Annotated in this window: 49 protein-coding genes and 1 pseudogene (1 of these 50 running past the window's edge); 17 read left to right on the top strand and 33 right to left on the bottom strand. The window is 69.6% G+C overall.

Going from position 1 to position 57,100, the window contains the following annotated elements:
- The first annotated feature begins 24 nt into the window (after window positions 1–24).
- Window positions 25–162: a DUF7503 family protein gene (locus EPL03_RS20850; RefSeq protein ID WP_449272226.1), complete on the top strand. Its 138-nt coding sequence runs from the start codon at window positions 25–27 to the stop codon at window positions 160–162.
- 2 nt (window positions 163–164) lie between these two features.
- On the opposite strand, the gene EPL03_RS15635 is transcribed toward EPL03_RS20850, so the two are convergent.
- From EPL03_RS15635 to EPL03_RS15625, 3 genes are all read right to left on the bottom strand, one after another.
- Window positions 165–2,387 carry a hypothetical protein gene (locus EPL03_RS15635; protein ID WP_135830264.1) on the bottom strand — a complete coding sequence of 741 codons (2,223 nt, stop codon included), beginning with the start codon at window positions 2,385–2,387 and terminating at the stop codon, window positions 165–167.
- Window positions 2,388–2,519: 132 nt separating this feature from the next.
- Window positions 2,520–4,382: an alkaline phosphatase D family protein gene (locus EPL03_RS15630; protein WP_210425014.1), complete on the bottom strand. Its 1,863-nt coding sequence runs from the start codon at window positions 4,380–4,382 to the stop codon at window positions 2,520–2,522.
- Between the two features lie 101 nt (window positions 4,383–4,483).
- Complete coding sequence (locus tag EPL03_RS15625) at window positions 4,484–4,819, bottom strand: hypothetical protein (RefSeq protein WP_135830263.1); 336 nt, start codon at window positions 4,817–4,819, stop codon at window positions 4,484–4,486.
- A gap of 290 nt (window positions 4,820–5,109) precedes the next feature.
- Between EPL03_RS15625 and EPL03_RS15620 the strand changes: the two genes are divergently transcribed.
- A complete protein-coding gene (locus EPL03_RS15620) occupies window positions 5,110–5,778 on the top strand; it encodes a GNAT family N-acetyltransferase (protein ID WP_135830262.1) in 669 nt (222 codons plus the stop codon).
- 442 nt (window positions 5,779–6,220) lie between these two features.
- Here EPL03_RS15620 and EPL03_RS15615 read toward each other — a convergent pair whose 3' ends face one another.
- Window positions 6,221–6,901 (bottom strand): metal-dependent hydrolase, encoded by a 681-nt coding sequence (locus EPL03_RS15615; protein ID WP_244605287.1) that lies wholly within the window; start codon window positions 6,899–6,901, stop codon window positions 6,221–6,223.
- 92 nt (window positions 6,902–6,993) lie between these two features.
- Here EPL03_RS15615 and EPL03_RS15610 point away from each other — a divergent pair, with 92 nt between their 5' ends.
- The gene (locus tag EPL03_RS15610) at window positions 6,994–7,641 is read left to right on the top strand and encodes a cyclase family protein (protein WP_135830261.1); all 648 of its coding nucleotides are present in this window, start codon (window positions 6,994–6,996) and stop codon (window positions 7,639–7,641) included.
- 37 nt (window positions 7,642–7,678) lie between these two features.
- On the opposite strand, the gene EPL03_RS15605 is transcribed toward EPL03_RS15610, so the two are convergent.
- The 7 genes from EPL03_RS15605 to EPL03_RS15575 form a co-directional block, all read right to left on the bottom strand.
- Entirely contained in the window at window positions 7,679–7,909 is a 231-nt protein-coding gene (locus tag EPL03_RS15605; RefSeq protein ID WP_135830260.1) for a recombinase zinc ribbon domain-containing protein, read from the bottom strand.
- Window positions 7,910–8,006: 97 nt separating this feature from the next.
- Window positions 8,007–9,026 carry an ArsR/SmtB family transcription factor gene (locus EPL03_RS15600; protein ID WP_135830259.1) on the bottom strand — a complete coding sequence of 340 codons (1,020 nt, stop codon included), beginning with the start codon at window positions 9,024–9,026 and terminating at the stop codon, window positions 8,007–8,009.
- 101 nt (window positions 9,027–9,127) lie between these two features.
- Window positions 9,128–9,586, bottom strand: a complete 459-nt coding sequence (locus EPL03_RS15595) for a phosphopantetheine adenylyltransferase (protein ID WP_135830258.1) — start codon at window positions 9,584–9,586, stop codon at window positions 9,128–9,130.
- Window positions 9,587–9,658: 72 nt separating this feature from the next.
- The gene (locus EPL03_RS15590) at window positions 9,659–10,912 is read right to left on the bottom strand and encodes a hypothetical protein (RefSeq protein ID WP_135830257.1); all 1,254 of its coding nucleotides are present in this window, start codon (window positions 10,910–10,912) and stop codon (window positions 9,659–9,661) included.
- 195 nt (window positions 10,913–11,107) lie between these two features.
- The gene (locus EPL03_RS15585) at window positions 11,108–13,105 is read right to left on the bottom strand and encodes a S9 family peptidase (protein WP_135830256.1); all 1,998 of its coding nucleotides are present in this window, start codon (window positions 13,103–13,105) and stop codon (window positions 11,108–11,110) included.
- 243 nt (window positions 13,106–13,348) lie between these two features.
- Window positions 13,349–14,215, bottom strand: a complete 867-nt coding sequence (locus EPL03_RS15580) for a serine hydrolase (protein WP_135830255.1) — start codon at window positions 14,213–14,215, stop codon at window positions 13,349–13,351.
- Window positions 14,212–15,294 (bottom strand): M42 family metallopeptidase, encoded by a 1,083-nt coding sequence (locus tag EPL03_RS15575; RefSeq protein ID WP_135830254.1) that lies wholly within the window; start codon window positions 15,292–15,294, stop codon window positions 14,212–14,214. The genes EPL03_RS15580 and EPL03_RS15575 overlap by 4 nt, the downstream gene beginning before the upstream one ends.
- A 236-nt stretch (window positions 15,295–15,530) precedes the next feature.
- Between EPL03_RS15575 and lysA the strand changes: the two genes are divergently transcribed.
- The 8 genes from lysA (at window position 15,531) to dacB (ending at window position 24,870) form a co-directional block, all read left to right on the top strand.
- Window positions 15,531–16,799, top strand: a complete 1,269-nt coding sequence (lysA, locus tag EPL03_RS15570) for a diaminopimelate decarboxylase (protein ID WP_135830253.1) — start codon at window positions 15,531–15,533, stop codon at window positions 16,797–16,799.
- 57 nt (window positions 16,800–16,856) lie between these two features.
- Entirely contained in the window at window positions 16,857–17,330 is a 474-nt protein-coding gene (locus tag EPL03_RS15565) for a hypothetical protein (RefSeq protein WP_135830252.1), read from the top strand.
- A gap of 183 nt (window positions 17,331–17,513) precedes the next feature.
- Window positions 17,514–19,211 (top strand): ABC transporter substrate-binding protein, encoded by a 1,698-nt coding sequence (locus EPL03_RS15560; RefSeq protein WP_244605286.1) that lies wholly within the window; start codon window positions 17,514–17,516, stop codon window positions 19,209–19,211.
- Window positions 19,212–19,278: 67 nt separating this feature from the next.
- Window positions 19,279–20,229, top strand: a complete 951-nt coding sequence (locus EPL03_RS15555) for an ABC transporter permease (RefSeq protein WP_135830250.1) — start codon at window positions 19,279–19,281, stop codon at window positions 20,227–20,229.
- A 3-nt stretch (window positions 20,230–20,232) separates the two neighbouring features.
- Window positions 20,233–21,258 carry an ABC transporter permease gene (locus EPL03_RS15550; protein WP_135830249.1) on the top strand — a complete coding sequence of 342 codons (1,026 nt, stop codon included), beginning with the start codon at window positions 20,233–20,235 and terminating at the stop codon, window positions 21,256–21,258.
- Window positions 21,258–22,298 carry an ABC transporter ATP-binding protein gene (locus EPL03_RS15545; RefSeq protein WP_135830248.1) on the top strand — a complete coding sequence of 347 codons (1,041 nt, stop codon included), beginning with the start codon at window positions 21,258–21,260 and terminating at the stop codon, window positions 22,296–22,298. The genes EPL03_RS15550 and EPL03_RS15545 overlap by 1 nt, the downstream gene beginning before the upstream one ends.
- Window positions 22,295–23,587 carry an ABC transporter ATP-binding protein gene (locus tag EPL03_RS15540; RefSeq protein ID WP_135830247.1) on the top strand — a complete coding sequence of 431 codons (1,293 nt, stop codon included), beginning with the start codon at window positions 22,295–22,297 and terminating at the stop codon, window positions 23,585–23,587. Before EPL03_RS15545 ends, EPL03_RS15540 begins: the two co-directional genes overlap by 4 nt.
- Window positions 23,584–24,870, top strand: a complete 1,287-nt coding sequence (dacB, locus tag EPL03_RS15535; protein ID WP_168216280.1) for a D-alanyl-D-alanine carboxypeptidase/D-alanyl-D-alanine endopeptidase — start codon at window positions 23,584–23,586, stop codon at window positions 24,868–24,870. The genes EPL03_RS15540 and dacB overlap by 4 nt, the downstream gene beginning before the upstream one ends.
- A 114-nt stretch (window positions 24,871–24,984) precedes the next feature.
- On the opposite strand, the gene EPL03_RS15530 is transcribed toward dacB, so the two are convergent.
- From EPL03_RS15530 to EPL03_RS15515, 4 genes are all read right to left on the bottom strand, one after another.
- Window positions 24,985–26,043: a serine hydrolase domain-containing protein gene (locus EPL03_RS15530; RefSeq protein WP_135830245.1), complete on the bottom strand. Its 1,059-nt coding sequence runs from the start codon at window positions 26,041–26,043 to the stop codon at window positions 24,985–24,987.
- Between the two features lie 202 nt (window positions 26,044–26,245).
- Entirely contained in the window at window positions 26,246–26,980 is a 735-nt protein-coding gene (locus EPL03_RS15525) for a helix-turn-helix domain-containing protein (protein WP_135830244.1), read from the bottom strand.
- A gap of 276 nt (window positions 26,981–27,256) precedes the next feature.
- Complete coding sequence (locus tag EPL03_RS15520) at window positions 27,257–28,243, bottom strand: C40 family peptidase (protein ID WP_135830243.1); 987 nt, start codon at window positions 28,241–28,243, stop codon at window positions 27,257–27,259.
- 76 nt (window positions 28,244–28,319) lie between these two features.
- Window positions 28,320–29,381 carry a zinc-dependent alcohol dehydrogenase family protein gene (locus EPL03_RS15515; protein ID WP_135830242.1) on the bottom strand — a complete coding sequence of 354 codons (1,062 nt, stop codon included), beginning with the start codon at window positions 29,379–29,381 and terminating at the stop codon, window positions 28,320–28,322.
- 228 nt (window positions 29,382–29,609) lie between these two features.
- On the opposite strand from EPL03_RS15515, the gene EPL03_RS15510 reads away from it, so the two are divergent.
- Complete coding sequence (locus EPL03_RS15510) at window positions 29,610–29,843, top strand: DUF7563 family protein (RefSeq protein ID WP_135830241.1); 234 nt, start codon at window positions 29,610–29,612, stop codon at window positions 29,841–29,843.
- Window positions 29,844–29,854: 11 nt separating this feature from the next.
- Here EPL03_RS15510 and EPL03_RS15505 read toward each other — a convergent pair whose 3' ends face one another.
- From EPL03_RS15505 to EPL03_RS15470, 8 genes and pseudogenes are all read right to left on the bottom strand, one after another.
- Window positions 29,855–30,847, bottom strand: a complete 993-nt coding sequence (locus EPL03_RS15505) for an isocitrate/isopropylmalate dehydrogenase family protein (RefSeq protein WP_135830240.1) — start codon at window positions 30,845–30,847, stop codon at window positions 29,855–29,857.
- A complete protein-coding gene (leuD, locus tag EPL03_RS15500; RefSeq protein ID WP_135830239.1) occupies window positions 30,844–31,497 on the bottom strand; it encodes a 3-isopropylmalate dehydratase small subunit in 654 nt (217 codons plus the stop codon). Before leuD ends, EPL03_RS15505 begins: the two co-directional genes overlap by 4 nt.
- Window positions 31,494–32,945: a 3-isopropylmalate dehydratase large subunit gene (leuC, locus tag EPL03_RS15495; protein ID WP_135830238.1), complete on the bottom strand. Its 1,452-nt coding sequence runs from the start codon at window positions 32,943–32,945 to the stop codon at window positions 31,494–31,496. The genes leuD and leuC overlap by 4 nt, the downstream gene beginning before the upstream one ends.
- Window positions 32,946–33,018: 73 nt before the next feature.
- Window positions 33,019–33,354: a hypothetical protein gene (locus EPL03_RS15490; RefSeq protein ID WP_244605285.1), complete on the bottom strand. Its 336-nt coding sequence runs from the start codon at window positions 33,352–33,354 to the stop codon at window positions 33,019–33,021.
- 4 nt (window positions 33,355–33,358) lie between these two features.
- Window positions 33,359–34,417: a ketol-acid reductoisomerase gene (gene ilvC / locus EPL03_RS15485; RefSeq protein WP_135830237.1), complete on the bottom strand. Its 1,059-nt coding sequence runs from the start codon at window positions 34,415–34,417 to the stop codon at window positions 33,359–33,361.
- Window positions 34,414–35,127, bottom strand: coding sequence for an acetolactate synthase small subunit (gene ilvN, locus EPL03_RS15480; RefSeq protein WP_135830236.1), 714 nt, complete (start codon window positions 35,125–35,127; stop codon window positions 34,414–34,416). Before ilvN ends, ilvC begins: the two co-directional genes overlap by 4 nt.
- Window positions 35,124–36,914, bottom strand: coding sequence for a biosynthetic-type acetolactate synthase large subunit (ilvB, locus tag EPL03_RS15475; protein ID WP_135830235.1), 1,791 nt, complete (start codon window positions 36,912–36,914; stop codon window positions 35,124–35,126). The genes ilvN and ilvB overlap by 4 nt, the downstream gene beginning before the upstream one ends.
- A gap of 529 nt (window positions 36,915–37,443) precedes the next feature.
- A pseudogene (locus EPL03_RS15470) lies at window positions 37,444–38,673 on the bottom strand (LeuA family protein); the annotation flags it as partial.
- 402 nt (window positions 38,674–39,075) lie between these two features.
- On the opposite strand from EPL03_RS15470, the gene EPL03_RS15465 reads away from it, so the two are divergent.
- Entirely contained in the window at window positions 39,076–39,375 is a 300-nt protein-coding gene (locus EPL03_RS15465) for a DUF5779 family protein (protein WP_135830233.1), read from the top strand.
- Window positions 39,376–39,436: 61 nt separating this feature from the next.
- On the opposite strand, the gene EPL03_RS15460 is transcribed toward EPL03_RS15465, so the two are convergent.
- The 3 genes from EPL03_RS15460 to glpK all read right to left on the bottom strand — a co-directional run bounded on the left by EPL03_RS15460 (window position 39,437) and on the right by glpK (window position 42,478).
- Window positions 39,437–39,889 carry a ferritin-like domain-containing protein gene (locus EPL03_RS15460; RefSeq protein WP_135830232.1) on the bottom strand — a complete coding sequence of 151 codons (453 nt, stop codon included), beginning with the start codon at window positions 39,887–39,889 and terminating at the stop codon, window positions 39,437–39,439.
- A 317-nt stretch (window positions 39,890–40,206) separates the two neighbouring features.
- Complete coding sequence (locus EPL03_RS15455; RefSeq protein WP_135830231.1) at window positions 40,207–40,878, bottom strand: HAD-IIB family hydrolase; 672 nt, start codon at window positions 40,876–40,878, stop codon at window positions 40,207–40,209.
- Between the two features lie 61 nt (window positions 40,879–40,939).
- Window positions 40,940–42,478, bottom strand: a complete 1,539-nt coding sequence (gene glpK / locus EPL03_RS15450) for a glycerol kinase GlpK (protein ID WP_135830230.1) — start codon at window positions 42,476–42,478, stop codon at window positions 40,940–40,942.
- 254 nt (window positions 42,479–42,732) lie between these two features.
- Between glpK and EPL03_RS15445 the strand changes: the two genes are divergently transcribed.
- A complete protein-coding gene (locus EPL03_RS15445) occupies window positions 42,733–44,817 on the top strand; it encodes a prolyl oligopeptidase family serine peptidase (protein ID WP_135830229.1) in 2,085 nt (694 codons plus the stop codon).
- A 7-nt stretch (window positions 44,818–44,824) separates the two neighbouring features.
- On the opposite strand, the gene EPL03_RS15440 is transcribed toward EPL03_RS15445, so the two are convergent.
- The 5 genes from EPL03_RS15440 to EPL03_RS15420 form a co-directional block, all read right to left on the bottom strand.
- Entirely contained in the window at window positions 44,825–46,939 is a 2,115-nt protein-coding gene (locus EPL03_RS15440) for a DUF7846 domain-containing protein (protein WP_135830228.1), read from the bottom strand.
- A complete protein-coding gene (locus EPL03_RS15435; protein WP_394346952.1) occupies window positions 46,936–48,213 on the bottom strand; it encodes an ABC transporter ATP-binding protein in 1,278 nt (425 codons plus the stop codon). The genes EPL03_RS15440 and EPL03_RS15435 overlap by 4 nt, the downstream gene beginning before the upstream one ends.
- Window positions 48,214–48,250: 37 nt before the next feature.
- Window positions 48,251–49,903, bottom strand: a complete 1,653-nt coding sequence (locus EPL03_RS15430; RefSeq protein ID WP_135830226.1) for an ABC transporter permease — start codon at window positions 49,901–49,903, stop codon at window positions 48,251–48,253.
- 71 nt (window positions 49,904–49,974) lie between these two features.
- Window positions 49,975–51,192, bottom strand: a complete 1,218-nt coding sequence (locus EPL03_RS15425) for an extracellular solute-binding protein (RefSeq protein ID WP_135830225.1) — start codon at window positions 51,190–51,192, stop codon at window positions 49,975–49,977.
- A 75-nt stretch (window positions 51,193–51,267) separates the two neighbouring features.
- The gene (locus tag EPL03_RS15420) at window positions 51,268–52,470 is read right to left on the bottom strand and encodes an alpha-1 4-glucan-protein synthase (RefSeq protein WP_135830224.1); all 1,203 of its coding nucleotides are present in this window, start codon (window positions 52,468–52,470) and stop codon (window positions 51,268–51,270) included.
- A 145-nt stretch (window positions 52,471–52,615) separates the two neighbouring features.
- Here EPL03_RS15420 and EPL03_RS20510 point away from each other — a divergent pair, with 145 nt between their 5' ends.
- From EPL03_RS20510 to EPL03_RS15405, 3 genes are all read left to right on the top strand, one after another.
- The gene (locus EPL03_RS20510) at window positions 52,616–53,047 is read left to right on the top strand and encodes a hypothetical protein (RefSeq protein ID WP_244605284.1); all 432 of its coding nucleotides are present in this window, start codon (window positions 52,616–52,618) and stop codon (window positions 53,045–53,047) included.
- 108 nt (window positions 53,048–53,155) lie between these two features.
- Window positions 53,156–54,793 (top strand): acyl-CoA synthetase, encoded by a 1,638-nt coding sequence (locus EPL03_RS15410; RefSeq protein ID WP_135830223.1) that lies wholly within the window; start codon window positions 53,156–53,158, stop codon window positions 54,791–54,793.
- A gap of 72 nt (window positions 54,794–54,865) precedes the next feature.
- Window positions 54,866–55,501 (top strand): DUF6517 family protein, encoded by a 636-nt coding sequence (locus EPL03_RS15405; protein ID WP_135830222.1) that lies wholly within the window; start codon window positions 54,866–54,868, stop codon window positions 55,499–55,501.
- A 32-nt stretch (window positions 55,502–55,533) separates the two neighbouring features.
- Here EPL03_RS15405 and sucD read toward each other — a convergent pair whose 3' ends face one another.
- On the bottom strand, window positions 55,534–56,403 hold the full coding sequence (gene sucD / locus EPL03_RS15400) for a succinate--CoA ligase subunit alpha (RefSeq protein ID WP_135830221.1): 870 nt from the start codon (window positions 56,401–56,403) through the stop codon (window positions 55,534–55,536).
- A protein-coding gene (gene sucC, locus EPL03_RS15395) for an ADP-forming succinate--CoA ligase subunit beta (protein ID WP_135830220.1) crosses the window boundary here: on the bottom strand, window positions 56,400–57,100 show its 3' portion. 448 nt of this gene lie beyond the right edge of the window; only the last 701 of its 1,149 coding nucleotides appear in the window; the start codon falls outside the window, past its right edge; it ends in the stop codon at window positions 56,400–56,402. The genes sucD and sucC overlap by 4 nt, the downstream gene beginning before the upstream one ends.

Below are 57,100 nucleotides of genomic sequence, written 5' to 3'. Positions count from 1 at the left end.
CCGCGAATTGAACGCTAGCCTGCAATGGCGAACACGTCCGACCTCAAAGAGTGGCTCGCGGAGAATCCGAAGATGATGGGCGCGCTGTCGATGCTGCTACTGTTGCTCAGTCAGGCAGGGAATGTGGTTGCAGGTTCTTGCGGTGGGAGAGCAGGCCCGTAATTTCAAAGCCAGACGTCGGTCCACGTTAGTTCGTTACCCACGATTATCGGTTCCGGAGTAGACGTAAAGAGTTCCCTGAACGAATTCATCGGAACCTCCGTTTCTACACCGGTCCCGGTCGCAACGTGTTGGTATTTAGAACCCGGAACGTACAACCGCACTGTCGAGCCGATGTTATAACTCCGAATCGGATACGAATACGATGTGATCCGTATCTCGTCGGAATTTGTAGGGTTCTGCGGATTCGGGTCAACGTGATACATCGTCGGAATTCCGTTCTCGCATTGACTCAACGTCACACCGGGGTCCCCCAGAACCACGTAGTCCCCGCCCAACGACGTGTACTCGCGGACGATGGTCATCGCGTGGCCGATGCTGAATCCGTGGTGGAACAATCGCGCCAACGTCTCGCCGACCTCCATCGCGCCGGAGTTCCAGAGGTCGGCCAGGCTCACGACCGCCGCGCGGGCACCCGCCGCCACCAGTTCGGCCCCCTGGTCGTGGGACCGACAGCCGTTCAGTAGGACCGTCTTCGCGCCCGTGGCGTCGAGAGTCCCGGCGTCGAGGATGCCGTCCACACACTGGAAGCCGAGGCCGTCGATGTGGCCGATGAAGTGGAACATGTCGCTGTCGCGGGCCAGCAGGTCGCGGAGTTCGGCGGTCGTCACGCCGAACTCGCAGGTGACCTCGGTGCGAAGGTCCTCGCGGGTGCCGTATATCTCCGCGGTCGAGTCGAGTTCCTCGCGCATCTCCTCGTCGTTGCAGACCACCGTGATTTCGACCCTGCCGTCCTCGGAGGTCGTGCGGTCGTGCTCGAACGCCGGCTTGAGGAGCTTGGTCCCCTCGATGGGGGTGCGGTCGCCGACCCACGCCTGTTCGAGCGCGTCGACGTCCGGCAGCGGGATGTACCCGCCTTCGCCGGGCACGCCGCGGGCCGAGTCGGCCGACCCGTCGTCGCTGGACTCGTGGTCGCCCGGTCGGTCGCGGCCCGATTGCTCGGGCTCGCCTTCGAGCTCGCCGCTCCGACGGAACGACCCGCGTGGCCGAGCCGACCGGAGGAAGTCGTCCCCGCCCGCGCTCGCGCTCCTGACGAACGAGTCGACCACGTCCCCGGTCTTGCGCTGGCTCTCGGTCGGCGACCACGGGTCGCGGTCGGCCGGCTCGACCGCCACCAGCGAGAGGTCGTTGACCACGTACGGCAGGAGTTCGACCGTCTCGGGGTCGGGCCGGACGTGGGTGACCCGGTGCCACGGCGACTCGATGGCGGCGACCGCCTCGTCGGACACCGACAGGTACGCCGCGAGCCGGTCGGCCGGAGGCGCGTCGTACAGCCCCGCGAGGTCGCGGTCGACGCGGGATTCGAGCACGTCGCGCTCGTGGAGGTCGTCGGGGTACAGCCCCTCGGTCCGGACCACGCAATCGAGGAAGAACACGCGCTTGAGCAGCGACTCGACCGACTCGCCGACCGCTCGGACGTCCGCACCAAGCGAGCGGTCGACGCCCGAGGCGGCCGTCAGGCGGGCGGTCTCGCCGGGCACCACGTCCGCGCCGAGGTAGTACGCCAGCGGCGCGACCGCGTAGACGTGGCCGTACTCGGCGGGAATCGAGACGGTGACGCCGGTGTCGGGCGCGTCGAGGCCGTCGGGGACCGAGAGCTCGTCGCCGCGGGCTATCTCGGGCGGGTGGCCGCGCAGGGTCGGCCACGCCCGCTCGGGCGAGGCCGTCTTGAGCGCCGACCCGAACGTCGATACCGCGGTCATCATCGCCTCCGGGTCGTCGGGCACCGTAACCGTCGCGGCGGGCGCGCTGTGGTACGACCGCGCGCCCACCTCGACCGCGACCGTCCCGTCGAACTCGATACCGACCTCGTCGCCGGTCGTGTCGACGGACATCCCGCCTGTGACTCGGAGGTAGAGCTTGATGGGCGAGTGGAGTTCGAGCAGGTACTCGTCGGCGGGGAACTCCCGGACGGTCGGCAGGTCGACCGACGTCCGGTGGTCGCCGTCGGGCGTCCGCACCTCCATGGGGACCATGTACGGGAGCGCGATGCGGCCGCACCGAATCTCGCAGGCCGTCGCGACCGGGAAGGCGAATCGGTCGACGTCGCCGCCGCTCGGGTCGACCGGCGCGTCGGTGTACAGCGAGAAGTGTCGTGTCTCGATGGGGTCGACGACGTCGAGACCGGCGTGCTCGGGCAAGGGCGCGAACGTCGGATGAGTGGACATGGGAATGACGACCCCGGAACCTGTACGTGTTGGTCACAGTCCGACGTTAAAAATCCTCGGTCGAAGGGTGGAACGAACCTCGTCGTCCGGTCCCTCAGCCGCCGTCGCGTCGGTCTCGGCGACCGCTCGGTCTCACTCGCCTTCGGTTCCGCCGGTCCCGGTTCCCGCCCCGTCCCCGCCGTCGACGCGCTCCATCTCGGGCGTCCCGGCCGGCACGCGGTACTCGCGGAGGAGGTCGGCCCCGCCCGGCGCGTCCGTGGTCCGGTCGACCGCGTACGCCGAGTACACGGTCTCGTCCCGGCTCACTGCCACCGTGGCGTACCCCCAGTGGCTGCTGTCGAACCACTCGACGTGGGGGTTGACCGCCTGCAGTCCCGCGACGACGGTGTCCGAGTCGGGCAGGTCGCCCATCGAGACGAGGTTGTCGCTGCTGACCGCCGGAGCCATGAACTCCACGCCCACGCGGTCGCCGGTCCCCGTCGCCCCGTCGCCCGTCGACCCCAGCCCGTAGTCGGTCAGCAGGTACCCCGCGAGGTAGCTGTGCATGTCGCCGGTGAGCGCGACCACGTTCTCGACGTCCGCATCGGCGAGGGCCGCGGTGATGCGCTGGCGCTCCTCGCGGTAGCCGTCCCACGCGTCGGCGTTGACCCTGACCTCCGCGTCGGAGACGAACCGGAACGCCGACGCCAGCACCTCGTTCCCCCACAGCGTCCACCGGGCGTCCGAGCCGGTCATCCCCTCCAGGAGCCACTCGCGCTGGTCGCTCCCGAGCATCGTCCGGCCGGGCTCCTCGGCCGCGGTCTCGACCGACGCTGCCGGTCCGGCGTCGCCGGCGGCCGGCGGCGTCGACCGGTAGAGCCGCTGGTCGGTCAGGAACAGTTCCGCGAGGTCGCCGAACCGGAGCGACCGATAGAGCCGGACGTCCTCGTGGAGCGCGTCGGGGTCGAGTTCGTCGTCCCCGCCCGGGTCGTAGCGTATCCGCGCCGGAACGTACTCGGTGTACGCCCGGATGCCGTCGACGTACAGGTCGCGCATGAACTCCGGGTCGTCGCCGCGGGGATGGGTCGCGCTCGCCGGGGCGTCGGCGTCGTAGTCCCACCACCGGTCGTCGACGATTTCGTGGTCGTCCCAGACGTGTATCATCGTGTGGGACCTGAGCGCGCGCCGGAGGTCGGCGTCCGACCGATACGTCCGGTAGAGGTGGCGGTAGTCCGCCAGATCGCGGGCGTGCTCGTCCCCGCTGGGCAGGTCGATGGACCGGTCACCGACGCCCTCGCCGCCGGTCTCGTAGATGAAGTCCCCGAGGTGGAGCAGGAAGTCGGCCTCTTCCTCGGCCACGCGGGCGAACGCCCCGAAGTAGCCGTGGCGGTAGTTGTTGCACGACGCGACCGCCAGCCGGAGCGACTCGGGGCTGGCGTCGGCCTCGGGCAGGGTCCGACACCGGCCGACCTCGCTGGCGTCGCCGTCGTAGACGAACCGATAGAAGTAGCGACCGTCCGGCCCGAGTTCGCCGTCTACGTCGACCGTCGCGGTGTGGTCGCGGTCCGGGCCGAACGCCTCGGGCGGAACGGTTCCGCGATACGTCGTCCGGTCGAACGACTCGTCTTCGGCCACCTCGACGCCGAGTTCGGTCTCGCCGTCGTAGGCGTCGGGAGCGACGCGGGTCCACAGCAACACCCCGGCCGGCGTCGGGCCGCCGCTGGCGACCGACAGGGGGAACGTCGAGGCGTCGTCGGTCCGCTCGACCGCGAGGGCCTCGGCGGTCGCGTCCGGGTCCAGACGCGCGGCGGTCACGTCTCCCGCCCCAAGCGCCGACAGCGCGCCGCCGAGGGTGGCCGCGCCAGCCGCCGCCAGCACGCTCCGCCGGGAGGGGTCGTCCTCGCGCGTCGCGTCGCCGCCCTCGGCGCGGGAAGTGACGCGGCCGTCCGGACCGTCGCCGGAGCTCGGTTCGTCGGAGCTGGTCGACGCGCGCGTTCCGTCGGGGTCCTCTGGCACGCGTCAGGTCACGCCGTAGACGTGCATATATTCCCCGGCCAGGAGGGACTCGCCCGGCAGGTCGGTCGCGGAGCGACCCGGTCGAGACGCCGGGACCCGAGCTACCCGAGCAGGTCGCGGTAGTCGGGGTGGACCCACGCGTACTCGACGTCGCTCAGGCCCTCCCGGGCGTCGGCGTTCCGGGCGAGCGTCTCGGCCTCGGCCTGTCGGACGCCCTCGGCGTCGAACGGGATGGCCGAGACGAACACGCCCTCGTAGTGGTAGACCACGCGGTCGCCGCCCGATTCGAGGCCGACCAGCGAGTAGGCCCCGTTCGCCCGCCGGAGAGCGCTCGCGGCCATCAGGTAGACGTCCGCGCCGCCCCGCTCGCGGGCGATGGCCGCACAGAGCTGGTCGAAGACTTCGGTCCGGCCGGTGGCGTGGGCTGAACTGGCCATGGGGTGACCTCGCGTCGGGAGCCTAAAGGGGTCGGCCAAGCGCGGTGAAACTGAAAGTGGCCGGGTCGGCTGTGGCGGGAGCCGTCGCTCGCAGCGCCAGTATTGCCAGCATCTGGAGTTTGATGTCGCTCCGCGGTGACGCCGGGAACGCAGACCTGACCGACAGTCAGTGTCTGTCATCCCGGGCTGGTATCCCGATATCACTACCCCCAAACTGGTTCCGGAGCGAATCCGTCCCGGCGAACGCCCACAGCCAAAGCGCCCAAATCCGCGCGCGCCGAGTACCGACCGTGTTTCCCGAGGAGATCGAGACCGAGCGGCTCCGCCTCCGTCGTCTCTGTCGGGCCAACGTCCCGCCGAGGCGGCTCTACCGTCACATGCGGGCCGACGCGCCCGACATGGGCGAGATCAGCGAGTACGTCATGTGGGACCCCCACGAGAGCCCGCAGGACACCCGCGAGTACCTCGGCGAGGTCGAGCGCCAGTGGGACGACCGCGAGCAGGCGACCTACGCCGTCCTGGTCCGCGAGCGCGAACTGGCCGACGGCGGCGCGACCCGCATCGGGAGACCGACCAGCGAGGCCGACTCGGGCTCGCTCGAACTCGCCGGCACGACCAACCTCCACGTCGACTGGGAGCGCGGGTCGGCCGAACTCGGCATCTGGCTCCGCAAACCGTTCTGGGGCCGGGGCTACTCCGGCGAGCGCGCGGCGGCGCTGCTTGCGGTGGCGTTCGACCGTCTCGACCTCGATGTCGTGGGCGCGTCCCATCAGGACGGCAACGACCGGTCGCGGCGCGCCATCGAGAAGTACGTGACGGCGTTCGGCGGCGAGTACGACGGCCTGCTCCGCGACTTCGTCCCGGCCGACGGGGAGGGCCGGGACCTCCATCGGTACACGGTCACCCGCGAGCAGTACCGGGACGCGGTCGCGGACGACGGCGAGGACCCCGTGAAATAGGCGCGCCGATGGGTTCTCCGTCGGTCGTCGCGCGCTGGCTCGACGGACGCGGATTGTCCGTCGGCGTCTCGTCGAACGACGTGGGGCGCGGCTCGTGGGAGCGTGCCTCCACGGCGCGGCCGCGGTGCAGTTGCGGATGCGGGTGTGGGTGTGGTTGCGGTTTCTCCGATGCCACGGCAGTAGGTAGCTCCGAACGAGTGTCGAGGAGATGATGGCCCTGCGAGCCACGTCACGAACTGCGAACCACGTCACGAGGTACGACGCCGCGAACCACACTGCTACGAGTTACTTCCGGGAGCCGGGCCACCGCGAGAAGCGAACTGTCGCTCGGCCCGAGGAAAACCGCAGGGCACCGCAACCGCGTGTCTGACCGCACGACACCGCAACCGCACGGCACCCGCAAACTGCACCGCTCACACGGGTTCGAGGCGCGACGAGTCGCCTAGTCGTCGGCCTCGCTCGCGGACGCAGTGGCCGTCCCGGAGGGCGCGACGGCCTCACCCGAAGACGCCGGGTCGGCCGCGGCTCGAAACCGCTCGGGGAGGTGGCCTCGAAGCGCCCGCGGGACCAGCGGAACGAGGCGCTCGGCCAGTCCGGCCAGCGACTTCCGCGCCAGGACGTACGCCGTCGAGACCGCCAGGACGGCGGCGACGAACACCTGCACCGGGCGGTCGTACACCGCGAACGCGGGCGCGCCGAGCGCGACCGCGACCAGCAGGTCCTCGGGCGCGCCGTCGTACCGAATCCACCGCCGGGGACCGAGCCACCGGCCCCGGAAGTGGTCGTACACCGCGCGCTCGGAAGTGGCCCGCCACGGCTTGAGCTCCAGGCCGCCGCCGAGCACGTCCGACAGCGAGTGGGCCGCCGCCCCGACCAGAAAGCACGCCAGCGCGACGGTGGCCGGCCTCGGGGCGAAGGCGGCGACCGCGACGGCCGGGAGCGCGGCGGCGCTGAAGTACACCGGGTAGTGGAGCGTCCGACGGTGGCCCGCGTACAGGTCGAGGTCGGGGAACACGCTCCCCGCGACCGACGCGACCAGCGCGGCCGTCCCGAACTCGGGGGCGACTGCGAGCGTCGCGGCCGCCAGCGCGACCCCGAACAGGGCGTGGGTGGTCGCCATCATGGTATGCCGGATAGTCGCCGAGAGTATAAATCCGTGGCGCACGGACGGTCGGAATCCGAGGGCCAAAACGGCTCCGGACGCAAGGCCAACCCGTGCCGACGCGAGACCTCTCACAGCCCCTGGACGCCGACGCGACCGTCTATCCGGGCGACCCCGCGGTCGAACTCGCCCCCGCCGCGACCCACGAGACCGACGGCTACCGCGTGACCGAACTCCGACTCGGGAGCCACGCCGGCACCCACGTCGACGCGCCGAGCCACACCGAACCCGACGGCAGGGACCTCGACGCGTTCGACCCGGAGGAATTCGTCTTCGACGCGCGGCTCGTGGACTGCTCGGACGCGAGCGCCCGGGAAGCCATCGAGCCGGCGGAACTGCCCGCCGACCCCGACGCCGAGTTGCTCGCGGTCCGGACCGGCTGGAGCGACCGCTGGGGCACCGAGCGCTACGTCGACCACCCGTACCTGAGCGAGCGGGCGGCGGCCCACTGCGCCGACCGAGGCGTCCACGTCGGCCTCGACGCGCTGAGTCCCGACCCCACCCCGAGCGGGCCCGCGCCCGAAAGCGGCGACGAGCCGACGGGCGTCCCGGCCCACCGCGAACTGCTCGGGAGCGGGCTGTTCGTCGTCGAGAACCTGACGGGGCTGGCCGACCTCCCCGAGCGGTTCGAGCTCCGGGCGTACCCGCTCGCGCTTGCCCGGGCCGACGGCTCGCCGGTCAGGGCCGTGGCGGTGTGGTGAGCCGTCGAGTGTGACCCCTGTCGAGCCGACCGGCGCGTCAGTGCGACGACGGCAGGACGTCCTTCACGGGGTAGAGCTCCTCGCGGATGCCCTCCGCGTCGCAGTCGTCGCTCGGACACCGATAGTACCAGCCGTCGTCGGTCGCTTCGGACGCCCGGAATCGCTCGCCGCACCGACCGCAGAACAGCAGCGAGTCGAAGTCGTCGTCGGCTCGCGAGAGGCCCGCGTCGTCGGTGCCGGCCTCGCGGCTCTGCAGGAGTTGGTTCATACAGAGGCTACCCCGGCCTACTACAAAAGCCCCATCGTTTTTCCCGCTCGAGCCGAGCGCGGCCGTCGACGCCCGCGAACGACGGCCGGACGGTGGGTCACCGCTCGCGCAGGTACCACGCGACGCCGAGCGCGGCGAGGACCACGAGCCCGCCGGCGAAAAACAGCAGTCCCGGCGGCAGGGTGGCGGCCGCGTCGCCGGCCGCGTCGACGGTCGTCGGCTCGACCGCGTCGGTCGCGGCTCGCGTGGTCTCGACGAGGTCGGTCGCCGCGTCGCCGCCCGCGTCGGCAACCGTCCGGGTCGTCTCGACGGCCTCCTCGACGGTCGTGGGCTCGGCCGCGTCCTCGGCTCCGGTCGGTTGGGCGGCCTCCTCGACGGTCGTGGGCTCGGCGGTCTCCTCGGTCACGTCGAAGATGCCCACGTCGTCGGACTCCGTGGGCGCTGGCGTCGCGGTCTCGGTCGCGTCGGCGTTCGGCCCGGCCCCGTTTGCGCCCGGAGAATCGGTCGCGACCTCCTCGCTCGCGTTGGTCCCAGCGCCGTCGCCGCCGCCCGTCGCGCCGCTCGCGCTCGTGGTCGTGGCGCCCCCCTGGCTCGCGGCCGTCTCGGTCGCCGCGTCGCCGGCTCCGCCGCCGCCGGCGTCGCCGCTGTTGCCCATCGCCAGACTCGGGAGCAGCGAGCCCTCGCTGGCGAACCGCTGGACGACGAGACTCGACAGCGCCAACACGCCGAGCCCGCCCAGCAGCCGGGAGAGCGCGTCCTCGAGCCCCGACGTCTCGTCGTCGCTCCCGGCGAACACGACCAGCGGTTTCGCGGCCGGGGCGTACACCGTCATCTCGCGGCCCTTCTCGGAGTAGACGGTGTCGACGCCCTCCACGAGGTCGGCGTCTGTCAGCTTCTCGAGGTGGTACCGGACGTTCTGGATGGAGGTGTCTATCTCGTCGGCGAGCGCGGAGGGCGTCGCGGGCTCGTCGTACAGCGCCGCGAGCAGGTCCCGGGCGGTCTCGGACTGGAGGGCCGCGAGCAGGTCGTCGGCGTCGTCGCTGTCCACGCCGATGACTCGCGGTGCCCCGTCCTCGCCGGCGGCCGGGTCGGGGCTGGAGGGCAGCAGGTCGGCCATACGGACACGTTTGCCCCACCCGAACCATAACGTTGTCCCTGCCGCGTCATCGGATTCGGTGGCAGTCGAGACGCCGGGGGATAGAGCGGACGCCGGCCCGGCTACAGCAGGGTGCCGTGTTCGTCTATCTCGCCGCGGGCGATGCGGGTCGAGGAGATGCGCTCGCCGTCGTCGGCTCGGACGTGGGGCACGACGATGGCGTCGAGGCGGGCCAGCCCGCGCTCGGCCCGCCGCCGGTTGATGTCGACCAGTTCGTCGTCGGTCTCGGGCGAGACGACCAGCGCGTCGAGCGCCGGGTCCTCGTCCGCGAAGCCGTGCTCGTCGTCGACCGCGCGTATCTCGACGTTCCGACCCCACTCGTCGAGGTCCGCGACCGCCTCGCGGAGGACCCGCTCGCGCTCGGCGTAGCCCGGGACCGACCGGTCGCGGGTCGACGTGGCGAACTCGTCGGTGGTGAGCCCGACCACCACCCCGTCGTCGCCCGCCCGCAGGGCCTCGCGGAGCATCGCCCGGTGGCCGTCGTGTAGCGGTCCGAACGTTCCGGCGACGGCGACGCGCATACCCGTCCTTGGCGGACCAGCGCCATAGGTCTGGTGCGAATCAGAGCGTCCGGACCGACTCGGGCGAGACGGTCAGCCCCCGGTCTCGTAGCGCCACCCCGCGAGGTCGGACACCGCCCCGTCGCGGTCGACGGCGCGCGCGCCCAGCGGGCACCCCGCGCTCGGCGCGTGGTCGAGCGTCGCGGCGTCGCTCCGGCCGGAGACGGTCGCGACCGCGACGACGTAGTCACACTGGCTCTCCCACCAGACCACGCGGTCGAGCGCGCCCTCTGGGTCGGCGGCGCTCACCTCGAAGGTCCGGCGCTCGGGCGAGTCCCGGGAGACCGGAATCGGGCCGTCGGGGGCCACCAGTTCGACCGTGGGAGCGGTGTTGCCCTCCGGACCCACCTCGACCGTCCACTCGGTCGACCCGATGGACTGCCCGCGTCCGCCCGACTCGTCGCGCTCGTAGGCCTCGACCGTCACCTCGTGGGTCCCCGTCGATTCGAACGGATACGTGGTGGCGGTTCGGCCCCGACCGCCCGTCTGGCCGTGGAACGCGCCCGGCGCGACGTACTCCCGTCCGTCGACGTACCAGTCGGTGTCGAGGTGGCGGTTCGGATAGCCGGGCGCGGCGGCCTCGAAGAGTACGGTCGTGCCGGGCGTCGCGGTGATTTCCGCGTCGGGGGCCGCTCGAACCAACCCCGGGTCCGAGCCCCCGGAGTCGGGCGTCACCGGCGAGCCGTTCAGCGAGACCGACGCCGGGCCGGCGAGTTCGAACCGCGTCACCTCGCCGGTGAACTCGAACGTGTCGCCCCCGCGCTCGGGCCCGACGTGGCCCCACGCCCGATACCCCGCCACGTCATCGTCGTCGTCGACCTGCTCGACCGAGCCGGTGACCGCGAACTCGTAGGCCGCGACCCCGCCGCCGTCGCTCTCGATGCGGAGCTCGTTCGTCCCCGAGTCGGGGTCGAGGTTCGCGCTCGTGAGGGTTCCGTCCGGTTGCGGGAACCCGGCGGTCCGAGTCCGGGTTCCGCCCCGGTAGAGCGTCGCCGGCCCCGCGAGGACGACCGCGTCGAGGTCGCCGGTGTACTGGAACCTGTCGGTGTCCCGGTCGGGACCGACGTGACCCCACGCTCGATTGCCGTCGACGTGGTCGCCGTCGCCGACCTGCTGGAGCGACCCCGTCACCGTGAACTCGTACGCTGCGACGCCCCCGCCGTCGCTCTCGATGCGGAGTTCGTTCGAAAGTTGCGGTCCTGCCCGGGTCGATGGACCGAGCGCGAGCACACTCCCGACCGCCGCCCCGGTCTGGAGGACCCACCGCCGCGAATGCATTTTCCCCATAGCCGACACCACGATGCGCCACGGGAAAGCGTTTGGTCCCGAGTGACCGTTCCATTCGGCGACGCGACGACCGCATGCGAGCCCGACGATGGCGCTACAGGGAGTCTCGCCGCGCGAGCGAGGGCTTTCGAGGGATGAGCCACATCGGGGCCCACGGTCACGCGGTCGCTACACAGCGCCACGGGACCGGCCGGCTCACCGGAGGTGGGACTCGAACGCCGCCGCCACTTTCCGGAGGGTGCGCCGCCACGTCGCCCGCCGGGCGAAGACGTGGTTCTCGTCGGGGAAGTACTCGGCCTCGTAGTCGTTGTCGTGTTCGAGCATCCCTTCGACCACCACGTCGAGCTGTTCGAAGTTGACGTAGGCGTCGTCGGTCCCGTGGAAGTTGTACAGCGGTGCCTCGTAGTTCTCGAAGTGGGTCCGTGGACTCGCGGCGTCCCACTCCTCGCCCGCCTCCCAGGGCGAGCCGCCGAGCAACACCGACTGGGACGACTCGATGGCGGGGAACTTGGTCTCGTGGGCCCACTCCTCGTAGCACTGGAGGTCGGCCAGTCCGGCGAGGTTGATGCCGACGTCGAACGCCTCGGGACGGGTGCCGAGCAGCTGGAGTGTGGCGTACCCGCCGTACGAGAGCCCCCAGATGCCGACCGAATCCGAGGTGTACGGCCGGTCCCGGAGATACGCGGCTCCGGCCGCCACGTCCGCCATCTCGACCCGGCCGTAGCCGTCGGCCAGCGCCTGCCGGAACGCCTTCCCGTAGCCGATGCCGCCCCGGTAGTTGACCAGCAGACCGACGTACCCCCGATGGGCGAGGTACTGGTGGAACGCGTAGGCGAGCCCGTACGCCCGGGAGGGGTGCCAGCCGTCCCGCATCTGTCGCATCGGCCCGCCGTGGACCCACACCACGGCCGGCAAGTCGGTCGCCCCATCGGCCACGGCGTCGGTCTCGCGAGGGTCGAACAGATAGCCCCTGATCTCAGTCCCGTCGTCGCTCTCGAAGCCGACCGGTTCGGGCGGAACGGGGGCGACCGGCCAGTCGTCGACTCCCGACTCGAGTATCCGGACGGCTGAGTCCGTCTCGGCGTCCGCATCCGAGACCGACGCCAGCCGGAGCTCGGGCGAGCGCTCGCGGTCGGCGTGGACGTAGGCCAGTCGGTCGCCCGACGGCGACGGCCGCGGATACACGTTGGTCCCCGACGAGGTGACCAGGGGCGTGACTTCTCCGGACGGGACGTCGACGGCGAACACGTGGCGCTGACCCGCCTCCCGGCGGTTCGACGCGAACGCCAGCGTCCGGTCGTCGACCCACTGGGGCGACGAGCCCGCCACCCCTTTGTCCTCGAACGCCCCGGCCGTCAGCTGGCGGCGGTCGCCCGTGTCGGCCTCGACGAGGTGGACGTGCTCCCAGCCGTCCAGCGGGAGCGCGAGCGCGAGCCGGGACCCGTCGGGCGAGACGGTCGGCGCGCCGGTCGAGACCACACCCTGGTCGTCGGTCTCGCGCACCAGGACGGTCCGATCGCCGGTCTCGGGAGCGACCGCGACGACCGACCGGACGGTCCGACGCTCCGCGATGCGCTCGAAGACGAGCCGGCCGTCCGCGAGCCAGGCCGGATTGTACGAGGAGGCGGGGGCGTCGGTCCGCCACACGAGGTTGCCCGTCCGTGGGTCGACAACCCCGACCTGTCGGGCCTCCCGGTCGGTGAACGAGAACGCGAGACCACCCTCGGCCCCCCACGTCAGCATGCGCTCGCCCGGCAGGAACGTGTCGTGGCTGGGCAGGTCGAACGTCCGCTCGAGGCCGCTGTCGACATCCCGTACCGCCACCCGGCCGTCGCGATAGAAGGCCACCATGTCGCCGTCGGGCGACCACTCGTGGTGGGCCTCGCCCTCGGGCGACTGCGCGACGAGTTCCAGCGACCGGTCGGCGGCGTCGCCCCGGTAGGTCTCGCCCGCGTCAGTCGTGACGACGAACGCGGCGGGGCGAGCCTCGGGAGCCCACTCGAACGCGGTGACGTGGCCCTCCCCCGGCGAGACGCGCCGTGGTTCGGAGTCCAGTGAATCCGTGTCCGCGACGTACAGCGCGCTCCCGTCGTCCTCGTAGACCAGCGCGGCCAAAAACCGGCCGTCGGCGGACCACTCGGGCGCGCTCGGATACTCGAGGTCGAGCACGTCGGATATCGAAAGGTCAGTCATCGGGACGACCCCCGACCTGTGACGTTCCCGTCGAACTCTCGGGCGAACGGTGTCATCTGCTCGGAGAGTGGCTCCGCCGGGGTGTTAAGTGTTGACTCACCGGCAGACGAGACGCGCGGGGACGTCGGCGCATCCGCGCGAGTCGGGCGTTCGAACGCTCCTCGATAGCCGACGAGCGGCCCACCACGGCGACCGCCCCGACAACAGGCGTGGCGAAATCGAAAGCGTGCGGGAGGACGACGGTTATGCGCTCCGGTTCACCAGCCACGCGTACACCGCGTCGCCGATCTCGGCGATAGCGTCGCTGCCGTCTCGCCCGTGCTCGAGACGGTCGGCGAACACCGCGAACACCAGCGGCGAGTCGTTCGAGTCAGGGTCCGAGACGTATCCCGTGTCGAGCGCGGCGGTCGGGATGCTCCCGGTCTTGTGGGCGATCGGCGTCTCGAAGGGGAGGTACCGCGGGAACGACGTCGCGTGCTTCTGTTCTTCGAGCGGAACGACCAGCCGGTCGTAGGCGGCCGACGAGAGGGTCGCCTCGTGGAGAACGTCCGCGAAAAACCGTGCGCAGTCGGCTGGCGTCGTCGCGTTCGCGGGTTCGCCCTCGGGCCACTCGCGCGTCACGTCGAGGTCGTTGTCGCCGAGCGTCGCCATCAACTTCCGGCGCAGGCGGGTGTCGGCCATACCGAGGTCGCGGGCCGACTGCTCGATGCGCTCGATTCCGACCTCGTCGATGAGTTCGTTGGTGGCGGCGTTGTCGCTGATGGCGATCATCGCCCGCGCGAGGTCCTGGAGGGACGGTCGGGTCTCCGAGAGCAGGTGAAAGAGGCCGCTCCCCGCGACCCGGTTCTCGGGCGCGATTTCGCGCGGGCGGTCGAGACCCCCGAGACGCCCGTCGTACTTCTCGTAGAGGGCGTAGAGGACGGGGAGCTTGATGACGCTGGCGCTGGAGAACGTCTCGGCGGCGCGCGAGCGGTAGACGACCTCGAAGTCGTCCGGGCCGCGCGGGAACCCGAGGAAGACCCCGAGTCGGCCATCGAGCTTCCGGGCGTAGTTGTCGACGTAGTCGGCGAGGTCGGCGTCGGTTTCGAACGTCGGTCGGTCCGGCCTCATCCGTGTCGGACCTCCTCGCGTGCGGGGAATTCGGTCCGGAGTGCCTCGGCGAGCACCGTGACCGTTTGATTCACGTCGGCGAGCGAGACGGTTTCGACTGGCGAGTGTGTGTACCGACACGGGACCCCGATAGCTCCCGCGTGCCGACCGCCGCGGACGCGCTGGAACTCGGTCGCGTCAGTCGTGCCGCTCAGCAACACCGCGTGCTGGACCGCCGCGTCGCTGGTGTCGGCGGCGGCGGTGAGCCACTCGAACGTTTGGCGGTCCACCAGCACGCCGCCGAACAGGTACTCGGAGGTGCCGTCGCCAAACTCCACCACCGGCCCCTCGCCGACCGCGACCGTCGGGTCGGCCGGGTCCCCGGCCGGGAAGTCGTCGGCCGGAAAGACCTCGACTGCGAGGGCCACGTCGGGGTCGACCGAGAATCCGGCAGCCCGCGCCCCCCGGAGGCCGACCTCCTCCTGGACGGTCGCGACGTAGTGGACGGTTGCGTCGACGTCTTCGGTCCGTGCCACCGCGAGGAGCGTCGCCAGCGCGATTCGGTCGTCGAGCGCCCGCCCAGCAATGCGGTCGTTGGCGAGCCGGGTCACCTCGCGGTCCCACGTGGCGTGGTCGCCGGGTCGGACGTTCAGGTCGGCGACGTCGTCGGGGGACGTCGCTCCCACGTCGATGACGAGGTCGTCGGCGAGCGACTCTTTCTCCGATTCGTTCATGTAGTGGCGCGACTTGGGGCCGATTACGCCGGGAACCGCGTCGGGGCCGACCACGACCTGCTGGCCGGGGAGGTTGCCCTTGTAGTGGCCGCCGAGCATCCGGTATTCGAGGAATCCGTCCTCGGTGACCTCGTCGACGAGCAAGGCGAGTTCGTCGGTATGGGCCGCGAGCAGTATCTCGGGCGCGCTCGAATCACCTTCGCTGGTGGCGATCACGTTGCCCATCTCGTCGACCGCAAGCGAGTCGACGTGCGGTTCGACGAGGTCGGCGAACACGTTCGCGACCGGATACTCGTCGCCCGGTGGCCCGCGTGCGGCGACGAGTCGCTCGAGTTCCTCGAAGTCGACCGTGGAATCGTCGGACATGTCGTGACACGTTCTACTGGAACGGAATAATCCCACGGGAACGACCCACATACTTCCGGAACCGAAGAAGCGTGGGTCGCCTCCGAACGCGGCGGCTGTTCCCCGCCAGCCGTCCAGAGCGGTCCCCGAAAGGCGATTTCGATGCGCGGTCGGGGTTCAACGCGACGAATCCCGGTCGGACGTCACCGTCCATGCTAGGCCAACCGTTTTTACTGACCTACCCCTTCCGCTGACCTATGGACCTCTCCGCGCGAAAAGCTCGCCTCCTCGACCACTCGGACAGAGTAGCGCAGTTCGGGACACCGCTGTACGTCTTCTGGGAGGCCGATCTCCGTCGCAACTACCGGGAGGTTCGGTCGGCGCTCGACGACCACTATCCCGACTCCACAGTCCACTTCGCGGTGAAGGCCAACTACAACCTCGGCGTGTTGTCGGTGCTTCGCGACGAGGGCTGTCACGCCGAGGCGTACGCCCGATGCGAACTCTCGGCGACGCAGGCGGCGGGGTTCGACCCCGAGAACGTGCTGTTGACCGGGATGAACCGACCCCTCGAGGACGTCGAGCGGGCGCTGTCGCTGGGCGTCGAATACTTCCTCGTGGACAACGAAACCGAATTGGCGAACATCCGGGAGGCCGCAGACCGGACGGATTCCGGACCGAAGGTGCTGATTCGCGGAAATCCCGCGATGGAAGTGCCGACCCACCCGGAGGTCGCGACCGCGACCCGCGAGAGCAAGTTCGGGCTGGACATCGAGTCCGGGCGCGCGCTCTCGGTCGCGCGGGACGCCGTCGACGCCGAGAATCTGACCCTCGCAGGCGTTCAGCTGCACGTCGGGAGCCAGATTCGCGGCGTCGAACCCTACGAGGTGGCGGCCCGCGAGATGCTCGCGTTCGCGGCCGAGGTGCGCGACGAGACCGGCGTCGAGATAGACGTACTCGACCTCGGCGGCGGCTTCCCGGTGCCCTACGACGAGGACGTTCCCGACACCGAGGCCATCGTCGCGGCGATGGCCGACGCGGTGCGGGCGGCCGCGACCGACCACGACCTCTCGGAACCCGAGTTGTTCGTCGAACCCGGTCGCCGACTGGTCGGCAACGCCGGAACCCTGCTCGCGGAGGTGGGCGTGGTGAAGGAAACGCCCCACTCGACGTTCGCCGTGCTCGACGCCGGAACGAACGCGGTGTCTTCCTACTGGCCCTACCCCATCTACGCCGCCTCGTCCGGGGAATCGACCGCGACGTACGACGTGGCCGGACCGCTCTGTTACACCGGCGACGTGATTCAGGAGGGGGTCTCGCTCCCCGAACTCGACCCGGGCGACGTGCTCGCCGTCGACCGCATCGGGGCGTACTCGCTCGGAAGCGCGAGCCACACCAACGCCGAGCCCAAACCGCCGGTCGTGCTGGTGCGCGAGTCCGGTGATGTGGACCTGATTCGCGAAGGCGAGACCTGCGAGGACGTCCTCGGCGACGACCTGGTTCCTGGGGACCTCGGCGAGGGGTGAGAAACCGACCTCGCGGAGCGAAAGCGTTGAGTCGAGGACACACGAAACGGTAGCAAGATGCGACGACTGCCGACGTCGAGCGGAGCCTTCGACGACGAGGAAAGCAGCTGGACCGCCGGACTTGTCCCCGACGCGGTGGTGCTGCGCGGCCTCTCAGTCGAGGTCCGGGGTCCCGATAGGATGGCGCTCGGCGAGCCCACCCGATTCCGGATCGCCATCCGGAATCGGCTCCCCCTGCCGGTCTCGGTCACGCTCCCGACGAGTCGGTTGTGGGGATGGCAGGTAGACGGGGTCCCCGAGGCCGACGAGCGCGGATACGACGCGCCGGACGCGAACCGAACGGTCGTCTTCGCCCGCGGCGAGCGGAAGGTTTTCGAGGCCGCGTGGGACGGCCGCATCCGGCGTTCGAGCGTCGACGGGGACGTCTGGACGGACCAGGAGGGGCCGTGTGAGTTCACCGGCTACCTCGCGGCCGACGACTGGGAACGCCGGGGACTGTACGACCGAACCGAGGTCGTCGTGGAGGAATAATCCGGAAACTGAGGGCGGTAGCCTGGGCTCGGCCGGGCGAGAAGCCGGGCACCGGATTGATGGCTAGTATGATAGGGCCCACTTATTTACCACCTTTCGACTTGCTATCGGGTGACACGGTCGCGCAGGACCGTACGACCAATCATGTCCGACGAATATTCGACAATCGACCGGCGTCGCTTCTTGGCGACGTCAGGTCTTCTGGGCGGGACGCTGCTCGCAGGTTGTTCCGGGAGCAACACGGACGAACAGGCTACGACTACCACCGCTGGAGACACCGACGACACCGGCGGTTCGACGACGGGCGACCAGTCGGACGGGGGGACAACGGACCAGTCGGAGGCCCCGCTCGGCGGCACCTTCATCGACTCGACCGCGGAGGACGCTCCGACGCTCGACCCGCGGATGAACGAACTCGCGTGGGTGAACAGCTTCCTCCCGTACGTGTTCGACACCCTGTACGTCATGAGTCCGGACGGGTCGGAGTTCGTGCCCCACCTCGCCGCCGACCAGCCACAGCAGGAAGACGAGACCACGTTCGTCATCCCGATACGCGACGACGTGACGTTCCACGACGGGGAGGACCTCACCGCCGAAGACGTCGCCTATACCATCAACTGGATTCTCGAGCCCGACAACGCTTCGCCGAACCGGGCGAACCTCGACTTCATCGACGAGGTGGAGGCGACCGGCGACTACGAGGTGACGTTCAACCTCAGCTACCCGTTCGCGCTGTTCCAGCTGAACCTAACTGACATGAACGCCCCGGTCGTCCCCAAGCACATCGCCGAAGAGCAGGGTCCGGAGGCGTTCGGCGAGAACCCCATCGGCTCGGGGCCGTTCCAGTTCGAGAGCCAGGAGTCCTCGTCGCACGTCGAACTGACGCGCTACGACGACTACTTCCTACAGCAGCCAAACCTCGACGCCGTCCGGATGCGCATCATCCCCGAGGCGCAGGTCCAGTTCGTCGAACTGGCGTCCGGCGGGGTTCACGAGGCGAACGTCCCCAAGGACCTCCTCGGGCGGGCCCGGTCCGAGGACGGCATCGAGATGTCCCGCGTCCCCGAGTTCGACTACAACGGGCTCCTGTTCAACACGATGCGGGAACCGTTCGACGACGTGCAGGTGCGCGAGGCGATGCAGTATCTCGTCGACTACGACGAGATACTCAACGCGACCGCGGGCGACCTCGGCGAGCGGAACTACGGGTTCATGCCCCAGGAGGTCAACGAGAGCTGGGACTTCCCGTGGGAGGAGTGGCGCGACGAGTTCTACCCCGAGCAGGACTACGAGCAGGCTCAGTCGCTCCTCGACGACGCCGGTTACGGGGACGGGTACGGCGAGACCATCACCATCTCGTCGCTCGCCAGCTCGAAGTTCAAAAACATGGCCATCGTCCTGCAGGACGAACTCAGCGAAATCGGCTGGGACGCCGAGGTCCGCGAGGTGACGACCGGCCAGTGGCTCGACCAGCTCGACACCGGCGACTTCGACGTGAACATCTACGGCTGGTCGGGCGGACAGGACCCCGACGGGTTCTTCTACTACCTGTTCCGGGACCTCCGCAACGACGAGGGCGGACTCGACGATGGCGTCGCGGGCAACGCTTCCGCGAGCTTCCTCTACCAGTCCGAGGACAGCGAGGAACTCCAGAGAATCGACGAGCAAATCCGGGAGGCCCGGCAGGTCATCGACCAGGACGAGCGCCGGGAGATATACATCGACATCGCCGAGTCCCTCCAGGGGATGTACCCCCACATCCCGGCGTTCTCCGAGGCGGGCGCGGTTGCGTGGAGTACGAGCGTCCAGGACTACGAGCCGTCCGCGTTCGAGGCCCAACCGCTCTGCAACCAGTGGTCGAACTCCTACATCGAGGAGTAACGGTCAACCATCCGCGTTTTAGTTATCACATTGCAACGAAAAGTAGAATGCCGACCATCCGAGAGACATGAGCCTGTATAAATACACGATACGCAGAATACTCCAGATACTCCCCGTGCTGTTGGGCGTGTTCACGCTCACGTTCGTAATGATACACGCCCTTCCCGGAAACCCGGTCAGAATCTACCTGGGCGTCAATCCAAGCCAGCAGCTCGCCGACGAACTGATCCGCCAGTACGGCTTCGACCAGCCGCTCTGGAAGCAGTACATCGACCACATGGTCCGGCTCCTCCAGTTCGACCTCGGCGAGTCGTTCATGCGTAAACAGCCGGTCAGCGAACTGATGATCGAGCGCGCCGGGCCGACGCTGCTCCTGATGGGCACGTCGTACCTCATCGCGCTCCCGACAGCCCTGCTGTTGGGCGTGTACGCCGCCGCCAGGCACAACCAGTTTGGCGACCACGTCTCCCGGTTTTTCGGGCTGGCGGGGCTCTCGACGCCGAACTTCTGGCTCGGCCTGATGCTCATCTTCCTGTTCGCCTACGAGTACAGCTACTTCCCGGCGTCGGGGTACGTCTCGCCGCTCGAGGACCCCGTCGCGGCGGCCAGACACCTCGTCCTCCCCATCATCACGCTGGCGACCGCACAGACTGCCACGCTCATGCGGATGACCCGGTCGAGCATGGTTGAAGAACTCTCGCAGGATTACATCGAGACCGCGCGAGCCTACGGCCTGCCCGAGCGGCGCATCCTGCTCCGACACGCGTTCCGGAACGCGCTGTTACCGCTCATCACCATCGTTGGGCTTCAGTTGTCGTTCCTGATGGACGGAAGCGTCGTCGTCGAACAAATCTTCGCCATCCCCGGAATGGGTCGGCTCGGCTACCACGGACTGCTCGACCAGGACTACGCGGTCATCATCGGGCTCAACGTCGTGTTCGCCGTGGTGTTCCTGGTCGGCGTCTTACTGACCGACCTCGCCTACGCCTACATCGACCCGAGAATCAGATACGACTGAAAAATGAGTACGAAATCAACTGTCGCCGACTCGGAGTTCACGGATAGCGGAATCGTCTCGACGCTCAAAGACCTTCGACACAGCCCCACGGCCCTCGTGGGCGGAGTCATCATCGCCCTCCTCGTGGCGATGGCGCTCTTCTCGACCGTCGATAAGGTCTTGCTCGACCGACAACTCATCACCGCGCTCCACGCCGACCCCCTCGAACACGACCAGATAAATGCGTACGCACCGCCATCGGCCGAACATCCGATGGGGACCGACCAGTTCGGCCGGGACGTGCTCGCCCGCATAATCTACGGGAGCCGCATCGCGCTCGCAATCGGCGTCATCGCGGTCGGCATCTCGTTTTCCGGCGGTATCCTCGTCGGCTCGTTCGCCGCGTACAAGGGCGGCTACGTCGACGACCTGCTGATGCGATTGGTCGAGGTGCTGTACGCGATTCCCGCGCTCGTACTCGCCATGACGTTCATGGCGATCATGGGACCCAGCGTCTACAACCTCTTTATCGCCTACGGCATCATCGGCGTTCCCGCGTACGCGCGGGTGATGCGCTCGGAAGTGCTCTCCATCCGGGAGGAGGAGTACGTGGACGCCGCACGCGCAGCGGGGCTGCCGACCCACAAGATACTCCTTCGGGAGATCGTCCCCAACGGCCTCGCGGCGGTGTTGGTGCAGGCCACCCTCTCGATGGGTGGAATCATCATCGGGGCTGCCGCCCTCTCCTTTCTCGGGTTCGGCGTCCAGCCGCCGACCGCGTCGTGGGGCCGGATGCTCAACGACGCCCAACAGGCACTCCTCGTCGCGCCGTGGGTTGCGGCGTTCCCCGGAATCATGATATTCTTCACAGTTATGGGATTCAACATGCTCGGGGACGGCCTGCGCGACGCGATGGACCCCAAGACCTCGCTCAAAAACGACTTCGACGAGGACGACCTGCCGATGCCGGGCGACGACTCGAACCTGAGCGGCCCGGCCGGTGGTCCGACCGGAACGGACACCCGGCCCCAGTCGGGAGGTGACGACTGATGGCGCTGCTGGAAGTCGAGGACCTCCGGACGTACTTCTACACCGAGGCGGGCATCGTACAGGCGGTCGACGGCGTGAGTTTCGAGGTCGAGCGCGGCGAGACCTTCGGGCTGGTGGGCGAGTCCGGCGCGGGCAAGTCCGTGGCGGTCAAGAGCCTGCTCGGGCTCATCAGACCACCCGGGCACGTCGTAGCCGGCGACATCCGGTTCAAGGGCGAGGACCTCACGGAGTACTCCGAGGCGGAACTCCGGGAGCAGGTTCGGGGAACCGAGATTTCGTACATCTTCCAGGACCCGATGAGCGCACTGAACCCGGTGTTCACGGTCGGCACCCAGATATCCGAGATCATCGAACACCACCGCGACGTGAGCCACGGGGAGGCGTGGGACCAAACGGTCGAACTGCTCGACGACGTCGGTATCCCGGACCCCGGCGAACGGGCCAACCAGTACCCCCACGAGTTCTCGGGCGGGATGCAACAGCGCGCGCTCATCGCGATGGCGCTGTCCTGTGAGCCGAGTCTCATCATCGCCGACGAGCCGACGACCGCCCTCGACGTGACGATTCAGGCCCAGATTCTCGAGCTGTTCGACGATATCAAGACGAAGTACGACACCGGCATGATATACGTGACCCACGACCTCGGGGTCGTCCGCGAGGTCTGCGATCGGGTCGGCGTGATGTACCTCGGAGAAATGGCCGAAACCGCACCCTACGAGGAGCTGTATCGCAACCCCAAACACCCCTACACGCAGGCGTTGTTGCGCTCGACGGTGACGGCCGACCGGCGGACCGACGCACTCGACCCCATCGAGGGGTCGATGCCGAGCGCGGTCGACCCGCCGTCGGGGTGTCGATACCGGACCCGGTGTCCGGTTGCGTTCGACGACTGCTCGCGGGCCGAACCCCCGGACTACGACATCGGACCGGACCACGCGGCCGCGTGTCTGCGCTACGAAGAAGGCGGTGACGGGGACCCGAAACTCCACGAGACCGGTCGGCCCGACACCGGCGTCGGTAGGACGGGAGGGGACCGATGAGCTCGTCCGTCGAACGTCGCCGGGACGAGGCTGCCGACGAGCCCCTGCTCAGCGTCGACGGGTTGAAGACCCACTTCCCGGTCAACTCCGGGATTCTCGGCTCCATCGAGTACGACCCGGACGCCGACGGCCTTCCCTTCGGAATCGATGATTCGAACGTGAAGGCGGTCGACGGCGTGGACTTCGACCTGTATCCGGGCGAGACGCTGGGCGTGGTCGGCGAGTCCGGGTGCGGGAAGTCGACGCTCGCGCGGACCGTGGTCGGCCTCGAAGAGCCGACCGACGGCGTGATACGGTTCGACGGCCGGGACGTCACCGAGTTCGAGAGCGAGGACGACCAATGGTTCCGCGAGAACGTCCAGATGGTGTTTCAGGACCCGATGAGCAGTCTGAACCCTCGCCGGAAGATCGGTAAGATAATCGCCGACCCGCTCGAGGCCGCCGGATGGAGCGCCGAGGAACGCGAGAGCCGCGCCGTCGAACTGCTCGAACAGGTCGGCCTGAAGGGCGAGTACTACGGACGATACCCCCACGAGTTCTCGGGCGGCCAGCGCCAGCGCATCAACCTCGCGCGGGCGCTGTCGATCAACCCGGACCTCGTCATCGCCGACGAGCCAGTCAGCGGACTCGACATGTCGGTACAGGCCCAGATACTCAGTCTGATGAACGACCTCCAGGCGGAGTACGGGCTGACCTACCTCTTCATCACCCACGACCTCGGGGTCGTCCGGAACATGGCCGACCGCGTGGCGGTGATGTACGTCGGCGACTTCGTCGAAACCGGCCCGACCGAGCAACTGTTCACCCAGCCCCACCATCCCTACACTCGGTCGCTTCTCGAGGCGGTTCCCAATCCCGACCCCGACGCGACCGGCGTGATCGCGGAGTTGGAAGGCGACGTCCCGAGTCCGACCGACCCGCCGTCGGGCTGCAAGTTCCACACGCGGTGTCCCGCGTTCGTCCTGCCCGACGGATTCACCGAGGAGAGCTACGCCGAGTTCGCCGACTTCAGAGACGACGTGGCGACCGAGGACGTCGACGCCGTCGGGTCGCCCGAGACGGTCGTGGAGTCGTACTTCGACCGGGAGCTACCGAGCGACGCCCGGCGGGCGGTCGAGGACGCCGCCGAGGCCGCGGCGCGGGACGACTACGACGCCGCGCTGGAGGCGCTGTCGCCCCACCAATCGGTCTGTGACTCCGTGCAGCCCGAACTGGAACGGATTTCGGGCCCGACCCACCTGTCGGCGTGTCACCTACCGACCGACGACCGCGAGGAGTTCCAGTGGTGACCGACCCGACCACCCACCTCACTGACATCGAGGGCGCGAGCGTCTCCGCCCTGGCCCGCGACGAACACGGCGAGGTGGTCGCGAGCCACGACGCGGATAGAGCGCTCGCCCCGGCGTCGAATACCAAGCTCCTGACCGTCGCCCTCGCGCTCGACGTGCTCGGCCCCGACTATCGGTTCGAAACGCGAGTCGAAGGTCACGGAAGCGCTCGGGACGGTCGCCTCGACGGCGACCTCGTCGTCGTCGGGACGGGCCAGCCGGACCTCGGATACGACGACCTCGAGAAACTCGCCCGGAACGTCGCCGAGGAGGTTGAGGTCGTCCGGGGAGACCTCCAGCTCGACGGGAGTCGGTTCGGCGACCAACAACTCGGGCCCGGTTGGACGTGGGGCGACCAGCGGTACTACTACGGCGCTCGGAGCACCGCACTCGCGCTCGACGGGAACCTCCTCACGGTCGAAGTGACCTGCGACGAGTCGGGTGACTTCGAGGTGGGCGTCGCCCCCGACACGGGGGTCGTCGCGGTCGAATCCGACATCGACGTGGGCGAGGACGACCTCCGTATCTACGCGGCCCCCGAAACCGGCGTGATACGGGTCGAAGGGTCGCTCCCGGCCGGAACTGACCGGACCGAGCGCGCCCCGGTCGCCGAGCCCGAGCGTCACTTCGGGGAGGCCTTCCGCGAGGCGCTCGCCGAGGCTGGCGTCGACGTGGCGGGCGAGGTCCGCGTCGGGCGGGGTTTGGAGGGGACCCCCGAGTTCTCGGCGCGCGTCGAGTCCGAGCCGCTGTCGCACCTCGCTCGCGAGATGACCGTACACTCGGACAACTTCGTGGCCGAACAGCTCGCCCGCACGGTAGCCGCCGAGCGCAGCGACGACCGGACCGGCACGTGGGAGCTGTGGAGCGACCTCGCCACCGACTTCCTCGAGGAGCGCGGTGCCGTCGCGTGTCGAATCCGCGACGGGTCGGGGCTGTCGCGGTACAATCTCGTGACAGCCCGCGCACTCGTGAACCTGCTCGAATGGGCGCGCGAACAACCGTGGGCCGACGCCTTCCGGAACTCGCTCCCCGAATCGGGCGAGGGGACCCTACGGAACCGGCTCGGCGACGTGCCGGGCGTCCGAGCGAAGACGGGAACCCTCACGGGCGCGAGCGCGCTCTCGGGCGTCCTGCACCGGGATGGCGACCCCGACGTGACGTTCTCGGTCGTGTTCGGTGGGCTGGCGGGAGACGTCGAGGCGGCCCGCCAGCGACAGGACGCCTTCGTCCGGGCCCTCCGGTAACCCACTCCGTCGCGCCGGAATCGGCAAGCGGGTCCCGCCGCGGAGCGTTCGGTGGTCGGCGTGACCGGCCGCCCCGCGGCGGCGTGCAGCGACGAACCACCGGTCGACCGGCCCCTAGTATCGCCCGCTCGCAACGATGGCGCGGAACCGCCTGCGAACGTCTACGATGCCGCCGTTCTTGCCGTGGTAGACCTCGTTCGTCAGGAGGACGCCGAACCGGTCGCGAGCGAGGTCGATCCAGAGCGACGTGCCGGTGTAGCCGGTGTGGCCGACGGCGTCGGTCGACCAGCCCAGCGGGGCCGAGCCGCCGCGGACGAGTTTCCAGCCGAGACCCCGCGGCTCGTCGAGTTCCGGGGTGCGGTCAGTCGAGAGCGCGGCTACCGTGCCGGCCGAGAGAACGCCACCGCCGTCGAGCAGCGCCCGAGCGAACCGGGCGAGGTCGGTCGCGGTAGTAAACAGCCCCGCGTTGCCGCTCGCGCCCGCGAGCTTCCACGCGATGGGGTCGTGAATCTCGCCCCGGAGCGTCCGGTTGCGGTACTCCCGGTCGAAGGTGGGTGCGACCGAGCCGACGTCCGCAGGGGGCGACCCGACCCGCGAGTCAGTCATTCCGGCGGGGTCGAAGACGAGGTCACGCGCGAGTTCGGGGAACGGCCGGCCGGTCGCTCGGGACGCGACGTCCGCGAGGTGGACGTAGTTGAGACAACTGTATTCGACCCGCTCGCCGGGCGGCGCTTCGAGGAGGTCCCGCGAGTAGAGGTCCGCGAACGCCTCGTCGGGCGTCTCCCACGCCTCCGAGAAGGCGTACGGTCGTAATCCCGAGGTGTGGGTCAGGAACGCGTCGAGCGGTATCTCGCCACGCTCGCGTCCGTCGAGCGCCGGGACGTACGCGCCGATGGGGTCAGCCATCGCGAGGACGCCGCGTTCGACCAGCGAGAGCACGACCGTCGCGGTCACGACCGGCTTGGTGAGCGACGCGGCGTCGAAGACGGTGTTCGGGGTCGCGGCGGCTCCCCGCTCGGGGTCGACCTCGCCGACCGCGAGCAGGCGATCGACGCCGTCGCTCGACCCGACTGCGGCGACCGCGCCGGGGTAGACTTCAGCCACGACACCCGCCGAGAGGAGCGAGTCGAGGGGGTCGTCGGCGTCGTATTCGGCGCGGTTCGGACCAGTCATCGGTAGTCGGCGGACGCGTGGGTCATCTCTGGCAGGGGTCCGGTTTCCGCGTCCGCCGGCAAGCCGTTGGCCCTGGCGGGCGAGCCCAACGGGCCCGCCCCGTCGTTCCCGTCGTCAGTTGCCGCGACGACCCCGCCGTCAGTCGACCACCCGGACGCGCCGGGAGCGCCCGGGGCGACAACGCCGGGGGCGGACGACTCGGTCACCGATACCTCCCGTCGCGCCTGCTGAGCTTGTCGAGAAAGAGGTTGAGCACTTTCTGCTCGCCCTTCCGGAGGTGTTCGAGGACGGTCGGGTTGCTCACGTCGAGTCGCTCGCCCACCGCATTGGCCGACACCTCCCGGGGCCAGTTGTAGTAGCCGACCTCCTGGGCCTCCATGAGGCTCTCGGTCTGGCGTTCCGAGAGCCGGTCGGACGCCTTGTCGACGAAGTCGGCGAACTCGACGTTCTCCTTCGAGTCGGCTCGCTGGATGGCGTCGATGTCGACGTCGTACTCCGCGCACATCGAGTCGATAATGTCGCCGAGGCGGTCGGCCTTCACGAGGACCGTCCAGTACTCGACGCCGTCGGTGATGTAGACGGGATCGACCGGCATGAACTCCGAGTTGACGATGTTGGGGACGACGCTGGTCGACCGGTCGTAGTTGACGACGGCTCGCGCACGCTCGGCGGACTGTTTCAACACCGCCACCTCGTCGACCGCGCGGTGGTCGTCTATCGATTCGATGAACTCGGAAATCGGCACCTCGCCGTCCGAGACGAGCAGGAAGTCGCCTTTCACCTGTTCGTCGGTCGGATACAGGGACTTCTCGAGGAGGTGCGTGTCCGGGAGGTCGGCAGTGACTTCGAGGGTCCAACAGCCGGGATGCCACAGGTGAAGCTCGACCTGCTTGTACGTGATATCTGCGTCCTCGTCGGAGAAGAGGGTGACGCTCATGTGTGACGATAGCACGAGACGAAGGACATTAATGTATTGTTCGTGGTGAGTTTCGCGTCGTCGTCACGCCGTCTTCGAGCCCGGAGGTCGGGCATCACGAGCACCCCCGAGAGGTCGTCGGTCGGACCCCGCCCAGTTCGGGTTCGATTCCACGTGCGCCGGCGTTCCGGACTGACTGCGCGGTCTGGTTCGGCGTCAGCCCCGAACGCGGCCTCCGTTGCGGTCGGCGTCGCGAGCGACCTCCCGTTCGGGGTCGGAACTACGGACGTCCCCGACTCAGAGGAGTCGGGTCGCGAGTTCGAACTGCTCGTGGAGGCGCTCGTTGTACCGGTCGGCGTCGGGGTCGAAACTGTCGACGACGACCTCGTCCGCGTCGCCCTCGGCGTGGACGAACCGCTCGCCTCCGAGGCTCATCGCGACGTGACCGGGGAAGAATAGCAAATCGCCGGGAGCGAGCCTGGCGGGGTCGAGTTCGTCACGGGCGACCTCCTCGCCCATCCGGCGCTGGAGGTCGGCGTCCCGGGGAAGCGTCACCCCGTTCCGGCGGTAGGCCATCCACGTCAGCCCCGAGCAATCGATTCCCTCGACGGTCATGCCGCCCCAGACGTACTCGGTGCCGAGGTATTCGCGGGCAGTCTCGACCACGTTTTCGGGAGTCGGAGCCGACGGGAGCGCCGCCACGGCGTCGTCGGGCACCGAGTGTTCGACGCCGGTCCGGAACCTGACGCGCGTCGGGTCGCCGTCCTCGACGACTTCACACTCGGTGCCCGCGTAGAGGAGTCCGGGGTCGTCTCCCACGTCGGCCGTCGCCGCCGAGATCACGGCGTCGGCCCGGACGTCGGTCGGAACTCCGAGGGAGTTCCCTTCGACCCATCCGACGTACCCGCCCGGTGTCCGAACCCGTCGCCACCCGTCGGAAGCGTCGTACGCCGTCACGTCCGCGCCGTAGAGTAGCTGGGTCACCTGCTCGGCGTCGGCGTCGGGGTCGTCGCGGACCGGCGCGACCGGCACGGTGACGGTCCGGTCGTGGGCCGACCGCTCGAGCACCGTTACGTCGGTGGCTCCGACCGCCGCGTCGGTCGTGGCCTCGACAGCCGCGACCGCGCGGCGCTTCAGGTCGTCGGTCAGGACGGCTCCCGAGAGCAGAACAGCGCCGTCAGCGAGAGCAGCGGACACGTCGAAGACCGTCGCGCGCGGGTCGGGCGCGTGGTCGATCTTACACTTGGTGAGAACGCGGGAAACGTGTCTTTCCGAGCGTACCATCTTCCTACGCGTACTCCTCGTCCGGAGGTGTTAAGTCTTGACCGTCGGACCGAGCGTTTCGACCCGCGAGGGCGGCTCAGAACGCCGTCACCACTTCGATGCCGACGACGCCGAAGTCGTCCATCGCGTCGAGGCGGTCGGGCACGTCCGCGAGCGCGACCTCGTCGGTCACCAGTGCGGCGGGCGAGACCGTCCCGCGCTCGACCATCCGGAGGAGTTCGCCGTACCGCGTGGGCGGCATCCCGCGCGAGCCGAGGAAGGTGATCTCGCTCTGGGTCATCGCGTCGGTTGGCAGCGAGACCTCGCCGCGCTCCTCGTCGGTGGTCAGCCCGAACTGGAGGTGCTGGCCCCGCGCCCGGAGACAGGCCACCGAGTTGCGACACGTCTCGGCGATGCCGAGCGCGTCGACCGAGACGTGCGCCCCGCCGTCCGTGAGGTCCCGGACCTCCGAAGGCACGTCCACGACCTCGCTGGCGGGAACCGTCTCCGCCGCCCCGAGTTCGCGGGCCTTCGCCAGCGCCGCCTCGTCGAGATCGACCGCGACCGGGTTCGCGCCCAGCGCGTCGGCGACGTGGACCGCCGAGAGGCCGACGCCGCCGCAGCCGTGGACCGCCACCCAGTCGCCGGGCGCGAGGTCCGCGCGGTGGGCCAGCCCGTGGTACGCCGTGGCGAACCGGCAGCCGAGGCTGGCCATCTCGGTCGGCGAGACGCCGTCGGGCAGGTGGACCGCGTTGTAGTCGGCGTGCGGGACGTGGACCTGCTCGGCGAACGCGCCGGGCGCGTCCGCCTCGAAGCCCAGCGCGAGGCCGTCCTCGCAGACGTTGCCGTGGCCGTTCCGGCAGTGCTCGCAGTCGCCCCGGCCGAGGTTGAACGGGACGGCGATGCGGTCGCCCTCGCGCACGCGCTCGACGCCCGACCCGACCGCGACGACCCGGCCCGCCGGCTCGTGGCCGAGAATCTGGCCCTCGGGGACCCGGTCGTCGGCCCACTCGCCGTGGCCCTTCCACGCGTGCCAGTCGCTCCGACAGATGCCACACGCCTCGGTCTCGACGACGACGCCGTTGTCGGCCGGCTCGGGGTCGGGCACCGACTCGATCTCGAGCGGCTCGCCGTACTCGGTCAGGACTGCTGCTCTCATGCGGGATGGATACGACCGGCGGCGGTTAAATCGGGCGGGTCGTGGCAGGGTTTCGGTGCGGTCGCCACGCGACTCCGAGGGCGATTCTCGGCGGCCGTATAAACACTGCGGGCGACCGAAGACCCCGAAACAACCGGTTACTGGCCGGGCTAATCGTTGCTTACGGGTGTGTAGGTACTGGATAACAAAGTGGGTAGGATGGCGTGTATCTATCGCCGAGGGCCAGACATGACCACGACCGACAACAGACTCACCAACGGCGACGACACGATGGCGGAGAACCGATGCCAGAGCTGCGGTTCGTTCGTGACGCGGGACTTCGCACGCGTCTTCGGCAACAACCGCAACGAAGTGTTCGGCTGTCTGGAGTGCATGACGGCCACGGAGGTCAAGAAAGGCGGCGCGCGCGCCGACGAGGTCGACACGACGAACCTCATCGGCGGACGCGACCCGCTCCGATAACGTCTCGAACTTTAGTTCTCGTCGCTCTCGACGCGCTCGACGACCGCCTCGGTCACGTCCTGCGTCGTGGCGCTCCCGCCGAGGTCGGGCGTGTGCGGTCCGTTCGCCAGCGTCGCCTCGACCGCGCCCCGGACGCGCTCGCCGGCCGCGTCGTGGCCAAGATACTCCAGCAACAGCGCGGCCGACAGTATCATCGCCGACGGGTTGGCGACGCCCTGCCCGGCGATGTCGGGCGCGCTGCCGTGGACCGGCTCGAACAGCCCGCGCTCGTGGCCCACGTTCGCGCTCGGCAGGAGGCCGAGTCCGCCCACCAGTCCGGCCGCGAGGTCCGACAGCACGTCGCCCGCGAGGTTCGGGCACACCACGACGTCGTAGTCCTCCGGACGCTGGACGAGGTGCATCGCCAGCGCGTCCATCAGCGCGTCGTCGTAACTCACGTCGAACTCCCCGGCGACCGACTCGGCGGTTTCGAGGAACAGGCCGTCGGTCCGCCGCATCACGTTCGCCTTGTGCGCGATGGTCACGTCGAGGCCGCGCTCGGCGGCGTACTCGAAGGCGTAACGCGCGATTTCCTCGGACGCCGACTCGGTAATCACGCGTGTCAGTGTCCGCACGCCCGGTGCGACGTCCGTCTCGTGGCCCGCGTAGACGCCCTGGGTGTTCTCGCGTACGAACACCATGTCGGTCTCGGGCTGGAGCGCGTCGACGCCCGGGTACGCCCGGACGGGCCGGACGTTGGCGAACGCCCCGACCGTCCGCCGGAGCGGGATGACCACGTCGGCCGCCGTCTCGCCCGCCGCGCCGAACAGCGTCGCGTCCGCGCTCGCCGCGAGGTCGCGGGTCTCGTCGGGCAGGGCGGTCCCGGTCTGCTCGCGCACCGCGTCGCCCGCTTCGCCCGCGACGAACTCGAAGTCCGGGTCGACGGTCTCCAGCACCTCGCGGGCGGCCGGGACGACCTCCCGGCCGATGCCGTCGCCGGGAATCACCGCTATCTTCTCGGTCATCGCTCGGTCACCTCCCCGGCCCCGGTCGCGGTAGCAGATTCGACGTACGGGAGGCTCCGGGCGGTCTCGGCGACCGCCTCGGCGTTCGACTTCAGGAGCGCGGTCGTGTCCCAGACGCCGTCGACCAGCGCCCTGCGTTGTGCGTCGTCGACGGTCGCGTCGACCTCGCGGTCGCCGTAGGTAACCGTCTCGTCGGCCACGTCGACCGAAATCTCCGCGTCCGGGTTCGCGTCCACGTAGTCCTGCAGCGCCTCGACCGCGTCGGCATCGGCCGTGACGGTGGGGACGCCGAGCGCGAGGCAGTTGCCCGCGAAGATTTCGGCGAAGCTCTCGCCCACGATGGCGTCGATGCCCCAGCGCTTGAGCGCCTGCGGGGCGTGTTCGCGCGAGGAGCCACAGCCGAAGTTCGAGTTGACGACCAGCACCGAGGCGTCCCGGAACCGGTCCTCGTTGAACGGGTGGTCCTTGGGCTCGTCGTCGTCGGTGAATCGCACGTCGTGGAACGCGAACTGGCCCAACCCGTCGAAGGTGACGACCTTCAGGAAGCGGGCGGGGATTATCTGGTCGGTGTCGACGTCGTTGCCACGCACCGGAACGCCCGTGCCCGAAACCGACTCGACCGTCTCGACCGCCGGCTCGTCGGCGGTCATCGCGCCACCTCCGGGTCGGTCGACTCGGAGTCGGGCAGGTCGCGCTCGTCCAGCTCGCGAACGTCGGTCACCGCGCCCTCGATCGCGGCGGCCGCGACCATCCGGGGGTTCATGAGGACCGTCCGGCCCTCCTTGCTGCCCTGTCGCCCGACGAAGTTGCGGTTCGACGACGACGCGGAGGCCTCGTCGCCCTCCAGTTGGTCGTCGTTCATCCCGAGACACATCGAACAGCCCGCGCCGCGCCAGTCGAAGCCGGCCTCGCGGAACACGTCGGCCAGCCCCTCGCGCTCGGCGGCGGCCTTCACGCGCTGGCTGCCGGGGACCACCATCGCACGCACGTCGTCGTGGACCTCCCGGCCCGCGACCACGCGGGCGGCCCGCCGGAGGTCGGGCAGGCGCGCGTTGGTACACGAGCCGAGGAAGGCGACGTCGATGGGGTAGCCTTCCATCGTCTCGCCGGGTTCGACGCCCATGTGGTCCTGGGCGCTTCGGGCGGTCTCGCGCTTGTCTTCGGGCAGGTCCTCGGGCGCGGGGATGGGTTCGGTGACGCCGACGCCCTGTCCGGGCGTGGTGCCCCACGTCACCATGGGTTCGAGTGCGGACCCGTCGATGACCACCTCGTCGTCGTATTCGGCGTCCTCGTCCGACCGAATCGACTCCCAGTAGGCCTTTCGCGCCTCGAATTTCTCGGGGTCGTCGGCGAAGGCGTCGGTCCCGGCCAGCCACTCGTAGGTCGTCTCGTCGGGGTTGACGTAGCCCGCGCGCGCGCCGCCCTCGATGGACATGTTGCAGATGCTCATCCGACCCTCCACGTCGAGGTTCTCGATTGCCTCGCCCGCGTACTCGTAGACGTAGCCCACGCCGCCGTCGGTACCGAGCCGGCGGATGATTTCGAGGACGACGTCCTTGGCCTCGACGCCGTCGCCGAGGTCGCCCGTGACCCGAATCCGGCGCACGTCCTTTTTCTCCATCGCCACGGTGCCGGTGGCGAGGACGTCCCGAATCTGGGAGGTGCCGATGCCGAACGCGAGCGCGCCGAAGGCCCCGTGGGTCGAGGTGTGGCTGTCGCCACACACCACCGTCATGCCGGGCTGGGTCAGCCCCTGCTCGGGACCGACGACGTGGACGATGCCCTGGTCGCCGGTGTCCGGATGCGAGAAGTCGATGCCCGCCTCGCGGACGTTGTCCTCCAGTTCGGCCATCATCTCCTCGGCCGCGCCCTCGTAGGGTCGCTCGCGGCCGTCGGTCGGCACGATGTGGTCGACCGTGGCGTGGGTGCGCTCGGGGTAGGCCACGTCGAGGTCGCGCTCGCGCAACATTCCGAACGCCTGCGGGCTGGTCACCTCGTGGACGAGGTGGAGGCCCACGAACAACTGGTCCTGTCCGGTCGGGAGTTCCGTCACCTTGTGGCGGTCCCACACCTTGTCGTACAGCGTGCGCTCGCTCATCGATTCCACCCGCGACGTGTCGTATTATCGGAAAAATCGTCCATCGTGTGTCGGTCTCGGTGCCAGTGGGAGTTTACTCTTCGGATTCTACGGGCTCCTCGCTTGCGCCGCGCTCGAACACGCGGTCGACCTCCTCGCCGTCGCCGTACGGCGGCGTGTGGTCGACGTCCCGCATGGGCGTCGCGGTGGCCTCGCTCGACTCCTCGTCGTCGTCGCGGGCGTCCCGACGGCCGCCGTCGGCCGCGACGACCGGCCCGCGCTGGAACGGCCGGTTCGTCACGCTCGGGTCGCCGTGGGGGTTGGTGTGGCTGACCTCGCCCATCGTGGTCGGCGCGCGGTCGGCGGTCGGTGCGTCTCGGCTGGCGGTCTGGTCTCGGTCGGGTCGGCTCGGTCGGTTGGCTCGTGTCATTGTCTCAGTCGTCCGCAGTCGCTTTCTCCGGGTCGTCGGTCGCGTTCGATTCGGTCTGCTCGTCGTCGGCCCACGCGAACAGCTCGCGGAGCTGTTCGCCGACCTCCTCGATTTCGTGGTCCTTCTCGGCGAGCCGGCGCTGGCGGTAGGCGGGTCGGCCGGCCCGATTCTCGGTTATCCACTCGCGGGCGAACTCGCCGTTCTGGACCTCCTCCAGCACCTGCTCCATGTTCTCGCGGGTCGACTCGTCGACTATCATCTCGCCGCGGGTCAGCCCGCCGTACTCGGCGGTGTACGACACCGAGTCCCACATCTCCGACAGCCCACCCTCGTACATCAGGTCGACGATGAGCTTCATCTCGTTCAGACACTCGAAGTAGGCCATCTCGGGGCTGTAGCCGGCGTCGACCAGCGTCTCGTAGCCCATCTTGATGAGTTCGGTGACGCCGCCACACAGGACGGCCTGCTCGCCGAACAGGTCGGTCTCGGTCTCCTCGCGGAACGTGGTCTCGACCACGCCCGCGCGGGTACAGCCCAGCGCCTTCGCGTAGGCCAGCGCCTCCTGCTTGGCCTCGCCCGAGGCGTTCCGGTAGACCGCCAGCAGGCCGGGCGTCCCCTCGTCGTTCTCGTAGTTTCGCCGGACGAGATGGCCCGGCGACTTGGGTGCTATCATGGTCACGTCCACCTCCTCGGGCGGCTCTATCTGGCCGTAGTGGACGTTGAACCCGTGGGCGAACTGGAGCGTGTCGCCCGCGTCGAGTTCGTCCTCGACCTGCTCGTACACCGTCGGCTGGACCGTGTCGGGCACGAGCATCGACACGACGTCGGCCTGTGCGGCGGCCTCGGTGGCGGTGGCGACCCGCAGGCCGTCGGCCCGCGCGGCGTCCCGGGAGGCCGAGTCCTCGCGCAGGCCCACCACCACGTCGACCCCGCTCTCGTCGAGGTTCTGGGCGTGAGCGTGGCCCTGACTGCCGTAGCCCAGGACCGCGACCGTCTTGTCGGTGATGTGCTCGCTGTTCGCGTCGTCGTCGTAGTAAACCGTGGTATCGAGTTCGTCTGTCATTGTCGTCCGTCGGGTGTCTCGTCCGCGTTCGTCTCGTCGGTCGATGCGTCGTCCGCGTTCGTCTCGTCGGCCGGCCGCTCGCCGGGCGTGGTGGGCGCGTCGCCCCGCGCCAGCGCGGTCTGACCGGTCCGGGCTATTTCGACGATGCCGAACCGCCCGAGCGCGTCGAGCGCGTCGTCTATCTCGGCCGGGTCGCCGGTGAGCTGCACCGTGACCGTCTCGGGTCCCGCGTGGAGGGTCTGACCGTCGTACATCCGCGTGACGGCGTGGACCTCGTCGGGCCGGTCGCCCCGGACCTTCACCACGACCAGTTCGGCCCGCACCGCGTCGTCGTCGAGTTCGCCCACCGAGACGACGTGGCGGAGCTTGGCGAGTTGCTTCTCGACCTGCTCGATGCCGGCGTCGGTCTCCTCGACGACCAGGGTGAGTCGGGCGTGACCGTCGACGGTCGTCGGCCCGACCGACAGGCTCTCGATGTTGAACTGCCGGCGGGCGAACAGCCCCGAAACCCGCGACAGGACGCCCGGCTCGTGGTCGACCAGCGCCGAAACCACGCCCGTCCGTGGCTCGCGCTCGGCCTCGGCGTCGGGGTCGACCCGGACGCCCTCGGCGTTGCGCCGGCCGTCTGGCTGGGGTCGCTGGTCGGGCGACGGGCCGGGCAGGCCGGCGTCGCGTCGGTCCGAACCCGCTGGCTCGCGCTCGGAACTCATAGCTGGTCCTCCGAGAGCGCGAACTCCCCGTTCGCTCCGCCCGAGGGCACCATCGGGTAGACGTTCTCCTCGGGGTCGACCCGGAAGTCGACGACCGAGGGGCCGTCGTACGCCAGCGCGCCAGCCACGGCGTCGGCCACCTCGTCGTCGCTCTCGACCGCGAACCCCTTCGCGCCGAACGCCTCGGCGAGCGTGTCGAACTCCGGGCACCAGCCGTACTCGGAGGCCGAGTGGCGGCCCTCGAAGAAGGCGTCCTGCCACTGGCGGACCATCCCGATGTACTCGTTGTTCAGCACCGCGACCGTGAGGTCGAGGTTCTCCCGCACCGCGACCGCGAGTTCCTGCATCGTCATCAAAAACGAGCCGTCGCCCTCGAAGCTGACGACCTCCCGGTCGGGAGCCGCCAGCTTCGCGCCGATGGCCGCCGGCAGGCCGTACCCCATCGCGCCCAGACCGTGCGAGGAGACCCACGTCCGGGGCTCGGTGAACGTCCAGTGTTGGACCGCCCACATCTGGTGCTGGCCCACGCCGGTCGTCACGACGGCGTCGTCGTCGGTGGCCTCGTCGAACGCCTCCACGACGAACTGCGGCTTCAGGGGCTCGTCGTCGGACGTGGCGTAGGTCATCGGATACTCGGCCTTCCACTCGCGGCACTGCTCGCGCCACGCGGCGTGGTCGTCGGCGTCGGCCAGCTCGGCGTCGAGTTGCGCCAGGACGGTGCCGGCGTCGCCGACCAGCCCCACGTCGGCCGCGACGTTCTTGCCGATTTCGGCGGGGTCGACGTCGACGTGGACGAGTTCGGCCTCGGGCGCGAACGTCTCGACGCCGCCGGTCAGCCGGTCGTCGAACCGGGTGCCGACCGCCAGCAGGGCGTCGCAGTGGGTGACCGCCATGTTGGCGTAGCCCGTGCCGTGCATTCCGACCATCTCCAGCGCGAGGTCCTCGTCCTCGGGGAACGCGCCGACTGCGGGCATCGAGGTGGCGACCGGGACGCCGTACTCGCGGGCGAACGCCCGGAGTTCGTCGCTGGCGTCGCCCTTCACGACGCCGCCACCCGCGAGTAGCAAGGGTTTGTTCGCGCGTTCGAGCGTGCGCGCGGCGGCCGCGACCGACTCGGCGTCGGCCTCGGGGCGGGGCTCGGGCACGTCGGGCGTCGGCTCCTCGGCGTCGGCCCGGGTCTCGCCCTGCGTCACGTCCTTGGGCAGGTCGACCAGCGTCGGGCCGGGGCGTCCGGCGGTCGCGCGGGCGAACGCCTCGCCCACGGTCGCGCCCACCTCGTCGGCCGACCGGGCGAAGTAGTTGGTCTTGGTGACGGGCGCAGTGACGCCGGTGGTGTCGGTCTCCTGAAACGCGTCGTCGCCCACGAAGTCGGTCGGCACCTGTCCGGTGAGCGCGACCAGCGGGTCCGAGTCCATGTCGGCGTCCGCGATGCCGGTCACGAGGTTGGTCGCGCCCGGCCCGGAGGTGGCCAGACAGACGCCGGGCGTGCCCGAGACGACGCCGTACGCGTCGGCGGCGTGGGCGGCGGACTGCTCGTGGGCCATCACGACGTGGCGCAGCTCCGAGTCGTACAGCGCGTCGTAGACGGGCATGATGGCCCCGCCCTGCACGCCGAACAGCGTCTCGGCCCCGGCGCGTTCGAGCGCTGCGACGACCGACTCCGCGCCGGTCGTCGCTTCGGCGTCCGCAGGAGGCGTCTCCGCCGGGTCGTCGGCGGTCGGGTCGGTCTCGGCGGTCGAGCGGGCGGCCTCGGGCGCGTCGAACGCCGGTCGCGCGCGCTCGCTCACGGTCGCTCACCTCGCGTCGGCCTCGCGGTCGCCTCGGCGGTGATGGGTCCCGAGACCGGGCGCGCGGTTATCGGGGCGGATGCGGAACGGTTCGCCGTGCGCGGCGCGGTCGCCCGAGCGCGGCGCGGTGCGGGATGCTGTGCAACTGGTCGTGTCGGCGTCGGTCGTGTGGGTTTCACTGGTGGTCGAGCGCGTGCTGAGACGTTCGGCAACGATGCGAACTGACGGTTCGGAGAAGTGGTGGTGTAGGGGGTCAGACCCCTACAATAATCAGCTCGCGCTCGACAGCCACACCGCTCCCGACGAGCGTGCCCGGAGTGGTGGTGGTGGTCTGTCGCATCCGTACTCGATTGCTTGGAACCCGTGGGGTCATAATACCCGCCCTGGTGGCAACGTTTGTGCGAACCGCCGAGCAGTGACACAGTCCGGACTGGTGAAACGTTCGACTGCCGCCCCGAGTCGGGGCGTCGGACCCGCTCCGACGCCGCCACGCGCCGCTGGTCGGGCGGGGCGAATCGGGCCGAGCGCATCAGGCGCTCGCCTCCGGTTCCTCGCGGGCCACGCCGGCCTCGCGGGCGAACCGTTCGAGGTCGCCGACAGTGACGCGGTTCTTCTCCGCGCCGTAATCCTTGACTCGGCGGGTGACCGTTCGTACCTCCTCGTCGGTCGGGTCGAACCCGCAGTCCTCCAGTCGCTTGCGGACCGAGTTGGTCCCCGTGTGCTTGCCCAGTACGAACTCCCGCTCGACGCCGACCATCTCGGGGGTCATCACGCCCGGCTCGAACGTGTCGGAGTTCTCGATGACGCCGGCGGCGTGGATGCCGCTCTCGTGGGCGAACGCGTTCTCGCCGGTGACCGGCTTGTTGGCCGGGACCGGCACGTCGCTGTACTCCTCGACCATCGCCGAGACGTCGGCGATTCCCGTGGTGTCGATGCCGGTGTCGACGCCGTAGACGGACTCGACGGTCATCACGACCTCCTCGTAGGCCGCGTTGCCCGCGCGCTCGCCGATGCCGTTGATCGACACCTGGGCCTGGTCGGCTCCCGACTCGAACCCGGCGACGGCGTTTGCCGCCGCCATGCCGAAGTCGTCGTGGGTGTGGACGTCGATTCGCGCGTCGGTGTGGTCGTCGACCAGCCCGACGAGGTCGCCGAACCGGCTGGGCGTGGCGACCCCGCAGGTGTCGGGGATGTTTATCCAGTCGACGCCGACCGCCGAGACCGCCTCGACGATCTCGGTGAGGTACGCCTCGTCGGTCCGAGTGGCGTCCATCGGCGAGAACATCGCGGTCGCGCCCGCCTCTTTCACGCGCTCGACGGCCGCGACCGACCGCTCGCGGACCTGCTCGCGGGTCGAGTGCATCGAGTCCTCGATCTGGACGTCGCTGGTCGAGGCGAACACGTGGACCATCTCGACGCCGGAGTCGAGCGCGGCCTCCACGTCCTCGTCGACCACGCGGGCCAGCCCGCAGGTGGTGGTCGAGGTGCTGCCGGCGATGTCGCTGACCGCCCGGAACTCCGCGTCGGAGTTGACCGGGAACCCCGCCTCGATGACGTGGGTGCCCATGTCGTCGAGGGCGGCAGCGAGGTCGCGCTTCTCGGCGTAGGAGAAGGACGTACGCGGTGCCTGTTCCCCATCCCGCAGGGTCGTGTCGAAGACCCGTGCAGCGTCGAATTCGCTGTTAGTGGCTAACGTGCCATCGAAGAACTCGACCCGCCCGGCTGGTACCGGACGAGTCCGTGTCGTTGTGGGACATCGTACTCGCTGGTGGGGCCACTCTCCTACTTAAGCCTACCGCTGCGACAGATTTCCGGCGACGTTGGACGTGTCAGTTACTGACGGATTAGGTGCGTAATCGCGAGCCATCAACGACCTACGTCGAGTGGGTACTCCTTAATCATCCTTAAACTCGTATCCCTTACAGGATTTTTTATTCGTGGTGGCGCGGCTTGGATTGGAGGTCGTCTGCCCGGAACAATCGGGCGCGCGAGAGAGCCGACCCGAACGCCGGCGCGCGCTGGCGGCTCGTGAACAAACCGCGCACGCTCGCGGTCATCGCCGTCCTCGCGGCAGGCAAACGCCCGTTGAGTTCGTTGCGGTGCCCAGCCGGACGACCGAGTAAGGGGTAGGGTTTTGTTCGGGGGGTGCGACCGGACGTACATGGGAAACGGCTTCGACCTCGACCTCCAGACGGTCGAGCAGGAGATCACCGACGAGGGCGACGGCGACGCTGACCGCCGAATCGTCCTCGGCGTCCTCGACGGCACGACCGACGAGCGCGAGTGGTTCGAGACGGTCGACGGCGGCGACGTCCTCGTCCTGGCGGTCGAGGGCGACCTGTCGGAACTGGCGGCCGACCTCGCCCAGTTGGTCAAAGAGCGCGGCGGCCAACTGGTCCACTTCCGGGAGTTCCTCGTCGTGACGCCCCCGGACGTGACGGTGGATTCGAGCCGGCTGTGATCCGGGTCGGGCCGGACCGAGCGAGCAGCCGGAAGGCGGCACCTCGCGCGGTCGGACCGCGCTACTCGTCGTACTCGCGCTTGAATCCCCGGAACTCGGTGCGGTGGGCCTCCTCGTCGCTCAGGATGGTGACCGCGAGGTCCTCGGTCACGGGGTCGTCGGCGTCGGTCGCCGCCGAGATGAGGTCGCGGTACGTCTGGATGGCGTCCTCCTCGGCGTCGAGCACGCCGTCGATGACCGACAGCACGTCGGTACTGTCCTCGGGCGGCTGGAGGCTCTCCTGTCGGGCCTCGAAGTCGTAGGAGGCCGGCGGGCGCTCGTCGAGTTGCTTGAGCCGCTGGCCGAGCTGTTCGGCGTGGCCCAGCTCCTCCTGGATGTCGGCTTCGAGGCTCTCCTTGACCTCCTCGGCGCTCACGCCGTCGAGGACGATGGAGTTGGTGAGGTAGTTCATCACGGTCTCGATCTCGTCCCCGTAGGCTTCCTTGAGCAGGCTGGTGACTTGTTCGCTCGTCATGCGTTCGTAACTACGGCCGGTGGCATCCTTATGGTTGTGGTCGCGGCGTCGTTGGGACCGGAGTCGGACGCTCTCGTGCGGTGAAATTACGGTGTTCGGTCGCGCGATGGACTAGCGGTATTCGGCGGCTCAGGTGTCGTTTCAGCGGTTCAAGCTAGCCTTCCGTTCCCACACATCTCCACACGGGGGACTGTCGGAGGAGCGAGCGACTACCGACGCCGCCGAGTACCCGCGCCGGCCCGCACCGCGACCGCGCAGCGAGACTCACACCTCCCCGACCTCGGCCAGCGCCTGAACGCGCTCGTCCGCCGCCGCCGCTACCGGGACCGGAGTTCGTCGAGTACCGCCAGCGTCCCCTCCGAGTACGACTGGTCGACCACCACGTCGGCCGCGTCTCTGGCCTTCGCGTCGGCGTTCGCCACGGCGTACGACTCGCCGGCCACGCCGAACGTCGACACGTCGTTCTCGGAGTCGCCGACCGCGACGAACGCCTCGGGCTCGCGGTCGAGCAGGCGCGCGACCGACTTCAGGCCGATGCCCTTCTCGACGCCGGGCGACTTGACGTGGTAGGCGTAACCGGTGTCGACCACCTCCAGCCCGTGTTCGGCCGCGAGCTCCTCCAGTTCGCCCAGCGGCCGGTCGCGGGCCACCGCGATCTCGGTCTCGCGCCACCGATTGACCGTGTCGGGCGCGGCCCACCCGAGGTCGTAGCCCTGCTCGGCCAGCGCCTCGGCGACCCGCCGGGGAGCCTCGCCGTCGCCGTTGACCGTCATCTCGCCGGCCGCGAGGACGACGCCGCCGTTCTCCGCGATGACGTACTCGGGAATCGCGAGGAAGTGACACAGCGCCACCGGGTACGGGAACGACTTGCCGGTCGCGACCACGACCGGCGCGTCCCACTCCGGGAGCACGTCGAAGAATCGCGGGTCGATGGAGTCGTCCGGCCGGGTCATCGTGCCGTCGATGTCGAGGACGAGCGGCGGAGCCATGCGTGGGCCTGCGCGGGCGACTCGTAAAAAGCGGTCGTTCGCGCTCGGCGAGGGGACGCGCTCAGGCCTCGTCGTCGCGCGCCCAGTCGCGCGAGCGCTCGACCGCCTCGGTCCAGCGGCCGTACTTGGCGTCGGCGCGGTCGGGGTCCATCTCCGGGACGAACTCGCGGTCGACCCGCCAGTTCGCGCGGAGTTCGTCGAGGTCGTCCCAGTAGCCCACCGCGAGGCCGGCGGCGTAGGCCGCCCCGAGCGCTGTGGTCTCGTCGACCTCGGGCCGGACGATGTCGAGGTCGAGCGCGTCGGCCTGCAACTGGCAGAGGAAGTCGTTCTCGACCGCGCCGCCGTCGACCTTGAGCCGCGCCGGCTCGATGCCCGAGTCGGCGACCATCGCCTCGACCACGTCCCGGGTCCGGTAGCCGATGGCTTCGAGCGTCGCGCGGACGACGTGTTCCCGGCGCGTGCCCCGCGTCAGCCCCAAAATAGTGCCGCGAGCGCGCTGGTCCCAGTGAGGCGCGCCCAGCCCCGCGAACGCCGGGACCACGTACACTCCGTCGGTCGAGTCGACGCTCCGGGCGAGGCGCTCGGTCTCGGCCGGGTTCTCGACCAGTCCCACGTCGGCCAGCCACTCGATGGCCGCGCCGGTGACGAAGATGGAGCCTTCGAGCGCGTACTTGGCCGGCTCGCCCGACCGCTGGAAGCCGACCGTGGTCAGCAGACCGTGGTCGCTGTCGACCGCCTCCTCGCCGGTGTTCAGCAGGACGAAACTCCCCGTACCGTAGGTGCTCTTGACCTCGCCCGGTTCGAAGCAGGTCTGACCGAACAGCGCGGCCTGCTGGTCGCCCAGCGCGGCCGCCACGGGCACCGCCGCGCCGAGAAAGCCCTCGGGGTCGGTAGTGCCGTAGAAGTCCTCGTCGCTTGAGGGTCGGACCTCGGGCAGGCAGGCCTCGGGGACGCCGAACTCCCCGAGCAACTCGTCGTCCCACGCGAGGTCGTGGACGTCGAACAGCATCGTTCGCGAGGCGTTCGTGACGTCCGTGACGTGCCGGCCGGTCAGTTTGTATATCAGCCACGAGTCGATGGTGCCGAACAGCACCTCGCCGTCGGCCGCGCGGTCCCGGAGGTCGGCGGGCCGGGCGCGCCGGGTCTTGATGGGCGCGGCGTTCTCCAGCAGCCACTCGACCTTCGTCGCCGAGAAGTAGGCGTCGGGCTGGAGCCCCGTCTTCGCCCGAATCTCGTCGGCCACGCCAGTCTCACGGAGCGCCTCGACCCGGTCGGTGGTCCGGCGGTCCTGCCAGACGATGGCGTCGTGGACCGGCTCGCCGGTCGCCCGGTCCCACAGCAACGTGGTCTCGCGCTGGTTGGTCACGCCGATGCCGGCCAGTCGGTCGGCCGCGACGCCGGCGTCCGCGAGCGCCGATTGCGTGACCGACTTGGCGTTCTCCCAGATTTCGACCGGGTCGTGTTCGACCCAGCCGGGTTCGGGGTAGCGTTGCTCGTGGGTCTCGTAGGCCTCGCCGACCACCGTGCCCGCGCGGTCGAACACCATGAACCGCGTACCGGTGGTCCCCTGATCCAGCGCGCCGACGTAGCGCTCGGTCATGCGTTGGCGTGTGTCGCCCGGGGTGATAACGCTACGGCTCCGGGAACCGGCAGTGGACGGACACGCCAGTCCGCTGGGACGACGCGCTCGAAGCCCTCGGCGCGCTCGCGGTCGCTGAACCGGCTGGACCGCCGATATCACGCTCGCTGGCTCGCGATTTCACCGCTCGTCAAACGCGTCGCGGTGTGCCCTCGCGAGCCGTTCGCCTTGCCCCTTCCCGAACTTTATGTTTCACCGAGCGAAGAGTTCGTGGCATGCCAGAGCCGCCCGAGACCGAGCGCAGGGAGGTCGTCGAGACGCTCCACGGCGAGGAGATTCGCGACCCGTACCGCTGGCTGGAAGCGGACGACGACGAGGTCCGCGAGTGGGTCGACGAGCAAAACGAGTACGCCGACCGCGTCATCGCCGGCGACGCCCGTGACGCGCTCGAACCCCGGATGGCCGCTCGCGCCGAGGTCGCCCAGCGGGGCGTCTTCGCGGCCCGCGAGGCGGGCTACTTCCAGTACGTCCGGGACGCGGGCGACGACCGCGCCAAACTCGTCTTTCGTCCGGACCCCGACGCCGACCCGACCGTCCTCGCCGACGCCAACGAGTGGGCCGACGGCGAGTCCCTCGACTGGTACTCGCCCTCGCCCGACGGGTCGCTCGTGGCCTACGGCGTCGGGGAGGACGGACAGGAGGACTACGACGTGACGGTCCTCGACGTCGAGTCCGGCGACGCGGTCGCGGTGGTCCGGGACTGTGGCCGGACCGACCCGTCGAATCTTGCGTGGACCGACGCGGGATTCTACTACGTCACCACGGGGTCGGCGACCGACGGCTCCCAACTCGACAAGGCGATTCGGTACCACGAACTCGACGACGCCGAGCGCGCGGTCGGGGACTCCGGGACCGACGATTCCGAACGACCCGCCGAGTCGCCGGCGGCCGACGACCCAGTACTGACCGACGACGTGGGCGAGCACGTCTGGCCCCAGCTCGTCGCCGTCGACGGGACGCTCGTCGCCGTCTTCAGCGAGGGGTGGCGCCACGCCGACGTGTTCCGGTGGGAACCGGACGAGGGAGCCGACGGCCCCGGCGACGGCGAACTCGTCCGACTCGTCGCGGACGTCGACTCGTCGTTCGTCGCGGTCGCGGGCGAGGACACCGTCTACCTGCTGACCGACCACGACGCACCTCGGTCGCGCGCGTTGGCCTGCGACCCGACCGCGAGCGCGGCCGACCCCGACGACCTGCGGGAAGTGATTCCCGAGCGGGAGGCCATCCTGACGGACCTCGTCCTCGCGGGCGACTCGCTCGTGGCCCACTACCAGCGCGACGCCCACTCGTCGCTGTCGGTGTACGGGACCGACGGCCAGCGCCGCCACGACGTCGCGTTGCCGGGCTACGCCGCCATCGGCCGCGAGGGGCTGGCGGGCAACCCCGACGCGCCCGAGTTCTTCTTCCGCGCCCAGTCGTTCGAGCGACCGCCGTGGGTGGCTCGCGGCGACGCGACCACCGGCGAGACCGAGGTGCTCGTCGAGCGCGACCCCGAGTCCGACCTCGACCTCGCGATCGAACAGCACTTTTTCGAGTCGGCCGACGGGACCGAGGTCCCGGCGTTCGTGGTCCACCGCGAGGGGCTGGACCGCGACGGCGACAACCCGGCGGTCCTCTACGGTTACGGCGGCTTCCGGCTGACCCAGACCCCGTCATACGACCGGTTCCGGACGCCGTTCCTCGAAGACGGCGGGGTCTACGTCCACGCCAACCTCCGGGGCGGCGCGGAGTACGGCGAGGAGTGGCACCGGGCGGGCACCCGCGAGGACAAGCAGAACGTCTTCGACGACTTCGTCGCGGTCGCGGAGGGCGTCATCGACGCGGGCTACACCCGGCCCGAGCGCCTCGCCCCGATGGGGCGGTCGAACGGCGGCCTGCTGGTCGGCGCGGCGGTCACCCAGCGCCCGGACCTGTTCGGCGCGGCCTCGTGTGGCGTCCCCCTGCTCGACATGCTCCGGTTCCACGAGTTCCTGCTGGGCGAGTCGTGGACCGTCGAGTACGGTCACCCCGACGACCCCGACGACTTCGCCGCCCTCCGGGCGTACTCGCCGTACCACAACGTCGCCGACCGCGAGTACCCCGCCGTCCTCTTCGAGACCGCCGAGGGCGACACCCGCGTCCACCCGTCCCACGCCCGGAAGATGACCGCCCGGATGCAAACCGAGGCGGAGGGCGGCCCCTTCCTGCTCCGGACCGAGACCGGGACGGGCCACGGCGTCGGGAAGCCCACGTCGATGCTCGTCGACGAGCACCTCGACCGATGGGCGTTCCTCTACGACCAACTCGACGTCCTCGACTAGGCGCGGTTCACGTCGCGGTCGCGTTCCCGGACTCGACCGCGCGCAGGTCGGTCGTCATCCGGACGTCCTCGGGCACCGCGTCGGCGACGTAGGCGGCCTCCCCGCCGCAGGTCGCGGGCGAGAGACACGCCTCCCGGCGGGGCGAGAGCGCGCGCACGGTGCCGTCGGCCCGGCGCACCGGCAGTTCGAGCCGATACGAGAACCCGCTACCGGCGCGGTTGCCGACGAACACTTCCAGGTCCACCTCGTCGTCGTCGCCGACCGCGACGGCGGCGTCCTCGCCGGTCGCGTTCACGCGCGGGCCGACGAGGCGGGCCGTCCCGTCCTCGACCCGCAACTCGACCGAGACGTTCTCCGGCGTGCCCTCGACGGCGTAGTAGGCCTGCCCGCCCGCCGCGGAGAGCCGGGCCGAGACCCCCTCGGCGCGGGCGGGGAGCGCGAGCGTGGCGTTCGCCGCGACCGCCTCGCCCTCCACGGTCCGGACGCGGTCGAGCGCGGCCGCGACCGACTCCCCGGTCGCGGGTGCCCACTCGCCCCGGTAGACGTACCGGTAGTGGGTCCGGTTCGGGAACGACGACACCACCTCGAACGTCGCCGGGTCGTCGTCGAGCGCGTACACCACCGCGCCGTCGTAGCCGGGGTCGTTGCGGAGGTGCTGGAACGGGTGGTTGAGCCAGTCGCCGTACGGCGTCGGCAACAACACCACGGCGTCCGAGAGAGCCCGGTCCGCGAACGGTTCGTAGGCGTCCCCGTAGGCGGCCGTGGTCTCGGCGTTCTCCGAGACCGTCGGCGCGAGCGCGCCCGCCGTCGCGCCTCCGAGGACGAGCACTCCCGCGAGCGCGAGGGCGACCGGGACCGCACGCGACCGGTCGCCCCCGTGAGGTCGCGCGAGCCGGCCGGCCCACGCGCGCACGCGGTCGAACCCGGTGACGGTGGCGCTGGCGGCGAACGCCGCCGTCGGGACCAGCAGGTCGAAGTGGTAGTACGGCCCGAGCGCGGCGATGAGGCCGTCGCCGGGCGCGGTCAGGTCCCCGAGGATGTTGAAGTTGCCCCAGAAGTAGACGTTGCCGACGACGACCGACGCGAACAGCCCCGCGAGGACGGCCCGAGCCTGCGCGTCGGTGAACGACCGCGACCACTCGCGAGGTCGGAGCCGCGCCCGCCCGAGGAAGCCGGCGACGCCGGCGGCCGCGAGCAGGGTGCCGACCGGGCCGCCGATTACCCAGTCGGTGAACAGCGCCCGGACCACTCGCGCGTTGGCTCGGAGCGCGAGTGCCGGGGTGTAGTCCTCCTCGTGACCCAGTATCTCCCGATAGCCGAAGCCGAGGCCGTCGTGTGGCGCGAACGCCTCGTAGGGGAACGTCCACGGCGACCCGGTCACGGCGGCGTTGTACGCCAGCGCGACCCCGACGCCCGCGAGCCCGCCGAGCGCGGTCAGCGACAGCCGGCTCGCGCGCGGACGCGAGAAGCCGACGCCCAGCGAGTACAGTGCGTGAGCGATGAACGGCGTCGCGAACAGGACCGACGTGTAGGGCCGCGAGAAGAACGCGACGCCCACCGCGAGGCCCGCCAGCAGGGCGTAGCCGTAGCTCGTTCGGGCCGAATCGTCGGCCGACGATTCGGCCCGCGCGGCCCGAACGTACGCCACCGCGAACAGCAGGTTCCAGAACGTCGTGGGCGCGTACGGCAGGAACACCGACGAGTCCACGACGAACAGGGGCGAGGCCAGCAGGAACGCCCCCGCGAGCAGTCCGGTCCGGCGGTCGAACGCCTCGGTCGCGAGCATCGTCATCAGCGCCACGTTGCCCGCCGCGAGTAGCGCGAGCGTGATTCGGGGTTCGCCCAGCAGTTGCCCGACGGCGAACATCGCGGCCGGGACCGGCGCGTACTTGGGATACAGCCCCGCGCCGTCCGCGACGAAGAACCACGGTCGGAACGCCTCGGCCACCGGCGGGAACAGCCGGAACTGGCCGTCGAGCAGCAGCTTGGCCTGCTGGAGGTAGACGCCCTCGTCGTGATTTATCGAGTGGTAGGGAAAGAGTTCGGTGGCGACGACGAACACCGTCGCGGCCGCGAGCCCGGCGAGTCCGGCCGCGAGCAGGCGAAATCGTCGTCGGTTCATCGCCGTCGCGAGTCCGTGCCGCCGTCGGAGGCCACCTCGTCGGGGTCGGACGCCATCCCCTCGGGGTCGGCCGCCTCGCCGGTCGCCTCCGAGAGCGACCCCGACACCCGGCTGTCGAGCGCGCCGCCGCCCTCGCGGGGCGGGTACCACGCCAGCGTGTGGTCGGCGTCGAGCTCCACCCGGACCGGCTTGCCGATGTCGAGCTCCTCGACGTGGTTGTGCTGGCAGTGGACCACGTCGCCGTTGTCGAGTTCGACCCGGTAGACGAACGAGGGACCGGTGTACTGGCGGTGGATGATGTGGCCGTCGGCCGCCGACTCGTCGACCACCACGGCTTCGAGGTCGTCGGGCCGGACCAGCACGTCGAGGTCGGTGCCGGCGTACTCGCCGCTCAGCCCGTTGAGCCGCTGGGGCGCGAACGTGCCGATGGGCGTGACCACCGCGTCGTCCTCGAACCACGCCGAGAGGAAGCCCGCCTGTCCGAGGAACGACGCCACGAACCGCGACTCGGGGTGCTCGAAGACGGTCTCTGGCGTGCCCACCTGCTCGATTCGGCCGTCGTGCATCACGGCCACGCGGTCGGAGATAGACAGCGCCTCCTCCTGGTCGTGGGTGACCGAAACCGCGCTGACGCCCGCCCGCTTGAGAATCCGGCGGACCTCCTCGCGCATCTCGACCCGCAGGCGCACGTCGAGGTTCGAGAACGGTTCGTCGAGCAATAGGATGTCGGGTTCGGGCGCGAGCGACCGCGCGAGCGCGACCCGCTGTTGCTGGCCGCCCGACAGTTCGCCCGGCCTGGCGTCCCGGTGGCCCGACAGGTCCACGAGGTCGAGCAGTTCGTCGACGCGGGCGTCGGTCGCCTCCTCGTCGGCGTCAGTCAGCCCGAACGCGACGTTCTCGGCCACCGTGAGGTGGGGGAACAGCGCGAAGTCCTGAAAGACCAGCCCCACGTCGCGGTCCTCGGGTTCGACGTGGCGCGAGTCGTCGGCGACCGGTTCGCCGCCGAGGCGCACCCCGCCCGCGTCGGGGCGTTCGAGGCCCGCCATCATCCGGAGCGTGGTGGTCTTGCCACAGCCCGAGGGGCCGAGCAGGGTGAGGAGTTCGCCCTCCCGGACCGACAGCGACAGGGAGTCGACGGCGGTCTCGGCGGCGTACTCCTTGACAACGCCGTCGAGTTCCAGCACGGTTTCGGCGTCGTCGAACTCGTCGTCCTCGCCGGCGGTCCCCGTCGGGTCGTAGGTCGCCCCCGTCGAGTCGGGATTGGTTCGTTCCATGGTGTGGTCGTCGGCCTGTTCGGGTCGGGCCGCGTCGTTACTCATCGCTTCGAGCCTCCTGTGTAATCAGGCTTCCGTCCTGCTTGAGCAGTATCACCATCGAGAGCGCCGAGACGCCCACGAGCATCAGCGCGGGCACGGCGGCCTGCCCGTAGTAGCCCGCCTCCTGGACGCTCCAGATGTAGGTCACCAGCGTCTCGAACCCGGTCGGGCGCAACAGCAGTGTCGCGGGCAACTCCTTCATCGCGGTCAGGAACACCAGCGCCGCGCCGGCGATCACGCCCGGCGCGATGAGCGGCAGGGTCACCTTCCGGAACGCCGCGCCCGGCGTGCGGCCGAGCGTCCGTGCGGCCTCGGTGAGTTTGGCGTCGACCTGTAGCACCGACGACCGGGTGGTGCCGACCGCCTGCGGGAGGAACCGGACCACGTACGCGAACACCAGCAGCGGGACGGTCTGGTAGACGGCGGGCGCGTACGACGACCCGAAGTACACCAGCGCGATGCCGAGCACGATGCCGGGGGTGGCGTAGCCGACGTAGGTCGCGCGGTCTAGCAGCGCGGTGACCACCGACCGATACCGCGCGGCGAGGTACGCCACCGGCACCGCCGCGAGGGTGGCGACCGCCGCCGCCAGCAGCGAGACGTACGTGGAGTTCCAGCCGTACGCCCACTCGAACGCGAAGCCGCCGCCCGCGTAGCCCGGCCCGCTCCGGGTGAGCCACATGAACAGCACCCCGACCGGCACCACCAGCGCGAGCGTGACCACGGTCGCGCAGAACAACAGCGCCGGTAGCTTCCACGCGCCCAGCGGGGTGCGGGTCGTGCGCCCGCCCCCGCCGGCGTAGCTCTCGCTGTCGCCGTCGCCGATGCGGGACTCGAGCGCGACGATGACGGCCGTCACCGCGAGCAGTTCGAGCGACAGCAGCGCGGCGGTGTCCCGACCGAAGGTGTTGAACTCGACGTAGATGGCCTGCGTGAACACGTTGAACCGCATGATGTTGGGCGTCCCGAAGTCCGAGAGGGTGTAGAGCGCGACGAGCAAGGCTCCGGCCGCGATGCCCGGCGCGATCTGGGGCAGGGTCACCCGCTTGAACGCGGCCCACCGCGAGTGGTTGAGGGTCCGGGCGGCCTCCACGAGCCGGCCGTCGAACGACAGCAGCGACGCCCGGGTGGTCAGGAACACGTACGGGTAGACGAACAGCGTCAGCACGAGCGCGGCCCCCTGAAAGCCGTAGATGGTGGGAATCGACTCGATGCCGAATCCGGCGAGCGCGTCGGCCAGCGTGCCGCGCGGCCCGAACGCCGAGACGAACGCGAACGCGCCGATGTAGCTGGGCACCACCAGCGGGAGCGCGAGCGCGACCGTCCAGAACCGGCGGAAGGGGAGGTCGGTCTCGACCGTGAGCACCGCCAGCGGAACGCCGAGGAGGACCGAGGCCACGGTGACGGCCGTCACGAGCGCGACGCTGTTGACCAGGATGTCGACCGTCGACGACCGGGCGAGCAGCCGCACCGACGACTCGACGCCGACGTCGGCCGCGCGGAGAAATATCCACAGCAGCGGCGAGAGGACCGCGACCGCGATGCCCGCGCTGAGCAGCGTCAGCCCGACGGGCAGCGAGTCGCCGTCCTCCGCGACGCCGACGCCGGCGCGCGCGACGTAGTCTTCGAGTCGGTCGAGTACGGTCATAGTCGGTCGAGTCCCGTCATTCGGTTATCTCGTCGAGGTCGCTCACGTCGCTTCGGGTCGGATGGGCCGGCTCAGAGCACGCCGACCTCGCGCATCAGCCGGAGCGTGGGTTCGAGGTTCGACAGCTCCGAGAGGTCGAGGTCCGGGGGGCTGAGTTCGTCGATTGGGGGTAGGCCCCCGACCGGCGGTACGCCGGGTATCATCGGGTACGCGTAGGTAGTCGTTGCGAAAAACTCCTGCGCTTCGACCGTGAGCAGATGGCGAACGAAGTTGGTAGCCAGGTCCTGCTTGTCCGACCCGTCCAACACCTGCGCGCCGCTGACGTTGACCAGCGAGGCTGCGTCGTTCCGGGTGAACGCGAGGTCTATCGGCGCGTTGGGTCGCGAGGCCTTCACCCGGAGCACGTAGTAGTGGTTGGCGAACCCGGCGGCGATCTCGCCGTCCGCGACCGCGTTCGAGGTGAGGAACTCGTTCGAGTACTCGCTCACGCCGTGGTCGAGCATCCCCCGGAGCCACTGGCGAGTGGTCTCCTCGCCCTGGGAGACCCGCATCGCGGTCACGAACGACTGGAACGCGCTGTAGGTGGGTCCCCAACCCATCGCGTCTTCGAGCGCGTCGGTCTCGGGGAACTCCGCGACCTTGTTCGGGATGTCGTCGGCCGAGAGCTCGTTCGTGTTGTACGGAATCGCCCGGGCGCGGCCCGCGACGCCGACCCACTGGCCGCCGGGGTGGAACGTGTCCGGGACGGGGTCTAACACGTCCGAAGGGAGGTCGGCCGCGACGCCCTGCTCGGCCACGTAACCCAGCGACCCCGCGTCGACCGCCCAGAACACGTCGGCCGGGCTGGACCCGCCCCGGGACTCCTCGACGATGGTGTTCGAGAGCTGGGCGCTGGGCGCGGACCGCAGTTTCGGGTCGAAGTCGGGGTAGACGTCCCGGAAGCGGTCGAGCAGGTCGGTGTAGAGCCCGCCCTCGCCGCCGCCGAGGTATATCTGCAAGTTCCCCGACAGCTCCGGGAGGTCCTCGATTCGCGTCCCCGACAGGTCCGGTCGACCGTCCGCGTACGGCCCGGACCCCTGGAACGAGTCCACCCCGCCTTCGCCCGCCTCGGTCGTCCCGCTCGCGGTGGTCGTTCCACTCGCGTTCGTGGTCGCGCCAGCGCCGGTCGTCCCGCTCGCGGTGGTCGTCCCCTGTTCGTCCGAACCGGCAGTACACCCGGCGAGTGCGGTCGCCGTCGCCGCGCCCAGCGCCAGAAATCGACGCCGGCTCGACTGGTTGGAATCAGACATCGCTTATTAGATTAGGCCAGCCTAAAACTCTTATAACTACTGGTTTTCGCCCGCGGGACGCGGGGGGTGGCGTCGTCAGTCGTCGGCCGCGGCGGGCGTGGTCCGGACCGGACGGAGTTCGTCGAGCGCCGCCAGCCAGTCGAGCATGTACTCGCCCACGTAGTTGAAGAACGCGCCGTTCTCGTACTCCTCGAAGTCGCCCTCGGCGAGTTCGGTCCCCATCGCCTCGAAGACTGCGGCGAAGGCGTCGGCGTCGCTCGTGGCCCCATCGCGGTCCGTCGAGCCACGGGCCTCGCTACCGACGCCGTCGACGACCTCCCAGAGGTGCTCGTTGAGTTCGAGGCCGGGCACCTCGTTGGTGAGGTCGCCGAACGTCGAGCGCGGGGCCTTGTTGTGTTCACAGAGGGGCCCGCCGTTGTAGATGGTCTTGTCCAGCACGTCACAGGCGCGCTTGAGGAACACCCCCGACCAGATGTCGTCGAACCGGCCCACGTCCCAGCGGTTGTCGTCCATCGGAAGCTGGTAGAACGCGGGGACGACCTCGCGGCGGAACGCGAGGTTCATCGAGCAGACCGTCAGATAGTTGCCCTCGGCCGCCACGAAGTCGCCGTCGTAGTCGTCGGCGCTCGTCCGGGTCTGGGCCTGCCCCTGCAGGTCGCCGTCCATCAGGATGCGGACCGCGTCGAGGTCGGGCACGTTGGTCCACAGCCCCTGGGAGGCCACTACGTCCGAGACGTGCGCAGTGTCGGTCTCGACGGTCTCGTCCATCGCGGAGTAGGGGTAGCCTCGGGGGTAGAGCCCGTGTTCGTCGGCGTTCTGGTAGAGGACGTTGACCCAGTTCTCGTCGGAGGCGACCCGCTCTATCTCGCCCGCAAAGCCGAGGTTGGCCATGTGGCGGCCGAAGAAGTCGTACTCGTCGTGGGGCAGGGTGTCGTCGTCGATGAAGAAGCCGTACTCGAAGTCGTTGGCCCACAGGTACAGCAGGCCGAAACTGGTCTCGGCGTGGCTGGCGGCGGGCACGAGGTGGTCGTACTCGGCGATGCCGTGCTCGTCGTACCACCGCTCGCGCCGGGACCCGTCGAACACCTCGCCCGAGACGCCCTCCTCGTCGAGCATCGCGCGCATCTCGTCGGTGTCACAGAAGTCCTCGGTCACCAGCACGACGTGGAGGCGGTCGAGGTCGAAGCCGTGGTCGCGGGCGTTCTCGAAGTAGGCCCGCATGCACTCGTACTCCCGAATCGTCGGGACCACGACGCAGATGTCCGGTGTGTGGCTCATTCGTTACCCCAGAGTGATTTAGGCAGGCCTAAAAAGGTGACTATCCGCGCCGGGAGTTCGGCGTTCCTAACGGGACACCTGCTCCGCACCCCGGTCGAACACGTCCGAAATCGGACCCAAGCACCCGGACGCCCAACCGTCGACCATGGGCGGAACCGACCTGAAACGCCGGACCGGAATCGTCGTCCTCGTCGTCGCGAGCGTCCTGCTGTTCGGCCCGGTCGCGCTCGGCCTGCCCCCCGAGCGGGTCGTCGGCGCGTTCGCGGTGCTGGGGCTGGCGGCCGGCGCGTACCTCGTCGGCACCGCCGAGGACGGCCGGCCGGTCGAAGCCGCGTTGGGTGCGCATCGCATCGGCGCGGCAACCGGAGCTAAGGGGTTCGGCGTCGTGGTCCGGACCATGGACGACGAGACGCAACTCCGGGGCGGAATCGCACTGCTCGTCGTCGGAGCGGTCGTGCTGTTCTCGCCGCTGGTGATGGAACTTCGGTACACGCTGCTCCTGCTCGCGGCGGCAGTGCTGGTGCTGGCGGGCGGTGCGTTGCTCGTCGGACTGTCGCGTCGCGGGCGGGCGGTCTGACGAGCGGGCACCGAACGCTGGCCGGAGCGCAGACTCGACCGTCTTGGCGACGCCGAAAATCGAGAACGAGCGACAGGTCCAAATAACTGACAGCCGAATCGGCCGGACATGGCACTCGACTACGAGCGCGAACGCGAGCGCTTCGAGTGGGACGTTCCCGACGACTACAACCTGCCCGCCGTCATCGAGGACCACGCCGCGAACTTCGGCGACCGGGTGGCGGTCCGGTTCCGCGACGACGAGGGCAACGAGGCCGAGCGCACGTACGCCGACCTCCGGGACGACATGAACCGGTTCGCGTCGGCGCTCGCCGACCTCGGCGTGGGGAAGGGCGACCGCGTGATGCACCTGTTCCCCCGCCATCCCGACGCGTTCGCGGTCCAGTTGGGCGCGCTGGCTCGCGGCGCGCTGCTGGTCCCCTGTTCGGCCATGCTCAAGCCCAAGGACATCGCCTTCCGGGCGGCCGACTGCGAGGCCGGGACCGTGGTGGTCCACGAGAGCCTCACCGACATGGTCGAGCCCGTGCTCGACGAGACGCCGTTAGAGCGCGTGGTCGTCCTCGACGCCGAGGGCGCTCCCGACCGCGAGGACTGGCACGCCTTCGCCGACCTGCTCGACGGGCGACCGACCGACCACGACGGGCCGGAACTGGCGGCCGAGGACCCGATGTCCATCAACTACACCAGCGGGACCACCGGCCAGCCCAAGCCCGTCCTCCACCGCCACCGGTGGCTGCGCTGTTTCGAACTCATCAACGGCCGCTACTGGTGGGGCGTCGACCGCGACACCGACTTCTCCGAGGAACTGCTGTGGGCGACCACCGGCACCGGGTGGGCCAAGTGGTTCTGGAGCCCCGTGGGCGTGGGGCTCACGACCGGCGCGACCCAGTTCGTCTACGACGGGGAGTTCGACCCCGAGACGTTCCTCGACCTGCTCGAATCCGAGGGCGTCACGCGGCTCTGCGCGGTCCCGACCCAGTACCGGATGTTCACGCAGGTCGAGGGGCTCGACGAGTACGACCTCGCGCTGACCGAAGCCGTCTCGGCCGGCGAACCGCTCAACCGCGAGCCGATTCAGGCGTTCGAGGACGCGTTCGGCCTCACGCCGCGCGACGGCTACGGCCAGACCGAGACGGTCGCGCTCGTGACCAACTACCCCGGCATCGACGTGCGGCCCGGAAGCATGGGCAAGCCCGTGCCCGGCATCGACGTCACCCTGCTGGACACCACCGACGAGGCGGAAGTCGACGTCGGCGAGACGGGCGAGATCGCGGTCCCGGTCGACAGCCCGGCCATCTTCGACGGCTACTACGAGAAGCCCGACCTCGACGAGCGGACGTTCGCGGGCGAGTACTACCGGACCGGCGACCTCGCCCGGACCGACGAGGACGGCTACTTCTTCTTCGAGGGCCGGGCCGACGACATCATCATCTCGTCGGGCTACCGCATCGGCCCGTTCGAGGTCGAGGACGCGCTGGTCGGCCACGAGGCGGTCGCCGAGGCGGCCGCCGTCGGGAGCCCGCACGACGAGCGGGGCAACGTCGTCAAGGCCTACGTCGTGCTGGCCGACGGCCGCGAGGGCGACGACGACCTCGTGGCCGAGCTCCAGGAGTACATGAAGTCCGAGACGGCCCCGTACAAGTACCCCCGACGCATCGAGTTCGTCGACGAACTCCCCAAGACCTCCAGCGGGAAGATTCGCCGCATCGAGTTGCGCGAGCAGGAGCAGACGAAGTTCGGCGAGTAGCCGAGTCCCGATTCCACCCGCCGCCGGAGGCCGTCGGATTGATTACCCCGGTGTGAGAAGCCGGCGAGTACGATGAACCGCACCCTCGCAGCCAGTTCCCTGTTGGCGCTGTTCGTGGTCACGGCCGGTTGCACCGGCGTACTCTCCGGACCCATCACCGTCTCCGCGAGCGAGGCGTCGGTCGACGACGCCGCGCTCGGGGACACCGGCTACGAGCACAACCGCACCGAGGCGATGAACGTCTCGCGGACGGTCTCGGTCGCCGGCCAGTCCCGGAACGTGACGGCGACCAACTGGATAGCCGAGTACCACGCCTCGGTCGGCATCGAGGGCGTGGCCGAGCAACCCGTCGCGGCGTTCGTGGTCTTCTCCAGCCCGAAGGTGGAGGTCCTCGGCCAGTCGTTCAACCCCCTCGACGAGTTCAGCGACCGCCATCTCGCCGAGACGTTCGTGTCCCGGATGGACCGGGTCGAGAACGTCCGGCAGGTCGACAGCCGCAACCGGACGATGCTGGGCCAATCCGCCGAGGTCTCGGAGTTCGAGGCCAGCGTGACCACCGCGATCGGCATCCAGTTCGACGCGACCCTCCACGTCACGCGGGTCGAGCACGAGGGGGACTTCGTGGTCGCCCTGGCGGTCCATCCCCAGCAGATAGACGGGGAGAGCGACGTGAACCGGCTGCTCGACGGCGTCGAGCACGGCGAATAAAGCGGAAAAGAGGCGCGATTACGGCGCGCCGACTACAGGAAGTCCTCGACGTACTCGGCGACCTCGTCGGGCGTGTCGCCGACCGGCACGCCCGCGTCGTTGAGCGCTTCTATCTTGCTCTCGGCCGTCCCGGTGCCGCTGCCCGAGACGATGGCTCCGGCGTGGCCCATGCGCTTGCCCGGCGGGGCCGTGCGGCCGGCGATGAAGCCCGCGACCGGCGTGTCCATGTGCTCGGCGATGTAGCGGGCGGCCTCCTCCTCGTCCTCGCCGCCGATCTCGCCACACATCACCACGGCCTCCGTGTCGGGGTCGTTCTCGAACAGTTCGAGCGCGTCGATGAAGTCCGTGCCGATGATGGGGTCGCCGCCGATGCCGATGGCGGTGGTCTGGCCGATGCCGCGACTCGTGAGGTTATCCACGACCTGATAGGTCAGGGTGCCCGACCGCGAGACCAGCCCGACGTCGCCGGACTCGAAGATGTTGCCCGGCAGGATGCCGAGTTTGGACTCACCGGGGGTGATGATGCCCGGACAGTTCGGGCCGATGAGCCGGGTGTCGACCTCGCCGAGTCGCTTGTACACCTTGCTCATGTCCTGGGTGGGGATGCCCTCGGTGATGGCGACCACGAGGTCGACCGGAGCGTCCAGCGCCTCGAACACCGCGTCGGCCGCGAACGCCGGCGGGACGAACACGACGGAGGCGTCGGCGTCCTCCTCGCGGGCCGCCCGGTCGACGGTGTCGTAGACCGGGACGCCGTGGACCTCCTGGCCGCCCTTGCCGGGCACCGCGCCCGCAACGACGTTCGTGCCGTACTCTATCATCTGCTCGGCGTGGAAGTTGCCCTCCCCGCCGGTGATGCCCTGCACGATGACTCTGGTGTCGTCGTCGACTAGCACACTCATTGTTCCACCTCCGCGTCCGCGTACTCGACAGCGCGCTGCACGGCGTCTTCGAGGGTCTCCTCGACGGTCACGAGGTCGTCGTTCAGAATCTCGCGGCCCTCCTCGGCGTTGGTGCCCGCGAGCCGGACGACCACGCGCTTGGGAATCTCGTCGAACTGCGAGAGGGCGTCGTTGATGCCCTGCGCGACCTCGTCGCCCCGGGTGATGCCGCCGAAGATGTTGAACACGACGGCGTCGACGTTCTCGTCGGAGAACACCATGTCGAGCGCGTTGGCCACGCGCTCGGCCTTCGCACCGCCACCGATGTCGAGGAAGTTGGCGGGCGAGCCGCCGTAGTGGTCCACGAGGTCGAGCGTGGTCATCACGAGGCCCGCACCGTTGCCGATGATGCCCGTGTTGCCGTCGAGGCGCACGTAGTCGAAGCCGTACTCGTTGGCCTTGGCTTCGAGGTCGTCCTCGGCGGCTTCTTCCTCCATCTCCGCGAGGTCGGGCTGGCGGAACAGCGCGTCCTCGTCGATGTTCATCACGGCGTCGGCCGCGACGACCTCGCCGTCGCTGGTTATCATCACGGGGTTGATCTCGACCTCGCTGGCGTCGCTGTCGTCCCAGAGCTGGAACAGCGTGGTCAGGATGGACGCGACGTCGGAGGCGAACTCGCGGTCGACGCCCGCGTCGTAGACGGCCTTCCGGGCCTGAT

Origin of the sequence: Halorussus halobius (genome assembly GCF_004765805.1) — an archaeon.
GTDB classification, from domain to species: Archaea; Halobacteriota; Halobacteria; order Halobacteriales; family Haladaptataceae; genus Halorussus; species Halorussus halobius.
The sequence above is the reverse complement of the archived record's forward strand: the minus strand, read 5'-3'. Positions and strand labels throughout refer to the sequence as shown.

Bases quoted from the DNA above. Each gene is read 5' to 3' on its own strand.
- EPL03_RS20850 (WP_449272226.1), top strand. From the start codon at position 25: ATGGCGAACACGTCCGACCTCAAAGAGTGGCTCGCGGAGAATCCGAAG.
- EPL03_RS15635 (WP_135830264.1), bottom strand. From the start codon at position 2,387: ATGTCCACTCATCCGACGTTCGCGCCCTTGCCCGAGCACGCCGGTCTC.
- EPL03_RS15625 (WP_135830263.1), bottom strand. From the start codon at position 4,819: ATGGCCAGTTCAGCCCACGCCACCGGCCGGACCGAAGTCTTCGACCAG.
- EPL03_RS15615 (WP_244605287.1), bottom strand. From the start codon at position 6,901: ATGATGGCGACCACCCACGCCCTGTTCGGGGTCGCGCTGGCGGCCGCG.
- EPL03_RS15605 (WP_135830260.1), bottom strand. From the start codon at position 7,909: ATGAACCAACTCCTGCAGAGCCGCGAGGCCGGCACCGACGACGCGGGC.
- EPL03_RS15600 (WP_135830259.1), bottom strand. From the start codon at position 9,026: ATGGCCGACCTGCTGCCCTCCAGCCCCGACCCGGCCGCCGGCGAGGAC.
- EPL03_RS15595 (WP_135830258.1), bottom strand. From the start codon at position 9,586: ATGCGCGTCGCCGTCGCCGGAACGTTCGGACCGCTACACGACGGCCAC.
- EPL03_RS15590 (WP_135830257.1), bottom strand. From the start codon at position 10,912: ATGGGGAAAATGCATTCGCGGCGGTGGGTCCTCCAGACCGGGGCGGCG.
- EPL03_RS15585 (WP_135830256.1), bottom strand. From the start codon at position 13,105: ATGACTGACCTTTCGATATCCGACGTGCTCGACCTCGAGTATCCGAGC.
- EPL03_RS15580 (WP_135830255.1), bottom strand. From the start codon at position 14,215: ATGAGGCCGGACCGACCGACGTTCGAAACCGACGCCGACCTCGCCGAC.
- EPL03_RS15575 (WP_135830254.1), bottom strand. From the start codon at position 15,294: ATGTCCGACGATTCCACGGTCGACTTCGAGGAACTCGAGCGACTCGTC.
- lysA (WP_135830253.1), top strand. From the start codon at position 15,531: ATGGACCTCTCCGCGCGAAAAGCTCGCCTCCTCGACCACTCGGACAGA.
- EPL03_RS15565 (WP_135830252.1), top strand. From the start codon at position 16,857: ATGCGACGACTGCCGACGTCGAGCGGAGCCTTCGACGACGAGGAAAGC.
- EPL03_RS15555 (WP_135830250.1), top strand. From the start codon at position 19,279: ATGAGCCTGTATAAATACACGATACGCAGAATACTCCAGATACTCCCC.
- EPL03_RS15550 (WP_135830249.1), top strand. From the start codon at position 20,233: ATGAGTACGAAATCAACTGTCGCCGACTCGGAGTTCACGGATAGCGGA.
- EPL03_RS15545 (WP_135830248.1), top strand. From the start codon at position 21,258: ATGGCGCTGCTGGAAGTCGAGGACCTCCGGACGTACTTCTACACCGAG.
- EPL03_RS15540 (WP_135830247.1), top strand. From the start codon at position 22,295: ATGAGCTCGTCCGTCGAACGTCGCCGGGACGAGGCTGCCGACGAGCCC.
- EPL03_RS15530 (WP_135830245.1), bottom strand. From the start codon at position 26,043: ATGACTGGTCCGAACCGCGCCGAATACGACGCCGACGACCCCCTCGAC.
- EPL03_RS15525 (WP_135830244.1), bottom strand. From the start codon at position 26,980: ATGAGCGTCACCCTCTTCTCCGACGAGGACGCAGATATCACGTACAAG.
- EPL03_RS15520 (WP_135830243.1), bottom strand. From the start codon at position 28,243: ATGGTACGCTCGGAAAGACACGTTTCCCGCGTTCTCACCAAGTGTAAG.
- EPL03_RS15515 (WP_135830242.1), bottom strand. From the start codon at position 29,381: ATGAGAGCAGCAGTCCTGACCGAGTACGGCGAGCCGCTCGAGATCGAG.
- EPL03_RS15510 (WP_135830241.1), top strand. From the start codon at position 29,610: ATGACCACGACCGACAACAGACTCACCAACGGCGACGACACGATGGCG.
- EPL03_RS15505 (WP_135830240.1), bottom strand. From the start codon at position 30,847: ATGACCGAGAAGATAGCGGTGATTCCCGGCGACGGCATCGGCCGGGAG.
- leuD (WP_135830239.1), bottom strand. From the start codon at position 31,497: ATGACCGCCGACGAGCCGGCGGTCGAGACGGTCGAGTCGGTTTCGGGC.
- leuC (WP_135830238.1), bottom strand. From the start codon at position 32,945: ATGAGCGAGCGCACGCTGTACGACAAGGTGTGGGACCGCCACAAGGTG.
- EPL03_RS15490 (WP_244605285.1), bottom strand. From the start codon at position 33,354: ATGACACGAGCCAACCGACCGAGCCGACCCGACCGAGACCAGACCGCC.
- ilvC (WP_135830237.1), bottom strand. From the start codon at position 34,417: ATGACAGACGAACTCGATACCACGGTTTACTACGACGACGACGCGAAC.
- ilvN (WP_135830236.1), bottom strand. From the start codon at position 35,127: ATGAGTTCCGAGCGCGAGCCAGCGGGTTCGGACCGACGCGACGCCGGC.
- EPL03_RS15465 (WP_135830233.1), top strand. From the start codon at position 39,076: ATGGGAAACGGCTTCGACCTCGACCTCCAGACGGTCGAGCAGGAGATC.
- EPL03_RS15460 (WP_135830232.1), bottom strand. From the start codon at position 39,889: ATGACGAGCGAACAAGTCACCAGCCTGCTCAAGGAAGCCTACGGGGAC.
- EPL03_RS15455 (WP_135830231.1), bottom strand. From the start codon at position 40,878: ATGGCTCCGCCGCTCGTCCTCGACATCGACGGCACGATGACCCGGCCG.
- glpK (WP_135830230.1), bottom strand. From the start codon at position 42,478: ATGACCGAGCGCTACGTCGGCGCGCTGGATCAGGGGACCACCGGTACG.
- EPL03_RS15445 (WP_135830229.1), top strand. From the start codon at position 42,733: ATGCCAGAGCCGCCCGAGACCGAGCGCAGGGAGGTCGTCGAGACGCTC.
- EPL03_RS15440 (WP_135830228.1), bottom strand. From the start codon at position 46,939: ATGAACCGACGACGATTTCGCCTGCTCGCGGCCGGACTCGCCGGGCTC.
- EPL03_RS15435 (WP_394346952.1), bottom strand. From the start codon at position 48,213: ATGGAACGAACCAATCCCGACTCGACGGGGGCGACCTACGACCCGACG.
- EPL03_RS15430 (WP_135830226.1), bottom strand. From the start codon at position 49,903: ATGACCGTACTCGACCGACTCGAAGACTACGTCGCGCGCGCCGGCGTC.
- EPL03_RS15425 (WP_135830225.1), bottom strand. From the start codon at position 51,192: ATGTCTGATTCCAACCAGTCGAGCCGGCGTCGATTTCTGGCGCTGGGC.
- EPL03_RS15420 (WP_135830224.1), bottom strand. From the start codon at position 52,470: ATGAGCCACACACCGGACATCTGCGTCGTGGTCCCGACGATTCGGGAG.
- EPL03_RS20510 (WP_244605284.1), top strand. From the start codon at position 52,616: ATGGGCGGAACCGACCTGAAACGCCGGACCGGAATCGTCGTCCTCGTC.
- EPL03_RS15410 (WP_135830223.1), top strand. From the start codon at position 53,156: ATGGCACTCGACTACGAGCGCGAACGCGAGCGCTTCGAGTGGGACGTT.
- EPL03_RS15405 (WP_135830222.1), top strand. From the start codon at position 54,866: ATGAACCGCACCCTCGCAGCCAGTTCCCTGTTGGCGCTGTTCGTGGTC.
- sucD (WP_135830221.1), bottom strand. From the start codon at position 56,403: ATGAGTGTGCTAGTCGACGACGACACCAGAGTCATCGTGCAGGGCATC.